At 65.6% G+C, this 43,256-nt stretch carries 45 protein-coding genes; 30 read left to right on the plus strand and 15 right to left on the minus strand.

Annotated elements, in window-relative coordinates; genetic code table 11:
* Positions 1–627: alpha/beta fold hydrolase (locus tag Q0R23_RS00450; RefSeq protein WP_293909130.1), on the minus strand; the 627-nt coding region annotated here is incomplete at its 3' end.
* A 125-nt stretch (positions 628–752) separates the two neighbouring features.
* On the opposite strand from Q0R23_RS00450, the gene Q0R23_RS00455 reads away from it, so the two are divergent.
* The 3 genes from Q0R23_RS00455 to Q0R23_RS00465 are packed head-to-tail and all read left to right on the plus strand — an operon-like array spanning position 753 to position 2,045.
* Positions 753–1,274: a DUF664 domain-containing protein gene (locus tag Q0R23_RS00455; RefSeq protein ID WP_293909133.1), complete on the plus strand. Its 522-nt coding sequence runs from the start codon at positions 753–755 to the stop codon at positions 1,272–1,274.
* 10 nt (positions 1,275–1,284) lie between these two features.
* The gene (locus Q0R23_RS00460) at positions 1,285–1,587 is read left to right on the plus strand and encodes a hypothetical protein (protein WP_293909135.1); all 303 of its coding nucleotides are present in this window, start codon (positions 1,285–1,287) and stop codon (positions 1,585–1,587) included.
* Positions 1,588–1,607: 20 nt separating this feature from the next.
* Positions 1,608–2,045, plus strand: coding sequence for an NUDIX hydrolase (locus Q0R23_RS00465; RefSeq protein ID WP_293909137.1), 438 nt, complete (start codon positions 1,608–1,610; stop codon positions 2,043–2,045).
* Positions 2,046–2,063: 18 nt separating this feature from the next.
* On the opposite strand, the gene Q0R23_RS00470 is transcribed toward Q0R23_RS00465, so the two are convergent.
* Positions 2,064–2,714 carry a hypothetical protein gene (locus Q0R23_RS00470; protein ID WP_293909139.1) on the minus strand — a complete coding sequence of 217 codons (651 nt, stop codon included), beginning with the start codon at positions 2,712–2,714 and terminating at the stop codon, positions 2,064–2,066.
* Positions 2,715–2,744: 30 nt separating this feature from the next.
* On the opposite strand from Q0R23_RS00470, the gene Q0R23_RS00475 reads away from it, so the two are divergent.
* Positions 2,745–3,185: a hypothetical protein gene (locus Q0R23_RS00475; RefSeq protein ID WP_293909141.1), complete on the plus strand. Its 441-nt coding sequence runs from the start codon at positions 2,745–2,747 to the stop codon at positions 3,183–3,185.
* A gap of 498 nt (positions 3,186–3,683) precedes the next feature.
* Here the strand turns inward: Q0R23_RS00475 and Q0R23_RS00480 are convergent, their stop codons facing one another.
* Positions 3,684–4,580, minus strand: coding sequence for a transglutaminase family protein (locus tag Q0R23_RS00480; protein ID WP_293909143.1), 897 nt, complete (start codon positions 4,578–4,580; stop codon positions 3,684–3,686).
* Between the two features lie 673 nt (positions 4,581–5,253).
* On the opposite strand from Q0R23_RS00480, the gene Q0R23_RS00485 reads away from it, so the two are divergent.
* Both Q0R23_RS00485 and Q0R23_RS00490 read left to right on the plus strand, forming a co-directional pair.
* The gene (locus Q0R23_RS00485; RefSeq protein WP_293909144.1) at positions 5,254–7,329 is read left to right on the plus strand and encodes a thioredoxin domain-containing protein; all 2,076 of its coding nucleotides are present in this window, start codon (positions 5,254–5,256) and stop codon (positions 7,327–7,329) included.
* 100 nt (positions 7,330–7,429) lie between these two features.
* A complete protein-coding gene (locus tag Q0R23_RS00490) occupies positions 7,430–7,900 on the plus strand; it encodes a hypothetical protein (RefSeq protein WP_293909146.1) in 471 nt (156 codons plus the stop codon).
* 19 nt (positions 7,901–7,919) lie between these two features.
* Here the strand turns inward: Q0R23_RS00490 and Q0R23_RS00495 are convergent, their stop codons facing one another.
* The 3 genes from Q0R23_RS00495 to Q0R23_RS00505 form a co-directional block, all read right to left on the minus strand.
* A complete protein-coding gene (locus Q0R23_RS00495) occupies positions 7,920–8,249 on the minus strand; it encodes a non-heme iron oxygenase ferredoxin subunit (RefSeq protein WP_293909148.1) in 330 nt (109 codons plus the stop codon).
* A gap of 21 nt (positions 8,250–8,270) precedes the next feature.
* Complete coding sequence (locus Q0R23_RS00500) at positions 8,271–8,999, minus strand: hypothetical protein (protein ID WP_293909150.1); 729 nt, start codon at positions 8,997–8,999, stop codon at positions 8,271–8,273.
* A gap of 90 nt (positions 9,000–9,089) precedes the next feature.
* On the minus strand, positions 9,090–10,064 hold the full coding sequence (locus Q0R23_RS00505; protein WP_293909152.1) for a Gfo/Idh/MocA family oxidoreductase: 975 nt from the start codon (positions 10,062–10,064) through the stop codon (positions 9,090–9,092).
* A 194-nt stretch (positions 10,065–10,258) separates the two neighbouring features.
* Between Q0R23_RS00505 and Q0R23_RS00510 the strand changes: the two genes are divergently transcribed.
* The 4 genes from Q0R23_RS00510 to Q0R23_RS00525 all read left to right on the plus strand — a co-directional run bounded on the left by Q0R23_RS00510 (position 10,259) and on the right by Q0R23_RS00525 (position 14,797).
* Positions 10,259–10,591 (plus strand): DUF6176 family protein, encoded by a 333-nt coding sequence (locus Q0R23_RS00510; RefSeq protein WP_293909154.1) that lies wholly within the window; start codon positions 10,259–10,261, stop codon positions 10,589–10,591.
* A gap of 158 nt (positions 10,592–10,749) precedes the next feature.
* Entirely contained in the window at positions 10,750–12,348 is a 1,599-nt protein-coding gene (locus Q0R23_RS00515; protein WP_293909157.1) for a GMC oxidoreductase, read from the plus strand.
* Positions 12,349–12,350: 2 nt separating this feature from the next.
* Positions 12,351–13,553: a HEAT repeat domain-containing protein gene (locus Q0R23_RS00520; RefSeq protein WP_293909159.1), complete on the plus strand. Its 1,203-nt coding sequence runs from the start codon at positions 12,351–12,353 to the stop codon at positions 13,551–13,553.
* A 71-nt stretch (positions 13,554–13,624) separates the two neighbouring features.
* Positions 13,625–14,797 carry a M28 family metallopeptidase gene (locus Q0R23_RS00525; protein WP_293909161.1) on the plus strand — a complete coding sequence of 391 codons (1,173 nt, stop codon included), beginning with the start codon at positions 13,625–13,627 and terminating at the stop codon, positions 14,795–14,797.
* 10 nt (positions 14,798–14,807) lie between these two features.
* Here the strand turns inward: Q0R23_RS00525 and Q0R23_RS00530 are convergent, their stop codons facing one another.
* From Q0R23_RS00530 to Q0R23_RS18475, 3 genes are all read right to left on the minus strand, one after another.
* Complete coding sequence (locus tag Q0R23_RS00530) at positions 14,808–15,377, minus strand: DUF1349 domain-containing protein (protein WP_293909163.1); 570 nt, start codon at positions 15,375–15,377, stop codon at positions 14,808–14,810.
* Between the two features lie 323 nt (positions 15,378–15,700).
* Positions 15,701–16,780 carry a S1C family serine protease gene (locus Q0R23_RS00535; protein WP_366520367.1) on the minus strand — a complete coding sequence of 360 codons (1,080 nt, stop codon included), beginning with the start codon at positions 16,778–16,780 and terminating at the stop codon, positions 15,701–15,703.
* A 74-nt stretch (positions 16,781–16,854) separates the two neighbouring features.
* Positions 16,855–17,226, minus strand: a complete 372-nt coding sequence (locus tag Q0R23_RS18475; RefSeq protein ID WP_366520368.1) for an FmdB family zinc ribbon protein — start codon at positions 17,224–17,226, stop codon at positions 16,855–16,857.
* Between the two features lie 450 nt (positions 17,227–17,676).
* Here Q0R23_RS18475 and glmS point away from each other — a divergent pair, with 450 nt between their 5' ends.
* From glmS to Q0R23_RS00610, 14 genes are all read left to right on the plus strand, one after another.
* Positions 17,677–19,506, plus strand: a complete 1,830-nt coding sequence (glmS, locus tag Q0R23_RS00545) for a glutamine--fructose-6-phosphate transaminase (isomerizing) (protein WP_293909166.1) — start codon at positions 17,677–17,679, stop codon at positions 19,504–19,506.
* A 19-nt stretch (positions 19,507–19,525) separates the two neighbouring features.
* On the plus strand, positions 19,526–20,146 hold the full coding sequence (locus tag Q0R23_RS00550; RefSeq protein ID WP_293909168.1) for a CDP-alcohol phosphatidyltransferase family protein: 621 nt from the start codon (positions 19,526–19,528) through the stop codon (positions 20,144–20,146).
* Positions 20,147–20,243: 97 nt separating this feature from the next.
* Positions 20,244–21,230 (plus strand): SDR family oxidoreductase, encoded by a 987-nt coding sequence (locus tag Q0R23_RS00555; RefSeq protein WP_293909170.1) that lies wholly within the window; start codon positions 20,244–20,246, stop codon positions 21,228–21,230.
* 105 nt (positions 21,231–21,335) lie between these two features.
* Positions 21,336–21,890, plus strand: a complete 555-nt coding sequence (locus tag Q0R23_RS00560; RefSeq protein WP_293909173.1) for a GNAT family N-acetyltransferase — start codon at positions 21,336–21,338, stop codon at positions 21,888–21,890.
* A 45-nt stretch (positions 21,891–21,935) separates the two neighbouring features.
* The gene (hisB, locus tag Q0R23_RS00565; protein ID WP_293909176.1) at positions 21,936–22,523 is read left to right on the plus strand and encodes an imidazoleglycerol-phosphate dehydratase HisB; all 588 of its coding nucleotides are present in this window, start codon (positions 21,936–21,938) and stop codon (positions 22,521–22,523) included.
* A 10-nt stretch (positions 22,524–22,533) separates the two neighbouring features.
* On the plus strand, positions 22,534–23,163 hold the full coding sequence (gene hisH, locus Q0R23_RS00570) for an imidazole glycerol phosphate synthase subunit HisH (RefSeq protein WP_293909179.1): 630 nt from the start codon (positions 22,534–22,536) through the stop codon (positions 23,161–23,163).
* A 161-nt stretch (positions 23,164–23,324) separates the two neighbouring features.
* Positions 23,325–25,334 carry a 1,4-alpha-glucan branching protein GlgB gene (glgB, locus tag Q0R23_RS00575; RefSeq protein WP_293909182.1) on the plus strand — a complete coding sequence of 670 codons (2,010 nt, stop codon included), beginning with the start codon at positions 23,325–23,327 and terminating at the stop codon, positions 25,332–25,334.
* Complete coding sequence (locus Q0R23_RS00580; RefSeq protein ID WP_293909185.1) at positions 25,318–25,587, plus strand: hypothetical protein; 270 nt, start codon at positions 25,318–25,320, stop codon at positions 25,585–25,587. The genes glgB and Q0R23_RS00580 overlap by 17 nt, the downstream gene beginning before the upstream one ends.
* A gap of 47 nt (positions 25,588–25,634) precedes the next feature.
* Complete coding sequence (locus Q0R23_RS00585; protein WP_293909187.1) at positions 25,635–25,808, plus strand: hypothetical protein; 174 nt, start codon at positions 25,635–25,637, stop codon at positions 25,806–25,808.
* A gap of 4 nt (positions 25,809–25,812) precedes the next feature.
* Positions 25,813–26,247, plus strand: a complete 435-nt coding sequence (locus Q0R23_RS00590) for a uracil-DNA glycosylase (protein ID WP_293909189.1) — start codon at positions 25,813–25,815, stop codon at positions 26,245–26,247.
* A 110-nt stretch (positions 26,248–26,357) separates the two neighbouring features.
* Entirely contained in the window at positions 26,358–26,600 is a 243-nt protein-coding gene (locus Q0R23_RS00595) for a hypothetical protein (protein WP_293909192.1), read from the plus strand.
* Positions 26,601–26,827: 227 nt separating this feature from the next.
* Entirely contained in the window at positions 26,828–27,262 is a 435-nt protein-coding gene (rplM, locus tag Q0R23_RS00600; protein ID WP_293909195.1) for a 50S ribosomal protein L13, read from the plus strand.
* Positions 27,262–27,654, plus strand: coding sequence for a 30S ribosomal protein S9 (rpsI, locus tag Q0R23_RS00605; protein WP_293909197.1), 393 nt, complete (start codon positions 27,262–27,264; stop codon positions 27,652–27,654). The genes rplM and rpsI overlap by 1 nt, the downstream gene beginning before the upstream one ends.
* Positions 27,655–27,984: 330 nt before the next feature.
* Entirely contained in the window at positions 27,985–28,683 is a 699-nt protein-coding gene (locus Q0R23_RS00610) for a DUF2071 domain-containing protein (protein WP_293909199.1), read from the plus strand.
* Between the two features lie 2 nt (positions 28,684–28,685).
* On the opposite strand, the gene Q0R23_RS00615 is transcribed toward Q0R23_RS00610, so the two are convergent.
* Complete coding sequence (locus tag Q0R23_RS00615) at positions 28,686–29,654, minus strand: hypothetical protein (protein ID WP_293909201.1); 969 nt, start codon at positions 29,652–29,654, stop codon at positions 28,686–28,688.
* A 59-nt stretch (positions 29,655–29,713) separates the two neighbouring features.
* Here Q0R23_RS00615 and Q0R23_RS00620 point away from each other — a divergent pair, with 59 nt between their 5' ends.
* Positions 29,714–30,166, plus strand: a complete 453-nt coding sequence (locus Q0R23_RS00620; protein WP_293909203.1) for a hypothetical protein — start codon at positions 29,714–29,716, stop codon at positions 30,164–30,166.
* A 21-nt stretch (positions 30,167–30,187) separates the two neighbouring features.
* Here the strand turns inward: Q0R23_RS00620 and Q0R23_RS00625 are convergent, their stop codons facing one another.
* A complete protein-coding gene (locus Q0R23_RS00625) occupies positions 30,188–32,413 on the minus strand; it encodes a bifunctional (p)ppGpp synthetase/guanosine-3',5'-bis(diphosphate) 3'-pyrophosphohydrolase (protein WP_293909205.1) in 2,226 nt (741 codons plus the stop codon).
* Positions 32,414–33,023: 610 nt separating this feature from the next.
* Positions 33,024–33,845: a DUF937 domain-containing protein gene (locus Q0R23_RS00630; protein ID WP_293909207.1), complete on the minus strand. Its 822-nt coding sequence runs from the start codon at positions 33,843–33,845 to the stop codon at positions 33,024–33,026.
* A gap of 276 nt (positions 33,846–34,121) precedes the next feature.
* On the opposite strand from Q0R23_RS00630, the gene Q0R23_RS00635 reads away from it, so the two are divergent.
* The gene (locus Q0R23_RS00635; protein WP_293909209.1) at positions 34,122–35,861 is read left to right on the plus strand and encodes a bifunctional metallophosphatase/5'-nucleotidase; all 1,740 of its coding nucleotides are present in this window, start codon (positions 34,122–34,124) and stop codon (positions 35,859–35,861) included.
* Positions 35,862–36,119: 258 nt separating this feature from the next.
* On the opposite strand, the gene rnhA is transcribed toward Q0R23_RS00635, so the two are convergent.
* Complete coding sequence (gene rnhA / locus Q0R23_RS00640) at positions 36,120–36,695, minus strand: ribonuclease HI (RefSeq protein WP_293909211.1); 576 nt, start codon at positions 36,693–36,695, stop codon at positions 36,120–36,122.
* Between the two features lie 220 nt (positions 36,696–36,915).
* On the opposite strand from rnhA, the gene Q0R23_RS00645 reads away from it, so the two are divergent.
* From Q0R23_RS00645 to ilvC, 4 genes are all read left to right on the plus strand, one after another.
* Positions 36,916–38,058: a YihY/virulence factor BrkB family protein gene (locus Q0R23_RS00645; RefSeq protein WP_293909214.1), complete on the plus strand. Its 1,143-nt coding sequence runs from the start codon at positions 36,916–36,918 to the stop codon at positions 38,056–38,058.
* 366 nt (positions 38,059–38,424) lie between these two features.
* The gene (gene ilvB, locus Q0R23_RS00650) at positions 38,425–40,152 is read left to right on the plus strand and encodes a biosynthetic-type acetolactate synthase large subunit (RefSeq protein WP_293909216.1); all 1,728 of its coding nucleotides are present in this window, start codon (positions 38,425–38,427) and stop codon (positions 40,150–40,152) included.
* Positions 40,149–40,754 carry an acetolactate synthase small subunit gene (gene ilvN / locus Q0R23_RS00655; protein ID WP_293909218.1) on the plus strand — a complete coding sequence of 202 codons (606 nt, stop codon included), beginning with the start codon at positions 40,149–40,151 and terminating at the stop codon, positions 40,752–40,754. Before ilvB ends, ilvN begins: the two co-directional genes overlap by 4 nt.
* 217 nt (positions 40,755–40,971) lie before the next feature.
* On the plus strand, positions 40,972–41,982 hold the full coding sequence (ilvC, locus tag Q0R23_RS00660; RefSeq protein ID WP_293909220.1) for a ketol-acid reductoisomerase: 1,011 nt from the start codon (positions 40,972–40,974) through the stop codon (positions 41,980–41,982).
* A gap of 122 nt (positions 41,983–42,104) precedes the next feature.
* Here the strand turns inward: ilvC and Q0R23_RS00665 are convergent, their stop codons facing one another.
* Positions 42,105–42,506, minus strand: coding sequence for a helix-turn-helix transcriptional regulator (locus Q0R23_RS00665; RefSeq protein WP_293909222.1), 402 nt, complete (start codon positions 42,504–42,506; stop codon positions 42,105–42,107).
* Between the two features lie 321 nt (positions 42,507–42,827).
* Positions 42,828–43,256 (minus strand): transposase (locus Q0R23_RS00670; protein ID WP_293909224.1); only part of this gene is annotated, 429 nt, incomplete at its 5' end.

Genomic DNA, 43,256 nt, shown 5'->3' on the forward strand with positions numbered 1-43,256 from the left:
CTGACCGCCGCGCAGGGACGCGATGATCCGGTCGGCTTCCGAGGTGAGGGCGGCTGGATTGGCGGGATTGGCGCGCAACTGGCGGCGCAAGGTATCGGCGATGTTGTCTCCGGCTCCGGCCAGACTCACGTAGGCACCCACTGGCTCGGCCCCCTGACTAGTAGACGGTTCCAGACAGGCTGCCAGCCCCACCAGGGCACCTTCGCTGTGCCCGATCACGGCCACTTTGCCGAGTTCCGGTTGCTGACCGAGCCAGGTCAGCCAGGCGTGAGCGTCCTGAACATAGGTGCTGAAGGTCAGGGCCTCCTCGCGCGAGTCAGTCGCCGCGCTGCTGCCGACACCGCGTTTGTCCGGACGCAACACGGCGTATCCAGCCGCCGTGAGCGCCCCGGCGAGTTTCCGGTAGACGTCGGTGCTGAGGCCAGACGGGCCGTTGCCGTCGCGGTCGGTGGGGCCGCTGCCCGCCAGGATCAGCACGACTGGCGGGTGGGCGACACCCTCCGGCACTGAAAGGGTCGCCCGCAGCGAAGCGCTTGGCACGGCCAGCGTAACCTCCCGACTGCTGGCCTGCGCCGCAGACATGCCCAGGCCCAGCACGGCGGCCAGTATTCCAGTCTGGATATTCATAGTCCCTCCTTCGAGTAAGATTTGTTACTTGGCTAATTTGCCAATTACCGAAATAATAGGCCAGTGAGAGCGGAGGATGCAAGAAACCGTCTCGCATTTAATGTATCTTAGCGTACACTCTAGCCATGACCCCCAGACCGTTCCTGATCCTGACACCCTCACCGGCCACCACGCCGGAGGTGGGCGCCTTGCTGGCCGTGCTGCACGGGGCGCGGGCCGTTACCCTCAAGTCGGCCAGGAGGATCGGCAATCTGGACGCCGCTGCGGTGGGCGGCTTCAGTACCCATCTACCCAGCGCCGGAACACTGCTCTACCACATCGCCATGATCGAACTCGACTGGCTGTACGTCGAAGTGCTGGAGAAGGGTGAGGACGATTTTCCCGCCGAGGCCAGAAGCTGGCTGCCCCTGAATGCTCGTAACAGCGCAGGCCACCTGAGCCCGGTGACGGGTGAACCTCTGGAGCGCCACCTTAAGCGGCTGGACTGGGTACGCGGCCTGACCGACGGTGTGTTCAGCGCCATGACCTTAGGCGACTTTCGCCGCCCCCGCATCATGGACGCCTACGACGTGACGCCCGAGTGGGTGCTGATGCACCTGGCGCTGCACGAGGCCCACCACGAAGGCCAACTGGCCCTGCTGGTCTGACGTGAGGCCCATGTTCGTCTGTGCTGGGTGTCAGCGTGAACTCGGTGCGCTGGAGTTTTTACACGAAGTCAGCGTCTGGTGGCCGGAACTGGAGTGCGGTAGGCGAATCTGCGCGGCCTGCGGCCACCGCGAGGAAGTCGGGCTGCGCCCCGGCGTGGTCGAACTCGGGTACCTGTACTCGGCGGGCACAGCCCATTTCGCCAGGATGTGGGAGCAGACCTTACCTGGATTGGGCGTCCTGCGGGGCGCGGACGGGCTCCGGCTCCGGTACGCGGGCGAGATCTGGCACGTGCCGGTGGAGCAGATCGGGTGATAGCCGCCCTATCCTGAGCTATGCGCCAGATCAACAACGCCCTGCTGCTGCCGTACCGCCCGGCCACTCACCCCGACTTCGGCAGGATGCTGGTGCAGGACCGGCGCGGCCACAGACCACCGCCCTGGGGCTTCTTTGGTGGCGGCATCGAAACTGGAGAGACCTCGCTTCAGGCTGTGCTGCGCGAAACCTGGGAAGAACTGGGCCTGAGACTCAACGCGAGCGATCTTCAGTTCGGCACCGAGATCAGCGGGCAGCTCCGCGACTTCCAGTTCGGGCTGCACCTGTATACCTGGGCGTACAGCGGCGACCTCAGCGAAGTCGTGCTGGGCGAGGGCGCGGGCATGGACTGGCTCACGCCGGAGGGGATGCTGGAACGGGTTGAGGTCGGCGGGCCGGACGAGGCGATCTGCGGCTGGGTGAGGGGGTTTCTGCGGGTGATGGGGAGTGGGAAGTAGGATCATACCGAACCTCACCTACTCGGCCTGTTCCACGAACCCGGCGTGCATCTGATAGCGCCGCGTTCCCGGCCCCCGCACGGCTGAGCGTTTGAAGCGCTCGAACAGCTCACCGAGTTCCTGCTGGAAAGCGGCGGCAGTCTCGGCGGTCAGGGGCACGTCGGCCCAGTCGTGCAGCGGACGCGGCAGCAGCGCCCTGAAGTCGGCACTGGGCACCGGCTCCAACGTCAGGCCGTAGCCCCCGGCGTCGCGGAACAGCCGGAGTTGCCAGTCGGGCGTCAGGCGCAGGCCAGCCCTGGACACGCTACGGCTAAAGCGGTTATAGTCGCGGGCCATGATGCGCTGCAAGACCTCGCTGGCACTCATGCCCTGGAGCAACTCGGTGCTCAGCACGAATTCGTCGGCCACGCTGCGGTAATGCCTCACGGCGCTGCCGCTGCGGCGCTCAGTGCGGGTCACGCGGATCAGGTTCAGCGCCAGAAAACGGCCCGCCCAGTAGGCCATGACATTGAGCCTGGTGCCGGTGCGTTGCGCCGCCTGCTGCACGGTGCTCTCCGCCCCGATGAACTGCGCCAGATACCCCGCCACATGCGGCTTGACCATCAGCGCCGCCACGGCAGGGTCGCTGAGTTCCAGTTGTGGCAGCCAGGTCAAGATCGGCTCTGTCATCTGACCAGCTTAGTCGGTAGGCTCGGTCTCATGAAAAACAAAGTGTTGCCGCTCGTCTTGATCGCCGCCCTGCTGCCGTCGTGCGCGGCGAGCACCAGCCAGGCGGCGGGCCTGAGCCTCAGCCAGATTGCGGCCCGGTCCACCCCGACCATCAACGCGCTGCTGGAGGCGGGCCGCCGGGGCGACATCCAGGCGGCGCTGGCGACCTTCGTGCCTGGCAAGGGCAGTGAAGCAGCACTGAAAACCCTATTTGCTACCCGGAAAGAGGTGTTCGCCCGGTTTAGCCCGCTTCGGGCCGCCGATTCCTCGTATTCGAGTGTCCAGGGCGGCTCTTTCTTCGACGACCTGTTCCGGGGCGGCACCCAGCTCGAAGCCCGCGTCCCCGGCGTGGACGGCGTATCGCTGCGTGCCAAGGTGGTCAACCGGGGCGGCTGGAAACTGACAGCGTTCGAGTTCTACAGCACACCGTAGACAACAGGAAGTGGGGAGTGGGCCAGGGGCAACTTACGTCGTGCTTTTAGCTCCTCACCCTTGACTGGCACAGCCGCTTGCGGAGGAGGGAGGTTGGGAGGGGGTGATACCGACTCCGATTGAATCGTTTTGCAAAAACGGTTCGATCCGACCAGCGGGAGTAGGAGAAAGTACGGGCTCTGCGGTATGGATTAACATCCGGTGCTTTTTCGGATGTTAAGGAATTTAGCGGAGTCCGTATGAGCCTAATCGCCCTCCCAGCGCGGACTAAAGAAACAGGCGTCATCGTTTTACTGACATTGAACGCCCAGCCCGTTCACCCCCACCCCAGCCCTCCCCCCTCCGCAAGCGGCTGTGCCAGTCAAGGGTGAGGGAGCACAGACCGCGCCAGGACGACGTTTTCGTCAACATTGCTCGGAAGCAACATAGCGACGTAAGTTGCCCCTGGGGAAGTGGGCAAAAATCAAGCCCTACTTCCCACTCCCCACCTCCCTCTCTTTATTCCCAGTATTCCTGCCCCGGCTCATCTTCCGGCAATTCCGCGTCCACCGGCACCTGATCGGCCCAGACGGTCATGCGGGTCAACCTGGCGGCGCCGAAGGTCGTGGTGAAGGCCACGTCGGCGGCGTCGCGCCCGGTGGCGATCAGCACCCGCCCGCGCCGGGGCTTGTTGTGGCGGGCGTCGAAGGTGCGCCACTGACCGCCCAGGTACGCCTGGAACCAGGCGTGAAAATCCATCGGCGTGCCGTCGGGCGGAATGCCGATGTCGCCCAGATACCCGCAGGCGTAGCGGGCCGGAATGTTGAGCGCACGGCAAAACGCCACGCCCATGTGCGCGAAATCCCGGCAGACCGCCTTGCCCGCCGAATACGCCTGCTGAGCGGTGGTCGAACTGTTGGACCCCGCGCCGTAGATGCAACTGCCATGCAGGTGGTCGCTGATGGCCTGCACCTGCGCCCAGCCGCCCTGAATGTGCCCGAAACGCTCCCAGGCTTCGGTAGCCAGCAGGTCGCTGTCGACGTAGCGGCTGGGCAGCAGAAAACGGATGGTGTCGTCGGGCAGGTCTTCTATGGGGGTTTTGGGCAGCTCGGTGAGCTGCGGGTCCGGGGCGCCGGGCACGTCCACCATCATGTCCTGGCTGATGACCAGCGCCCCCGGCTGGGCCAGCAGCCGCCAGATGACGTTGCCGTAGCCGTCGTTGTAGCGCCGCAGCTTGTCCGCGCCGCGCAGCGGGTCCACCAGTCGCCGTGACTGCACGACGCGCTGGCCGGGCCTCTCGGTGGGTTCGACGACAAACAGCATCGGCGTGGGAAACGGCACCTCGAAGGTGAGCTGAAAGCCGACGCGGACGCGAATGATCTCGGTAAACGGCAAACTGGGCGCGGGCGCGGACATGAACTGTATTCTCACAGAAGCCGGGCTTACAAATGATGGGTGGGCTTGCAAAGGGTGGGGGGCAGCTTGTGGCTTGCAGCTTGTGGGAAAAGATGGCGGCTGGACGGGCTTGGGGCGGTTGGGTTGCGTTGGTAGGGCTTTAACTCGTTGCTAATGCGTCGGCTCCCCCAGCCCCCGCCCCGGTGGAGCGCAACTGGCTACAGGTTCGGGGGGAAGGCAGGCGTGCCCAGCGCTCAAGCGTCGTCATCGGCGCTGCGCTAAACAAGACGGCGCGTCCGTTCTGCCTGATAAGGCCCCTCACCCCTCTTGATTAGCCTACGTACCAATAGAACCTTGGAGGGCGTTGGTCGCTGCGCTGTGCATAGCACATCCGATTCGTCCCACACGCACTTTATCTCACCACGTTCTCCACATCGTGGAGGTCACGTAGGGCGCCCGTCCTCCGCATCTGCACATAACTGACTTCGCTGGAATTTAGTGTTCTACTTCAGCTAAAAACAGCATCTGAGTGAGCATTTCCGGCCCCTCGCCCCTTGCGGGAGAGTCGAAGACCTGCTTGCAGCGGCGGGGTGAGTCGCAGACCTGCTTGCAGAGGGGTAGTGAGCGCAGCTCATGCCCTCTATCTGTCCCCACTCCCCACTCCCCACTTCCCACAACCCGCTACCCTATCCCCATGAACCGACTCGCCGACCAGTCCAGCCCCTACCTGCGCCAGCACGCCGACAATCCGGTGGACTGGTATCCCTGGGGCGAGGAAGCCTTCGACGCCGCCCGTGAGCGGGACGTGCCGCTGCTGCTGAGCGTGGGCTACTCGACCTGCCACTGGTGTCACGTGATGGCCCACGAGAGCTTCGAGGACGCGGAGGTGGCGGCCTACATGAACGCCCATTTCGTCAACGTCAAAATTGACCGCGAGGAGCGCCCGGACGTGGACGCGGTGTACATGAGCGCGGTGCAGGCGCTGTCGGGCGCGGGCGGCTGGCCGATGACGGTCTTCGCGCTGCCCGGCGGCACGCCGTTTTATGCCGGAACCTATTTTCCGCCGCAGGACGCGCACGGCCTGCCGGGCTTTTCGCGGCTGCTGAGCAGTGTCGCCGGGGCCTGGGAGAATGGGCGAGACCAGTTGCTGGGCAATGCCGAGGCACTGAGCGCCCATCTGCGCGAACAGGCGGCGGGCATGGCGGGCAACGCCTCTGCCCTGCCCGCCGACTTTCTGGAGCGGGCGACGCACAGCCTCCAGCAACGCTTCGACGCCCGGCACGGCGGCTTCGGACGCGCCCCCAAGTTTCCCTCGCCGACCACGCTGAGTTTCCTGCTGACCCAGCCGGAGGGGCGCAGCATGGCGCTGGCGACCCTGAGCATGATGGGTCTGGGCGGCCTTCACGACCAGCTCGGCGGCGGCTTTCACCGCTACAGCGTGGACGAACGCTGGCTGGTCCCCCACTTCGAGAAGATGCTCTACGACAACGCCCAGCTCGCCCGGACGTATTTGCAGGCGCATCAGGCAGCGCCGGAGGGCGGGTTTTTAGAGCTGGCCCGCACGACCCTGAGTTACCTCGAACGCGAGATGCTGTCGCAAGGCGGCGGGTTCTACAGCGCCCAGGACGCCGACCAGGAGGGCATCGAGGGCAAGTTCTTCGTCTGGACGCCGGGGGAATTCGCCGAGCTGCTGGGTGAAAACGCCGAGCTGGCCGCCACCTACTGGGGCGTGGACGCGGCGGGCAACTTCATGGACCCGCACCACCCGGCGTTCGGCAAGCGCAGCGTGCTGCATGTGCCCAGGCAGTTGCAGGTGCTGGCCGCCGAGCGGGGCGAGAACGAGGGCGAGTTGCGCGTGCGGCTGGAGCGTGCCCGCCAGACGCTGTTCGAGGCCCGCGCCCACCGCGCCGCGCCCGGCCTGGACGACAAGATTCTGACCTCGTGGAACGGGCTGGCCTTGCAGGCGTTCGCCGACGCCGCCCGCATCACCGGCGAGGCTCGTTACCTGGAGATCGCCCGGCGCAATGCCGACTTCATCCAGGCCAAGCTGAGCGATCCGGGCGGCGGGCTGCTGCACACCTACGGCGCTGTCAGCGGTTTACCTGGGCGGGCCGCCGTGCGCGGGCTGCTCGAAGACCAGGCCCTCTACGGCCTGGGGCTGGTATCGCTGTATCAGGCGGGCGGCGACCTGAGCCACCTGCACCGCGCCCGCGAGCTGTGGACGCTGTGCCGAACGCAGTTCTGGAGCGAGGAGGCCGGGCTGTTCTATTCGACGGGCGGCCAGGCCGAGGTGATGCTGGTGCGCCAGGCCGGGGCCTTCGATTCCGCCGTGCTGAGCGACAACGCCGCCGCCGCGCTGCTGGGGCTGTGGATGTCACGCTACTTTGCAGATGAACACAGTCCGGACGAAGCTGACGCCGAGCGAATCGCCGGGCGGGTGGTGCAGACCTTCCAGGCCGACATGCTGGCCGCGCCCAGCGGCTTCGGGGGACTGTGGCAGGTCGCCGCTTTCCTGGCCGCGCCGCATACCGAGGTGGCCGTGCTGGGCAGTCCGGACGCCCGGAGGCCCCTGGAAACCGAGCTGGCCCGGCATTTCCTACCGTTCACCGCGCTGGCTTTCAGTGAGTACGGCGGCGGTCTGGACGTGCTGGAGGGCCGGAGCGCCGCGCCTGGGCAGGCCGTCGCCTACGTCTGCGTGAACCGGGCCTGCGAGCTGCCGACCTCGGACCCCGGAACCCTCAACACACAACTGGAGCGTATCGGCCTGTGAGGCCAGCCGCTGCCCTGGCGCGTGCTTCAAGAAACCGTGCCTCAAGAAACACACAGGCGTTCCTCAGCCCGGCGCCACACTGCGGGGCCAGACTGCCGGTATGACCCGCAACTCCGACCCGCACGACGACCTGAGCACGCCCGGCGACCCCAAGGACAACCACCAGGACGCCTACACCACCGCGCCCGCCCAGGACCGCGTGGCCACGCAGGACAAGGGCGTCGGCGGCATCGAAGGACGGCAAGATCATCAGTCGGGCCAGGGCGCCCAGACCTTCAAGGGCCTGAACAGCCTGGTGACCCGCGAGCCCGCCGCCTTCGAGCACGCCCCCCAGGACGCCGCCTACGCCGGAGCCGACCCCGACCCTGCCGATTTCGGCGACGTACCGGTCATCGCCGCGTTGCCGGGCAACGGCCTGGGCACCGTCAGCGTTGCTCCGGATTCGTCACTGGAGCGCGACATCAACCCGAATCCCAGCTACACGCCGCCCAGCGAGGGGAGCAGCCCCCATCCGAACGAAGGCGCTGCCGATGTGTCTGGCGGGGCAACGGGCGGGGGTCACAAACGCTGAGGCAGCCCTACGCCAACCGTCACAGTTCCAGCACGTACAGCACGCCGTCTGCGATGTCGGTGCGGTAGATCTGGACCGGTTTGACGGCGGGCAGGGTTTTGGGCTTGCCGGTGCTCAGCTCGAATTTGGCACCGTGCTTCTCGCAGGTGATGCGGCCCATGACCACCTCGCCGCCCAGCAGCGGAAAGTGCTGGTGAGTGCAGTTGTTGCGCAGGGCGAAGTACTGCCCGCCGTCGTTGATGACCACCACCGACTGACCGGCGACCATCACCTCGGTCTGGGAGCCGTCTGGTAGGGCGTCTAAGGGGCCGACAGCAATGCGGCCCGTTTCACTGATCTGCTCACTCATGGGCCGAGTGTAGAGCACAACTCAGACGCCGCAGCCGCTCTCCAGCACCTTCTTCGGCCCAGTCGTCGGCCCAGTCGTCGGCCCAGTGGCGCTCGTCCAGGTCCAGGCGTCGTAGGTCGTGCCCTCGTGATAAGACTCGGAGGTGACGATCTCCAGGCGACCATCGCCGTTGAAGTCGGCGACACCCTTCAGACTCTCGCGCAGGCCCAGGCGGAGCGCCAGTTCCGGGTCGCTGGACGCCCCCAGCACCACATCGGCGCCCAGCACAGCGGTGTTGAGCTTGCCGTTCATGACAGAGCGCAGCAGCAGCGAGTAATCTCCGGTTGCCGAGTTGACCGGCGGTGAGAGCAGGTCGCCTTCCGGCCTGGCAAAGTGCGTCGCCTCGATGATGACTTCCTGGCTGCCGTCGCCGTCCAGATCGGCCCGCAGGACCTTGACGAGATCGACCACCGGACTGTTCAGGCCGCGCCGCTGCAATTCCTGGCGAATGACCTGCCGATACGCCGGGTTGGCCGTCGGCACCACCGTGACCGGGCGGGGCCGAGCCTGAATACTGTCCAGCACGGCCAGCGCACCCACGTTCTCACCGAAGCCCGGCCTGAAGGCCACCGAGAAGGAGTCCGGGCAGGGCGCGTCGTACGAGACCGGCGAGCCGCCCGTGACCGTGACGGGCGCTCCCCTCAGCGGCTGGACCCGGTAGCGCGTGTCGGCCTTGACCCTCGGTACGGCGGCAGGCAGGCGCCCCGGCACTCAGCAGGCTCAGCCCTGCCAGCACGCCTCTGACCATGTTCATACCTGGGTTCATGCCTGGGTTCATGCCTGGGCCCACACGGCCTGCCTCTACGCTTCCTGACGCCCCGATGCCAGCAGCGCGTCGATCAACTCGGCCTGCTTCACGGCGTCGTCCGGCAGGAATCTCAGGGCCTCCTGAGCGCTTGCGGCCCGCTGAAAGTGGGCGACCATCTGCGCGTAGCCGTCGCTGGGGGCGAAGGTCTCGGTGCGCTCGCCCACGCGCAGGGTCAGCGGTGAGCGGTTGTTGGAGGCGAAGGGGTCGGCCATGTCGAGCTGGCCCGCCGTGCCGATGAGGCTCAGGTGCGGCCTGCCCGACCAGTCGAAGGCGGCGCTGACACTCGCCAGCGCCGAACCGTAGTCCATGACCGCACTGACGCCCAGGTCGATGCCCGTGCCGGGGTGCTCGCCGGACCAGCGCACCCTGGCGCTCGCACTCTGCGGTTCGCCCAGCAGCAATCGCATCAGGTTCAGCGGATAGCAGCCCACGTCGAACATCGAGCCGCCGCCGAGTTCAGGGTGCCAGCGGAAATCGTCCGGGTTGCTGAGGGTAAAGCCAAATTGGCCCTGGTAGAGCCGCAGTTCGCCGAGTTCACCACTCGCCACGATCTCACGGATACGGGCAATATGCGGCTGGAAGCGGTAAGCGAAGGCTTCGAGCGACAGCGAGCCGGACGCCTGCGACACGCGGGCGAATTCGGCGGCTTCCAAGGCGTTCATGGCCAGGGTCTTCTCGGTCAGGGCGTGTTTGCCCGCTTGCATGGCGGCCTTGCTCCAGGGCAGGTGCAGACTGCCGGGCAGCGCGTTGTATACGAAGTCGATACCGGCGTCCACCACGTCCTGATAGGTGCCGAGGTGGGGAATCTCCCAGGTCCGGGCGAACTCACGGGCGTGATCGGAGGCCGGGTCGCGGACCCCTACGATGTCCACCGCGCCGCCGGAAGCGCGGATGGCCGGAATCAGGGCGCGGGCGATGCGGGCGGCGCCGAACAGGCCCCAGCGCAGGCCAGAAGTCGAGTTGGTCATGGGGGGAGTCTAGCGCCGGGGGTCTGCCGAAGTTTTTCAGCCAGCGTTCACCGACCCTAGAGCAGTAGTCCGAATTACGCCACGGGGAAAACAGCCTCCCCGCGCCTCCATTCTGCGTCCTGCTCAGTCAAAACTACTCGCTCCGCTCGGTCATAAAAAGGGTCTTTTTATGACATCTGCTCTACAATCAGCAGGTGCAAACCCGTTGCGTCCGTATTCGGCTCAAACCCGGCAGCCTGGAGCGCGTCCGCGAGTGGGCCGCCGAGATCGATGCCCGGCGAGCCGAGGCGCTACAAACGCTCGAAGACGAGGGCCTGACTCTGGAATGCTTCTTTTTAGAGACGACGGAAGAGGGAGATTTCCTGATCGGCTTCACCTGTGCCGACAACTTCGAGCAGGCGCAGGCCACCGTGGAACGCTCCCTGCACGCCATCGACGCCTATCATCAGGAGTTCAAACGCGACACCTGGGAATCTGGGCGGCGGCTGGAACTCCTAGTCGAGTTGAGCCGTATCCGCGCACCCTGATCTGCCCCAGCCCCTCACCTAGAGCAGATGTCATAAAAAGGGTCTTTTTATGACCGAGCGGAGCGAGTAGTTTTAACTGAGCAGGACGCAGAATGGAGGCGCGGGGAGGCTGTTTTCCCCGTGGCGTAATTCGGAGTGCTGCTCTATACTCCCCACACATGCGACCTGATTTTGTCATCGTCGGCGCGGGCTCTGGCGGCTGCGTGCTGGCGCGGCGGCTGCTCGATTCCGGTGCCCGCGTGCTGCTGCTGGAGGCGGGCGGGCGCGGCAACCATCCGCTGATTGCCGCCCCCGCCGGGTTTCCGAAGCTGTTCAAAAGCAAACTCGACTGGGCCTTTTACACCGCGCCGCAATCCCACCTGGGCGGGCGGCGGCTGTACTGGCCGCGCGGCAAGGTGCTGGGCGGCAGCAGCGCCACCAACGCCACCATCTACATTCGCGGCTCACAGCAGGATTTCGGCGGCTGGAGCGGCCCAGATCATCGAGGGTCGGCTGGCTGGGGTGAGGGCTGGAGCTGGGCCGACGTGCTGCCGGTCTACCGCTCGCTGGAGCGCTTCCGGGGCGACGAGAGCGAGACTCGCGGCACAGGCGGGCACCTGCACGTGGGCGAGCGGGTCACCTCGCACGCGCTGTCACACGCCTTCGTGGCGGCGGCGCGGGCGCAGGGCGCGGCGGTGGGTTCCAGCTTCAACGACGGCCTTCATGCGGGCGCCGGGCTCTACGAGTCCAACCACCTGCGGGGCGTGCGCCAGTCGGCCTTCAAGGCGTTCGTGGAGCCGGTGCTGGGGCACCCTGACCTGACCGTGCTGCCCCACGCCCAGATGCTGGAACTATTGTGGGAAGGCCACCGGGTCGTGGGCCTGAGCTTCCGGCACGGCGGTAAGGTCAAAGAGGTGCGGGCCGGGGGCGTGGTGCTGGCGGCAGGCACGGTCCAGACGCCGCAACTGCTGATGCGCTCCGGCATCGGGCCACGGGCTGAGTTGGAAAAACACGGCATTCCCCTGCGGGTCCACTCGCCGGGCGTGGGCGGAAATTTGCAGGACCATCCCGCCGTGCCGGTGATCTTCAGCTCGACCATTCCCAGCCTGGACGGCGTGAACGAGCTGGCGGCGCTGGCCGAATGGGCCTTCAAGCGCACTGGCCCGCTGACCAGCAACGTGGCCGAGGCGGGCGCCTACGCCCACGCCCGGCCCGGCCTGAGCGCGGCTGACCCGCCCGACATCCAGTTTCATTTCGGCCCGGCCTATTTCCGCGACCACGGCTTTACCAGGCCGCCCCCCGGTTCGGCTCCCCACCACTTCTCGGTGGGTCCGGTGCTGGTGGACGTCCGCAGCCGGGGCCGCCTGAGCCTGCACAGCGCTGACCCCGACGCGCCGCCGATCATCGACCCGCAGTACCTGGCCGACGAACGGGACCGTTCAAGTCTGATCGCCGGGGTGCGGCTGGCCCGGCAGATCGCTGCCGCGTCGCCGCTGGCCGAACTGAGCGGCGGCGAGGTGCTGCCGGGGCTGGCTGCCCAGACGGACGCCGAGATTCTGCGCTTCATCGAATCCGAGGCCGCGACCTTCTACCATCCGGTCGGCACGGCGGCGCTGGGCGACAGCGACGAGTCGGTGGTGGACCGGAGATTGGCGGTGCGCGGAGTGCTTGGCCTGTGGGTCGCCGACGCCAGCGTGATGCCGCACATCATCCACGCCAACACCAACGCCACCGCCATGATGATCGGGGCGCGGGCGGCGCAGTGGCTACAGGAGTAGCGATGGAAGTCGTCCTGAGCGTGTATATCAGCGATCATCTGCTGCACCTGCACGACGCCGCGCAACCCGTGGGCACCGACTACGACTGGCCCGACACGACTTTTTCCGTGAACAACGGCGGCGACGTCTGCATCAGGCTGGACCGGGCGGCGGGCAGGGTCGTGGTCGTGTTGTCCTCCTACACCTTCGACCCGGACGAGCCCGGTGAAGACCGTCCGTTCGCCTTGCCGGAACTCGATCCGCCGTACTGGCAACACTGGGACCATATCGAGCGCGGCGTCATCAACTTAAGCGGTGAGATCATCCTGTGCGATTCCTGGCACGACTCGGTGACCGGAACCGATATGGTGCCCTTCGGCCTGTGCCACCTGCTGATCTTCTTCGGCGGCCTAGGCAGCGGCGACTACGACAGCGACAACGGCGCCGATTATCTCAAGCTGGTGATCTGGCCGGTGGCTCCCGACGAGCCCTGGGCATTTGAGCCGGTGGTGCTCAAGCAGTGGCAGCGACCTGATGGCGATGACCGCAGCACCGTCGCCCAGAACGCGCGGGCGGGCCGCAGCGAGAGCGAGTTGCTGGCGAGCCTGGCAAGCCCAGACGAAAGTGAGCAGCTTCACGCCCTCCTGGCGCTGGGAGCACTGGGCACCGAAACTGCGATTCAGGCGCTGCAAGCCTTCGCAGCCTCGGCGAAAGACCACGACGATGAGGCCCAGCAAATCGCCACCTCGGCGCTCGGCCTGGCCGGTGACGCCGCGCTGGACGCGCTGCACAGCCTGCTGCTCAGCCCAAGCGCGTCCGTTCTTATCCGGGCCTTGCAGGTCTTCCGTGACCGGGGGCAGATCAGCGCCCGCTGGCCGAATATCACCGCCTGTCTGCGCTCGCCTGAGCCGGAGGTGCGGCAGTGGGCCGTGAGCAGCTTCTCTGAACTCAAGCAGCCCGCCGATCTGTCGCTGCTGGCGCCGCTGATGGCTTCAGGCAACAGCGATCAGCAACACACCGCCCTCCAGGCCCTTGAGCGCTGGCAGTCCGGATCAGACGGCGGGCCACCCCGCTTGTTACCGGTAGAATTGCTGGCGCAGGTGCGGGCACTCGACGGCTCCGGCGAGCAGGTCAAGGCCCGTGTTGTGGGTTGGGAATCTCTGGGTGAGGTGGCAGCGAGGGTGCTTGGCGGTGAGCGCAATAAACGCTCACCGCCAAGCGGCTGAAGCGGTCTATCCCCCTCCAATGCCGCCCGGCACTACCGTGAGCTGCCCCGGCCCATGTTCTACTTGCGGCTATGAAACTTCTGCTGTGGCCCGCGCTGCTGGCATTGAGCCTGCCCGGCAACGGCCTGGGCGCCGCGCTGAGCACCGGCCTGGAAGACGACGCCCGGACCGTTTTGAGTTACGGACCCCGCGTGGCGGGCAGCCCGGCGGGCGAGCAGGCACGGCTCTACTTAGAGGCGCAGTTTCGTGCCCTGGGTTACCAGACCCGGCGCGAAGCCTTCACCTACCCGCGCTTCGATGATCTGGGTTCGGAGGTGAGGGCGGGCCATCAGGTGCTCAGAGGCTACGCGCTCCAGAACTCCGCCGGGGGCGAGGTCACGGCGCTGTCAGTGCGGGTGCCGGGTGTGGGCAGCGCGGCGAATTACGTCGGTCTGGATGTGCGCGGCAAGGTGGCGGTGGTCAGCCGGGGCCAAACGACCTTTTTGCAAAAAGTCCGGGCCGCTGCCGAGGCAGGCGCCGCCGGGGTCGTCATCGTCAATTCAGCTGCGGGCGAGCTGCGCGGCACGCTGGGCGAGCAGGCCGAACTGCCGGTGCTGGGCGTTTCGTCTGACGTGGGCGCCGCACTCACGGACGGCTTGCCGCTGACCCTCAGCGTGCGGGTGCGCCGGGGCGAGGTGCAGGGCGTCAATCTGGTGGCCTTCAAGGCGGGCCTGACCGGGCCTGACCTGCTGCTGGGCGGCCATCTGGATTCGGTGCTGGGCGCACCGGGCGCCAACGACAACCTGTCGGGCAGCCTGGCAGTGCTCGAAGTGGCCCGGCGCGTCGCCAACACCCCACTGTCGGCCCGCAGCTTTTTTGCCCTCTTCGATGGCGAGGAAGACGGCCTGCGCGGCTCCCGCGCTTTTGTCAAGGCCAACGCGCCCAGCCTGGAGCGCCTGAAGGCCATGTTCAACTTCGACATGGTGGGCGTGGCCGCGCAGCCGTTGACCCTGGGCGGAGACGCGAAGCTGACCGGCGTGGCCCAGCGCGTGTCGAGCGCCGCTGTCAACGACGCAGCGCCGGGCGGTAGCGACCACGTACCCTTCGCGGAGGCGGGCGTGCCCACCCTGTTTTTCCACCGGGGCCTGGACGCCAACTACCACCAGCCAGGCGACAGCCTGCTCGATCTGGAGCTGGTGCGCGGCACGGTGGACACGGCGCTGAGCATCGCGGCTGAGGTGCTGAGTCCGGCAGTCGCCAGATAGCACAGTGGGTTCAGCCGTGCAGCTCGCGGGCTACCGGCTCGGTGACGCTGAAGTCGGTGAATCTGGCCCGGAAGCCGGAGCGCTCCGGTGAGCAGCACATCAACCCGACCTGGCAGACCTCCGGCAGCGGCAGGTACGCCAGGCGCGAGAGTTGCCAGCGCCCGGCAGCGCCTTGAAACTGCACCCGCAATGCGGTGCCGTGCCGGGTCAGGCGAATGCTGACCTTGCCGCGCAAATCAGGCAGCGCCAGCACCGACCAATCTGAGAAGTCGCGGGTGACGACGGTGCTCAGGTGCGGCAGACCGTCGGTGTATTCGATGCCGGTCTTGAGCCAGGTGGTCTCACTGACGCGCAGCATCAGGCCGAGCTGGTCGTAGAGCGCCTCGTACTCACCGTCCAGGGTCACGCTGGCGGTGAAGTCGCCGCTCACTTCGCGGAACAGAAAATGGCCGTCGTCACGGATAAAGCCGTAAAACGTCTGCCGCCAGAAGTCAGTGCGCTCGCCTGTGCTGACGCTAAGCATATCGGCGGTGGCGCTCCACTGCGGCGGTTCGTTCAGCCAGTGCAGGTTCTCGAACATGGAGTGTCCTTGTGGGGGCAAAAGGCCGGTGTAGGGAACGGGATGGAGCGTCAGGGCGGCGTGTGATACAGGATTAACTTGATTCCCAGCCATTTTGGTGGAACTCGGTTGACCCCTCTCCTGCGGAGCTGTACCAGTCGCCCCTTGCAGGAGAGTCGCAGACCTGAGGAGTGGCGCCCTCATGGGGAGGAGTGGCGCCCTCATGGGCGTCCGTTCACGACGACAGTCCGCTCATGACGACAGTCCGTTCACGACGAGTGCTTGCAGAGGGGGCCACCGAGCGGCGTTCCCGCTGCATGCAGCAGATTCTTTTTAATCCCGCATCAATTCTCCAACGTGCGCTTGAGCAGCGTCACCCGAACCGGCACTTCCTTTTTGTTGCGCCAGACGGTCAGGCTCATGATCTGGCCGGGGCGCCTGGCGGCCACGCGCCGCACCACATCCTGCGAATTCTTGACCCGGTTGCCGTCCACGGCCACGATCACGTCGCCGAGCGTGACGAGCTGGCCCTCGTTGTTTTTGAGGCTGCCGCGCAGGCCCGATCTGGCGCCCGCCGTGCCCGCCGGAACGTCGATAATCAGCGCCCCGTTGCTGCTGGTCAGGCCCGCGAGCTGGCGCAGGGCCGGGTCGAGGTTGGCCGGGTCCTGAAAGGTGACGCCCAGCGTGCCGCGCTGCGAGACGCCCACCGTCTCCAGGTCGGTCAGCGACTGCTTGACCAGGTTGCCGGGAATGAACACGCCGATGATACCCGGCACCAGGTCGCCGTCGGCCACGTTCGCGTCGGCCAGGCCCACGACCTGCCCGCGTGAATCGAGGATCGGCCCGCCCGACGAGCCGCCCTGGATGGTGGCGGTGGTCAGCATGTAGGTGCCGACCTCGTTGCCGAGCTTGTCGCTGCGCGGCACCCTGTCGCTGCTGGTGGCGTAGACCCCGGTGGAAATGAAGTTCTGGTATTTCAGCGGCGTACCGACGGCGATGATCTTCTGGCCCGGCACCAGGCGGCTGCTGTCGCCGAAGCTCAGCAGTTTGGGGGCGCTGACGACAGTGACCCGGATCACGGCGATGTCCAGCCCCGGATCGATGCCGACCACCTTGGCCGGAACGGTGCGCCCGTCGCTGAGGGTCACGCTGAGGCTTTCCTGATTTTGCACCACATGGTAATTGGTGACGATCAGGTTGGCTTTGTAGAAAAATCCGCTGCCGGTTTCATTGGGGCTCTCACCCTGCTGAAGCGCGTCCTGGCGGATTCGCACGTCGATGCGCACGGTGCCGGGGACCGCCTGCCGCTGGACCTCCACGGTGTTGATCTCGTCGGAGGTGACCAGCGCGTTCTGGGCCGTGACCCGCCCGGTGACGTAAGCGCAGACCATTGCCACGCCGACCAGGGCGCCGATACCCAGCACGCGCCGCCCCAGTCCACGGCCTCTCAGACCGCGCGGCTGTGACCCCTGCGGTGACCCGTGACCCGGCCCGGCGTTCACTCGCCTGAGCCGCCCTTGCTGGGCGCACTGCTGCTGGACTTGCTGCTGGACTCGCTCGCAGCCGGGCTGCTCGCCGCTGCACCTTTGGAGTCGCTGCTTTTGGATTCGAAACCTTTGGGCTCTGAACCTGGAGATGCCTGGCTCTCCGACTTGCTCTCCGAGCTGCCTTCAGCGCTGGCCTTGCGGCTGGGCGAGCGCGAATCGTTGGCGTAAAAGCCGCTGCCCTTGAAGGCGATACCCGGCGCCGACAGCAGCCGCTTGACCGGCTCGCCCGTTTCGGGGTGGACCGTCAGGGCGTCGTCTTTCATGCTCTGCTTGAGTTCGAAGGTCTGATTGGTCACCAGATTGCGGTAGACATACGTGGGCATAGGTTTTGTGGGTTCCTCCGGCGGTTCATCGTAGCGTAAGCGGCGCGGCGGCGGCAGGGCAACTCTGGCGCACCCTTCAGCCACCACGCAGCATGATGAGTGTTGTACTCACTTCAGTCCGTGCTCACCTGAGTATAGGCCGCCGTGTTAAGCTGGGCACGCCGGAGGCGACACTGTTCACCGCTCGGCACCACCCAGGGAAGCGCAAGACCCCGCCAGCCGTAAAGGCGCGGGGGTACGAGGTGGGAGTCATCGAAATCGCCGGAGCCAATACTGCCGGGCGACTGTTCTGCGGATGCTCCCAGGGTCCACGCCGGACCCTCCCGACCCTACGCCGTAGGGCAAACGTCCACCGAAAACGGCGCCGAGAGGCGTCAACAAGGTGGCGTGCGGCAGACCAATACACGCCTGTGACGCGCCAAAAACGCGCTTCACCAGGCCGGAGTTCACATGTGCGGAATAGTAGGGTATATCGGAGCGCGTCAGGCGCAAGGCGTGCTGGTGTCCGGCCTCGCCAAACTGGAGTACCGGGGCTACGACTCGGCGGGCGTGGCCATTCTGGATCACGGCAGCATTCAGGTCCGCAAGAAGGCGGGCAAGCTGGCCAACCTGGGCGCCGAACTGGCTGAGCATCCGCTGGCCGGAACGCTGGGCATCGGGCACACGCGCTGGGCCACCCACGGCCTGCCCAACGACACCAACGCCCACCCGCACGCCACCGAGGACGGGCGGATCGTGATTATTCACAACGGCATCATCGAGAATTACCTGAGCCTCAAGGCTGAACTCAGGGCACGCGGCCACGAGTTCAAGTCCGAAACTGACAGTGAAGTGCTGGCCCACCTGATCGAGGAGAAGTACGCCCAGACCGGCAGCGATCTGTACGAGGCCGTGCGGCTCTCACTCGGCGAGGTGCGCGGCGCCTACGGCATCGTGGTCACACACGCCGATCACCGCGAGATCGTGGCGGCCCGGACGGTCAGCCCGCTGGTGATGGGCGTCGGCGAGGGCGAGATGTTCCTGGCCTCCGACGTGCCCGCCCTGCTGCCCTACACCCGCCGGATGGTCTTCCTCCACGACGGCGACATGGTGGTCCTGAGTGATTCCGGCTACCGCGTCACCGATTTGCAGGGCCGTGCGGTCACGCGCCAGATCGACCAGATCGACTGGGACGCCGAGGCGGCGGAAAAGGGCGGCTTCGACACCTACATGCTCAAGGAGATCTACGAGCAGCCCACCGCCCTGACCAACACCCTGATCGGGAGGTTGAACGACGACAGCGGCGAGGTCAATCTGGACATCAACCTGGACCCATCGTCATTCAAGCGAATATCAATCATCGCCTGCGGCACGGCTTACTTGGCCGGGCTGGTCGGCGAATACCTGATCGAACAACTGGCCCGCATTCCGGTGGAAGTGGACGTGGCCAGCGAGTACCGCTACCGCGATCCGCTGGTGTCCGAGCACACCCTGGCCATCGTCATCAGTCAGTCGGGCGAGACCATCGACACGCTCGAAGCGCTGCGCGAGGCCAAGAAAGGCGGCGCCAAAACCCTGGGCGTCATCAACGCCAAGGGGTCGAGCATGACCCGCGAGCTGGACGACACGCTGTACATCCACGCCGGGCCGGAGATCGGGGTGGCGAGCACCAAGGCGTACACCAGCATGGTCGGCGCGATGCTGATGCTGGCCCTCTGGCTGGCGCGGGCGCGGGGCACGCTGAGCGAGGCGCAGGCCAAGGAGCTGCTGAGTGCCGCCCGTGAGCTGCCCCGGCTGGTCGAGGAAGCCCTCTCGCCGCAGCGGGTGGCCCAGATCAAGGTGGTGGCCGAGAAGTACGCCCACGCCCGCGATTATTTATTTCTGGGACGTGGAGTGAACGCCCCGACGGCGCTGGAAGGTGCCCTCAAGCTCAAGGAGATCAGCTACATCCACGCCGAGGGCTACGCGGCGGGCGAGATGAAGCACGGCCCGATCGCCCTGATCGACGAGAATCTGCCGGTGGTGGTGGTCGCCACCCAGAGCCGCCTGTTAGAGAAGACCATCAGCAACGTGCAGGAGGTCCGGGCGCGGGCGGGCAAAGTGATTTTGCTGCTCTCCGACGGTGATACCGAGAACGCCCAGCACGCCGACGACGTGATCTACGTGCCGCGCAGCCACGAGATGGTCAGCCCGATTGTCAACGTGGTGGCGCTGCAACTGCTGAGCTACTTCACGGCCACGGCGCTGGGCAAGGACGTGGACAAGCCGAGAAATCTGGCGAAGAGCGTGACGGTGGAGTAGGCTCGCTAGACTTCCTCCCATGCCCCCTTCCCAGACCCGGCGCCCCATTGCGGCCCGCAGCAGCGCCTGGGCGCGGGCGCTGGCCGGGTGGTTGGCCCGCAGCCAGGTCACGCCGAATCAGATTTCCGGTTTCAGCGTGCTCGTCGCCGGGCTGGGCGCCGGAGCGCTGCTGATATTGGCGCCTATTCCGGGGTTGCTGTGTTTTGCGCTGAGCATCCAGCTTCGGCTGGTCTGCAACCTGCTCGACGGGATGGTGGCCGTAGAGGGCGGCAAGAAGTCCGCACTGGGCGCTCTGTACAACGAGTTTCCGGATCGTCTGGCCGACTCGTTGCTGATCGTGGCGGCGGGCTACGCGGTTGGCCTGTCCTGGCTGGGCTGGTGGGGTGCCCTGGCGGCGGCGCTGACCGCCTACGTGCGCGTCTTCGGCGGCGCGTTGGGCCTGGAGCAGCGCTTCAACGGCGTGATGGCCAAGCCGCAACGCATGGCAGTCCTGACGGTGGCGGCGATATTGGGCGCTGTGGAATGGGGCATCTGGGACACCCGCTACGCCCTGACGGTGGGCGCCTGGCTGGTCGCGGTGGGCGCCTCGGTCACCTGCGTCACGCGCACGCTGGAGATCGCCCGGCAACTGGAAGAGTAGCTGTCCGGCACTTCAGATGATGATTCGCCCAGGAGCCAGTGCGCCTCCTTTCGTGGCAGCATCAGGAACAGAATTCAACGCACCACAAGGAGAATCCATGAACGTGCTGTTTATCGGGGGCACCGGCATCATCAGCTCGGCCTGTACCCAACTCGCCGCCGAGCGCGGATACAAGCTCTATCTGCTCAACCGGGGCCAGTCGGCGCGGGCGGTGCCTGCGGGCGTCACGCTGCTGCGCGGCGACGTGCGCGACCCGGCTTCACTGACTGCTGCGCTGGGTGATCTCACCTTCGACGCGGTGGTCAACTGGGTCGCCTTCACGCCGGAGCACATCGAGGCTGACCTGGCGGCGTTCCGGGGCCGCACCCGGCAGTACGTGTTCATCAGTTCGGCGTCGGCATATCAGAAACCCGTCTCGCTGCTGCCGATCACCGAATCCACGCCGCTGCACAACCCGTTCTGGCGCTATTCCCGCGACAAGATCGCCTGCGAGGAGCGCCTGATGCGGGCCTACCGCGAGGACGGTTTCCCGGTGACCATCGTGCGGCCCTCGCACACCTACGACCAGACGCTGCTGCCGATGGACGGCGGCTACACCGTCGTCGCCCGGATGCGGGCGGGCAGGCGGGTGATCGTTCACGGCGACGGCACCTCGCTGTGGGTGCTGACCCACCACCGCGATTTCGCCGTGGGTTTTGTCGGCCTGCTGGGCAATCCGCACGCCCTGGGCGAGACGTTTCACATCACTGGCCAGGAGTTGCAGAGCTGGAACGCCATCTTCGCCGAGGTGGCGCGGGCGGCGGGCACCACTGCCGATATGGTGCATCTGCCGTCAGACATGATTGCGGCCTTCGATCCTGAGTGGGGCGCTGGCCTCCTGGGCGACAAGGCCCACAGCGTCATCTTCGACAACACCAAGATCCGGCGGGTCGTGCCCGACTTCAACCCCGTTATTCCCTTTGCACGCGGCGCCGACGAGATCATGGCCTGGCACGACGCCGACCCCGCCCGGCAGGTGATCGACGCCGCTCTGGACACCCGGATGGGCGCCCTGCTGGCCGCCTATGACCGGATGATGAGCTGAGCGTATTCAGGAGTTTCACCAGTCGCCACGCTGCGTTCTCGGTGGTCTGGCGAACACTCAGGCTGGACTGGAACAGGCCCACTCGATTCAGCTTACTGGAGCGCCATGCCACAGACCGACCATCTGACCTATCGCCGCCTCGGCCCGGACGACCTGCCGGTGCTGATAGCGTTCATGACGACGGAAACCTGGCCGTTTCACGGCATTCCGAATCTGAGCCCAGAACAGGTGCAGGGGCAGGCGGAGCGCGGCACCTACTGGGGCGAGGACGTGGAGAGCTGGCTCATCGAGGAAGCGGGCCTGACCGTCGGCTTCGTGCGGCTGTTCGATCTGAGTGACTCTGGCGCCCTGTTCGATCTGCGGCTGAGGGCGGCGGCTCGTGGGCGCGGACTGGGCACAGCCGCCCTGCGCTGGCTGAGCGGGGACCTGTTCGGCGCATATCCGCACCTGAACCGGATCGAGGCGCATACGCTGGTCGGCAACTTGGCCATGCGCAGGGCGCTGCTGCGAACCGGCTTCGTGCAGGAGGCGTACCACCGACAGAGCTGGCGACAGGGTGAGCAGCTTCTGGACAGCGTGGGGTACGCGCTGCTGCGCAGCGACTGGGCGAGCGGCACGGTCACGCCGATTCCGAGCGGCGAGCCTGAGCGCGGCGTCTGAATGCCCTCACTGCCGAGGGTCGGCGAACTGCCCTAAACTCCACCCATGACCCGCCACGCCACCGTTCACCGACGAACCTTAGAGACGGACATCCAGCTCAGCCTCGATCTGGACAATCCGGCGCCGCAAACCCTCAGCACCGGACACGGCTTTTTTGACCACATGCTCGATCAGCTCGCCCGGCACGGACGCCTGGGCCTGAGCGTGGAGGCGCGCGGTGACTTGCCCACCGGGCCGCACCACCTGATCGAGGACACCGGCATCACGCTGGGGCAGGCGCTGACTCAGGCGCTGGGCGACCGGCGCGGCATCGAGCGCTACGGCAGCGCCTTCGTACCGATGGACGAGACGCTGGCGCATGTGGTGGTGGACCTCTCAGGCCGCGCTCACCTGGCCTTCGAGCCGGAGCGGCTGAACGTGTTCGGCGACGCGGCGGATTTTACCCACTACCACCTGCGGGAATTCCTGCGCGGGTTGTGCAACCACGGCGGCGTGACGCTGCATGTGCGCCTGCTGGCCGGGCGGGAAGCGCACCACGTCATCGAGGCGATCATGAAGGCGTTTGCCCGTGCCCTGCGCGACGCCGTACGGGTCAGCAGCGACGTGCTGCCGAGTACCAAGGGTCAACTTTGAGAGCCGAGGCGTGAGCGCTGAAATCCTGCTGCTCGACTACGGCGCGGGCAACCTCCGCAGCGCCGAGAAAGCGCTCCTTCGGGCCGGGCTGAACGTGCGCGTCACCGATCAGCCGACTGAGCTTGGCGGCGCGGCGGGCCTGGTCGTGCCTGGCCAGGGTCACTTCGGACAGGTGATGGACGCTTTCGATGCCAGCGGCTTCCGCGAGCCGCTGCTGGAAGCCGTCCGATCCGGCACGCCGCTGCTGGGCATCTGTGTGGGGATGCAGATGCTGCTCTCCGGCTCCGAGGAGGCGCCGGGCGTGGCCGGGCTGGGGCTGCTGCCGGGCACGGTGCGGCGCTTCGAAGCGGCGCCGGGCCATAAGGTGCCGCAGATGGGCTGGAACAGCCTCGAACCGGTGGGCGACTCGCCGCTGCTGCGCGGCATGGGCACGCCGGGCTACGCCTATTTCGTTCACAGCTACTACGTGCCCTTGGACGTGCAGGCCGATTCAGGCGCCGTCAGCGAGTACGGCGTACAGTTCTGGGCGGCGCTGAGCCAGGGCAACATTCACGCCACTCAGTTTCACCCGGAGAAAAGCGGGGCGCTGGGATTGGCGCTGCTGGAGCGCTTCAAGCGGAATGTGATCGGAGAGGAGTAGGGAAGTGGCAAGATGGGAACGGATCAAGTCCCGCTCCTCCCTCTGTTCCCACAAGCCACACGCCTCCCTCCGCTTTACCTCCCCTTTACACAGGCGCTCAGGTGGCGAAGTCGGCGAGGCAACCTGCCAGTTGCCGCCGGGTTGGACAGTAAGCTGTGCTCATGAACGAGCCTCTGCCCCTCAGTCACGACCTGCTTCAGAAGCTCGCCACGGCAGACCTGGTGCGCCCCGATCAGTTGCTGGGCGCTCACCTGATGACCCAGGGCGGCGCAGACGGCGTGCGCTTCGCGGTCTGGGCACCGAACGCCCAGCATGTCAGCGTGGTCGGCGATTTCAACTGCTGGAACGGCCTGGAACACCCCATGGAGCGGCTGGACTTCGGCTTCTGGGGCGTCTTCGTGCCGGGCGCCGGGGCCGGACACGCCTACAAATACAACGTCACCGGTCAAAACGGCCAGACCGTCCAGAAAGCCGATCCGTACATGGCCCGCGCCGAACTGCGCCCGGCCACCGCCAGCATCGTCTGGCAGAGCAATTACGTCTGGCACGACGAAGAGTGGATGGCTGAGCGCGACCAGGGCGAGGGCACGCCGATCAGCATCTACGAGCTGCACCTGGGCTCCTGGGCACGCGGGCTCGACAACTGGTTCATGAACTACCGCGACCTGGCGCACCGGCTGGCCGACTACGTGACCTGGCTGGGCTACACCAGCGTCGAGTTGATGGGCGTCATGGAGCACCCCTTCGACGGCTCCTGGGGCTACCAGGTGACCGGCTACTACGCGCCCACCGCCCGCTTCGGCACGCCCGACGATTTCAAGTATTTCGTGGACCACCTGCACTCGCGCGGCATTGCGGTGCTGCTCGACTGGGTGCCGGGCCACTTCCCCACCGACGAGCACGGCCTGGCCCACTTCGACGGCGGCCCGCTGTACGAGTACGCCGACCCCCGGCGCGGCTACCACTACGACTGGAACACCTACATCTTCGATTATGGCAGGAGCGAGGTGGTGATGTTCCTGATCGGCTCGGCGCTGCGCTGGCTGGAGGAATACCACATCGACGGCCTGCGGGTGGACGCGGTGGCCTCGATGCTCTACCTGGACTTCTCGCGCACCGACTGGATTCCGAATGTGTATGGCGGCAACGAGAACCTGGAGGCGGCGGCCTTTCTCAAGCGCCTCAACGAGGTGGTGGCCCACCGGGTGCCCGGCGCCGTCATCATCGCCGAGGAGAGCACCAACTACGCCGGGGTGACCACGCCCGCGCCGTATGGCCTGGGCTTTTCCTACAAATGGGCCATGGGCTGGATGAACGACTCGCTGGCCTACGTCGAGAAAGACCCGATTTTCCGCCAGTACGAGCACCACAAACTGACCTTCTACAACGTCTACCGCAACACCGAGAAGTTCGTGCTGGCGCTCTCGCACGACGAGGTGGTCCACGGCAAGGGCAGTCTGCTGCGCAAGATGCCCGGCGACCAGTACGCCCAGATGGCGGGATTGCGAACCTTCTACACCTACATGTGGACCACGCCCGGCAAGAAGCTGCTGTTCATGGGCCAGGAATTCGCCCAGGGCACTGAATGGAATTTCGATGCCGAGCTGCCCTGGTATCTGACCGATCTGCGCGACCACCGGGGCGTAATGCTGCTCATCCGCGACCTGAACAGGCTCTACCGGCAGTATCCGGCCCTGCATGCCGGGGACCACACCGAGGCGGGCCTGAGCTGGCTCAACGCCGACGACGCGGGGGCGAGCACCTACAGCTACCTGCGCCGCGACCCGGCGAGCGGCGACTGGCTGCTGATCGTGCTGAACATGACCCCGGTGTTCCGCCAGGGCTACACGCTGGGCGTGCCCCAGGCCGGTGAATACAGCGTGCTGCTGAGCACCGACGCGGGCGAGTACGGCGGTTTCGGCACCCAGCAAGCCGACCTGCGCACCCAGGACGGCGGCGCCTACGGCCAGCCCTACCGCTTGCTGGTCAACCTGGCGCCCAACAGTGCGCTGATTCTGGCGCCACCGCCGAGGCCCGTCGCCTCCGACATCAGCACTGTGGGCGCCGCCGAAAGCCCCGCGAGCAGCAGCAAGCCCAGGGCCAAAGGCAAGAAAACGCCCGCTGGCGTGTCGATGAAGCCGGGAAAACAGCCGAGTGACGAAACCGCCTGAGCCCGCACCACACCCGCCCGGCCCGAACCGGCTGGCCGCCGTCAGCCTGGGGCTGTTGCTGCTCGCCGCGCTGCTGCTGTTCGCGCCGCTGCTGGGCTACCGGGTGCCGGTCTGGGTACTGGCGCTGCTGCTGGCCGCCCGGCTGGGCGTGCAACTGCTGCGTGCCCGCAGCGACGCCCGGCTGCGGCGCCCGGTGAGCTGGCTGCTCGACGCGGCGCTGATTGCGCTGCTGCTGACTACCCGCCCGGTCTGAACCGGTCTGTAAGGCACGCCGTCCCTCAAAGCCGTAAGCTCTTAGCCATGATCCGTTTCCAGAAAACCGACGCCCTGCATCCGGAGAAGCAGACCACCCTCATTCTCGATGTGCTGCCGCTGCTGGCCTTCGCCACCGGCTTCGTGATCGTGCGCAGCATCCTGGGCAACCTGGCGGCGCCGCCCAGTCGGCCCACACCGCCACAACTTGAGCTAAGGTAAGCGCATGACGCAGGCCAATACCATTCAACTGTTTCGCAGCAACTCCAGTGGTCGCAACATCGTCCCCGGCTGGATGCAGCTCAACCCCAGCAAGCCCGACACCATCGAGATTCAGGTGGACCTCGACGCCTCGGACCTGGGCAGGGCGCAGGCCACGCTGCTGATCGAGTACTGGCCCAACCCCGGCGAGCTGGGCCTTCAGAGCCTGTTGCCGGTGCGCGCCTTTACCTCATCGAAGGAGGGCTGGTGCCTGCTCGTTCCCGCCCAGGGCCAGGTGCTGATCCGCGCCATCGACACCGAGCCCTCGCCGCCGCTGCTCTCGGCGCACGGCATCACCCTGGAGCCCGCCACGCCCGTCGGCACGGTGGTCAACGTCAAGGTGAACTTCCCCGACAGCCAGGTGCCAAACGACGTCAGCGGCCTGCAACTCAATAGCTGAGCGCCCGACTTCCCACCCCCACTGGCCCCCCACCACCAGGGGTAAGCGTCCAAGCTCAAAACGTAAAGAACGCCACCTCGTGATGGGGCGGCGTTGCGTATGCTGCCGGTATGACCCGTTCCTACACCGACACCCGCACCGAGCAGGGCCGAATCCGGTTCCTGCTCGGCAGCGGCGTCGTGGTGCTGGTGACGGAAGGCCCCGGCTGGGCGCACACTCAGCGCTTTTCCAGCCTGGACGACGCGGCCCTGGGGCTGGCGCTCAACCCGCAGGTGCCGCAGGAGCTGTACCTTCAGGCGCTGGGCGAGCTGTGCCAGCAGATCAGCTTTTTCGGGCACCTCGGCGCGGCGTAGGGAGCGGGCCGTTTCCCGTTTTCTAGCGCTTGCCCTCTAAGCCGCGCTCTGATACACTTGCGAGCGGTGTTTTGCGCTTGGTAGGGTGCATGACTGCCGGGCGCAGCCCCGGCGAGGTCCACGGCCACTGCCCCCGCAGCCTGGCCGACGTGACCTGTGAAGTGCTGCCACAGCCACCCATACTTTCTGGCGGTCGTTCCCGACCTTAGTTCACTGGAGCCTTCAACGTGAAAACCTACACCCCCGAACTGCCTGAGAACGCCGATCAGAACTGGATCGTGGTCGACGCAGCGAACATTCCGCTGGGCCGCCTGGCCACCCTGGTCGCCAGCCGCATCCGTGGCAAGCACCGCCCGGATTTTACCCCCAACATGATTCTGGGCGATTTCGTGATCGTGCTCAACGCCTCGCAGGTGACGTTGACCGGCAAGAAGATGGACCAGAAGCTCTACTCGCGCTACAGCGGCTACCAGGGCGGTCTCAAGCAGGAAACCGCCCGCAGCCTGATCGCCCGCGCCCCGGAGCGCGTCATCGAGCACGCCGTCTTCGGCATGTTGCCCAAAGGTCGCCAGGGCCGCGCCATGCACAGCCACCTCAAGGTGTACCCCGGCGAGCAGCACCCCCACAGCGCCCAGAAGCCCACCAAGCTGGAGACCAACTGATGCCTACCGAACAGTTCTACGGCACCGGACGCCGCAAAACCGCCGTCGCCCGCGTGTTCCTGCGCCCCGGCGAGGGCAAGATCACCGTCAACGGCAAAGAGTTCCAGGCGTACTTCCGTGGCCTGCTCCGCGCCTTCAATGCCCTCCAGGCGTTCCGTGAAACCGGCACTGCCGGACGTTACGACGCCTACATCACGGTGGCGGGCGGTGGCCCCAGCGGCCAGGCCGACGCCATCAAGCTGGGCATCTCGCGGGCGCTGCTGAAGGTCAACCCCGACTTCCGCATTCAGCTCAAGCCCAAGGGCCTGCTGACCCGCGACCCCCGCGAGGTCGAGCGCAAGAAGTACGGCCTGAAAAAAGCCCGCCGCGCGCCCCAGTTCAGCAAGCGCTGAGCCGAAGCGAGTACGAACAGTCCCTCTCCCTTGGTGGAGGGGGCTTTTTCGTGTTGTGGAGCGGAGACGCTGCCTGGTCGCCCCCTCACCCTTCCGCAAGGGCGAGGGACTAACAGCGTTCTGTTCAAGTATAGTTCAAACCTTGTATTACTCCGAGAACAGCACAAGGTTTGTTTAATTAGCCCTCTCACTGTGTTCAGGGCAAGAATCTCTTTAAAATCGGTGTTTATCAGCGTGCAGAACGACCACAAATCCGACACAGCCCCCCACCTCCCGCCCTTGCATTCATCCATACCGACGCAGCCCACTCCGCCCGCTAGGCTGGGCACCATGAATGACGTTCCCTACGCCCTGCGGATGATCTGGCAGCGGCTGTGTTTCATGCACTGGGCGGTGGACGCGCGGACGCTGCGCCCCCACATTCCGGAGGGCCTGACGCTGGACACCCACCAGGGCCGGGCCTACCTCGGCGTGGTGCCGTTCGTCATGTCGGGCGTGGCGCCGCGCGGCCTGCCGACGGTCAGCGGCTTATCGGAGTTTCCGGAACTCAATTTGCGCACCTACGTCACCGACGCGCAGGGCCACGCAGGCGTCTGGTTTTTCAGTCTGGACGCCACGCAACCCATCGCCGTGCGCCTGGCGCGGGCAGGCTTTCATCTCCCCTACTTCGACGCCCGGATGTGGAACCGTGAGCGCGGTGACGTCACCGAGTACGCCAGCGTCCGGACGCACCGGGGCGTGACGGCAGGCGCGTTTGCGGGCGCGTACCGTCCGGTGGGGCCAGTCTTCACTTCAGAGCCGGGCAGCCTGGAGATGTGGCTGACCGAGCGTTATTCCCTGTTCAGCGCCTCCGGCAGCCGCATCTACCGGGGCCGCATCTGGCACGAGCCCTGGCCGCTGCAACGCGCCGAGGCCGAGATCCGGGTCAATACCCTGGCCGAGTTGATCGGCATGAAGCTGGAAGGCGAGCCGCACCTGCTCTACGGCGAGCGGCTGGAGGTGAGGGCCGGGCTGATTACTTGGCTGTAGTGTCACTCAGGGGCAAGACCTTCCAGCAAAAACGGCGCGTCCATACCACGCTTCGCCGCTTCCCGCGCCACTTCCGGTGCGAAATTCAGCGCCAGCGCCGCCTGATAACTGCGCCGCGCCAGATCGCGTTCGCCCTGCGCGTCGCGGACCTGGCCCAGCCTGGCGAGCACCAGCCCCGGCAGGCTGCGCGGGTGGTCGCTCAGCGCGTGGGCGGCGCGTTCGAGCAGGCTGCGGGCGCTGGCCAGATCGCCGGTCGCCAGGTAAATCCCCGCCGCGTGGTAATCGAGTTCGGCCTGGGGCGTGATCGGGTCGCCGGTTTCGCGGGCCAGGGCTTCGATCAGCGCCGACAGGTCATCGTCGTCGCGCAGTTGTCCGGCCCGGTCCGCCAGGGCACGCAGGCGGGACGCCTCGCCCGGCTGGAAGGCAACGTCTGGCAGGGCAGCACCGGGGAGGCGTTCCAGCAGCCCTGCCAGGTCGTCGAGGGCCACCAGGGCGGCGCCGGACTGACCCTGCAACCGCTCGGCCAGCTCATCCAGGCGGCGGACCTGATGACGGGTGCCGGGGCCTTCGTCCAGCGCGGCGGCGAGGGCGGCGTGGTAGCGGCGGATCAGGTCGAGTGTGTCAGGACTAATCGCCCGTTCCAGCGTCATGGGCGTGGACAGCAGCTCGGCCAGCTCGGCCTCGGCGGCGGCGGCCTGCTTCAGTCTGGCCTTGCCCTGCGGATACTGGGGCAGGAATTCGAGCAGTTGGCTGTACTCGGCCTCGGCCCAGGCCCAGTCGGGCGAGACCTCCTGCACGCTGAGTCGATCCGCCCCGAAGGCGTCACGGGCGGGGTGTTCGGGGTCGGGACCGCTGGCCCACAAGACGCTGCTCAGCTTCAGGCCGCGCACGAGTTCGGTCAGCGTCGCCGCGTTGTACTGGGGCGAGAGCCGCAGCAGGTCGCCCAGATCGGGGAGGAGGGTGAGGGGCATTGGAGGTGATTGTAGCGGGGTGGGGAGCGTAAACTGGCTTCAAGCAACTGAGGAGGAAAATGAGCGAATACTACTCCATCACCTTCAGATACATGTCCAGATATAACAAATTTGAGCTGATACGAGAACTTCTAACGGGAGATTGGACGTTGGAGTTTAACGGGATGATGAAATATCTCCCCAAAGCGCCTAATGACGATACACGTGATCCATATGGCGAGGATTTTGTTTGCGAGCCTTATGATCTAGCCAAATACATGAACGTCGCCCAGACTCAGTACAGCTCTGAAGAAAATATTTCATTCTCTGCTATTACGCAGGCTCTTCAATGGCCCTTATTATTCTTCTTCGATGCAGACGGATCAATAAATGTGAGTTTCACGTATCTCGATGTGACGTTTTCAGAGGGGTACAAGCTGGCTGACCTCAATCTTGTTTTGCTGAACTTATTCAAGTTTTTTCACAGCAACCACTGCGACATTCTGAATTACAAAGTCGAATGGGGCGATTGACCCGGCTGCGACTCCTCCGCCTCACCCCTTCGGCACACTCTTGCTGCCCCGCCCCACCCTCAGCACGTCGGTGACGCTTTCGATCTGCCGGAGTTGATTGGCGAGCCGGACCAGTTCGTGCTGATCTTCGACGGCCAGGCGAAGCGAAATATGCGCCACACTGTCGGCGCCCACGCCCGCGCTGATTTTCATGGGGCTGTGCTTGAGGGCCACCAGCAGGTTCAGCACGTCGTGCAGCAGACCACTGCGGTCCTCGGCCACCACGTCGAGGTCCACGATGGCGTTGCCGCGCTGGCCGGGGTCCCAGGAGGCGGCCACGCAGCGCTCCGGCTCGTCTCTGAGCAGCCGCACCATGTTCGAGCAGTCGATGCGGTGAACGCTGACACCCCGGCCCCGCGTCAGGTAGCCCATGATCTGGTCGCCGCGAATCGGTGAGCAGCAGTTGGCCAACTTGGTGACGGTGGTAAAGCCCTCCACATAGACGCCGCCCGGCTCGACCAGACGTCGGGCAGGCGCCCGCACAGGCCGCTGCTCCTGCTCAAGCTGGGGGGCCAGGGCGCGGGCCACGGCGCCGGGCGTGAGTTTGCCCGCGTGGATGGCCAGGTACAGATCGTCGGGGTTGCGCGAGCCCGCCAGCTTGGAACTCACGTCTTCCAGAATCTTGGTGCGCATCAGTTGCCGGACCGGCAGTTGCCGTTTGCGCAGGTAGCGTTCCAGCACGTCGTGGCCGTTTTGCAGCGCCTCGTGGCGCTCCAGCACCAGGAAGTGATGCCGAATCTTGCTGCGGGCACTGCGGGTCGTGGCGAAGTTCAGCCAGTCGCGGCTGGGCTTGGAACTCTTGTTGGTGACGATCTCCACCATGTCGCCGTTTTTGAGCTTGTGGCTCAGCGGCACAATCGAGCTGTTGACCCGCGCCCCGATGGTGGTGTCTCCGATGCGCGAGTGGATGTGGTAGGCGAAATCGACCGGCGTGGCGCCCTGCGGCAAGCTCACCGTGTCGCCCTTGGGCGTGAACACGAAGACCCGCCCGCCCAGGATGTCGTTTTTCACGGCGTCCACGAAGTCCGAGGCGTCGGTGATGTCGCGCTGGAACTCGCGGAGCTGGACCATCCAGTCCTCGCGGTCCTTGACGGCCAGGCCCTCGCCGCCCTTGTACATCCAGTGGGCGGCCACGCCGAATTCGGCGATCTCGTGCATCCGGCGCGAACGAATCTGCACCTCGATGGGCTGGCCGCCCTGGCTGATGACGGTGGTGTGCAGGCTCTGGTAGCCGTTGGGTTTGGGCACCGCGATGTAGTCCTTGAAGCGGCCCGGAATCGGCGACCACATGCTGTGAATGATGCCCAGCGAGTGGTAGCAGACCCGTTTTTCACGGGCGACTTCCGAGCGGTCCTTGGTCTTGCCGGGCGGGGCGTTGACCGGCTTGGGCGTCAGAATCAGCCGGATGGCCAGCAGGTCGAAAATCTGCTCCAGGGCCTTGCCCTCCTTTTGCATCTTAACGTGGATGCTCCAGAGGTGCTTGCTGCGCCCGGCGATGTCGATCTCCTCGATCCATTCCGGCAGTTCCGGATCGTCGAGCAGTTCATGGCGCAGTTGCTCGATGGCCTGCAAGATATGGGCCTCGCGCTCCTCCTGGCGGGTGCGCAGCCGGATTTTCAGCGAGTTGTAGGCGGGCGGGTCGAGGTACTGAAAGCTCAGGTCTTCGAGTTCCCATTTGATCTGCCCGATGCCCAGCCGGTGCGCCAGCGGCGCGAAGATCTCGATGGTCTCGCGGGCGATGCGCTGCTGCTTTTCGGGCTTCATGCTGGAGAGCGTGCGCATGTTGTGCAGCCGGTCAGCCAGTTTGACGATAATCACCCGGATATCGCCGGTCATGGCGATCAGCATCTGGCGCAGGTTTTCCGATTGCTCGTCGTGCAGGTTGGCGCTGAGCTTGGTGAGCTTGCTGACCTTGGTTTCGCCCTCGACGATGCGGCGCACGTCCTCGCCGAACTGCGCCTCGATCATCTCGAAGGTGACGTATTCGACGTCTTCCACCGTATCGTGGAGCAGCCCCGCCGCGATGGCGTCGGTGTCCATGCCCAGCTCGCTGAGAATGCGGGCCACCGCCACCGGATGCGTGATGTACGGCTCGCCACTTTTGCGGCTGACACCCTCATGCGCCTGCCGAGCGAACTCGTAGGCGGCGTCTATCTTTTGGCGTTCTTCCGGGGGGCGGGTCGCCAGCAGGGGGCGAAGTTGTTCCATACCGTGCACAGGGCTCAGAATAGCGAACTGCCCGGCACCGTGTCTGTCATCAGCACCGTGTCTGTAACCAGCACTGTGTCTGTAACCAGCACCGTGTCTGTTGCGAGCGCCGTGCCTGTTGCGGCTGACGGCGACGGTACAGAAAACGGTACAGAAAAAGCCCGCCTCACCGTGAAGGCGAAGCGGTCGTAGCGGAACTGAGATTGGCAACGGGCCGCAGCCCGCATAAGGTTCAGATACAGCAGCAGAGAAGGTTTAGCGCTTGACGCGCACAGGCACCGGGACCGGCTGAGGCTGGGCGCTGGGATTGCGCAACGTCTCGCGCAGCCACTGGATGAATTCCTTGAGTCTCATGCCCCGATTCTAGGCCCACCATCCTCAAGCAGATGCGCGTAACCTTACCATCGCCTGGGAGTGCCCCCAGTGGGGGTGTACGCCAGGGTACACGGCGGGACAAGTCGCCCAGAATCCTCGCTGAGCGGCCTTCTGAGCCGCGAGTCTGGGATGAGCAAATCTGTCGTCACCCTGAGCCGGAGCGGAGGATGACAACTTGTGGACAGCAGCGGCGCTCAACGGCACAATGACATACAGCACGTTCAGGACAGGTGCGTTACCTCCGGGTGCCGCCGAACATGCCGATCAGGTCTTCGAGTGGGTTTCCGGCCTGCTGGCCCTGCTGAGGCTGCTGACCACCTTGCTGACCGCCCCCGCCCAGCACGCTGCCGAGCAGGCCACCCAGCCCGCCCTGGCCTCCCTGGCCGCCCATCAGCCCGCCGAGCATGCCGCTGAGATCACCCATACCGCCCTGCTGCTGGGGCTGCTGCGCCTGGGGCTGCTGCTGGCCGCCGCCGAGCAGGCTCCCCAGCATGCCGCCGAGGTCGCCCATGCCGCCCTGCTGAGGCTGTTGCTGCTGCCCGCCGCCCAACATGCCGCCGAGCATCCCGCCCAGACCGCCTGCCGCGCCACCGCCCAGCACGCTGCCGAGGATGCTGCCCAGGCCGCCCAGATTGCCCACGGCGCCGCCTGCACCGCCCGCGTTCCGGTTGCGGCTCAGATACGCCATCACCAGCGGGGCCGCCATCGAGATGACCTGCGTGGCGACCTGGGGGCTGATTCCGGCCCGCTGGCTGACCGCGTTCACGGCGGCGCCCTGCTGGTCGCCAAACACATGCCCGGCGATGCGCTGGCCGTCGTCGAGGTTGGGCATGCTGCCCTGCCCGAACTGATCGAGGGCGCTGCCGTCGTGCTGGTCCATCGCCTGCGAGAGCCGCTCGGCGTGCGCCGGGTCCTGGGCGTTGGCGCCCATCTGGCTGATCATCAGCGGCACGGCGGCTTCCAGGGCCGACTGCATCTGATCGGGGGCGACGCCGAGTTGCTGACTGGCCTGCGCGGTCTGGCTCTGGCCGAGGCCGAGCGCGTTCAGAATATCCATATGGGCAGTAGAGGCCCGCGCGGCGCGGCGCAGTGATGAGGAAGGTAAAGGACAGCTTTAGATAACGTGAGTTGGTGCACGGTTGGGTTAACGTGGGGCGCCGGGCCGCGCTCTATGCTTTGCGGACTGCGGACACCTGCTCTGTAGACACCTGCTTTGTGGACACCTCGGCGGCTCACCATTCCATGACGCGGCGGTATTAGGGTTCACTGGCCGGAGATCAAGAGCAGATGAAGCGCTGAAATCAAATCACAAGCACCACCCTGGGGGAATCACATGCACGGACCTACGAAAACGGCCATCTGGATGCTCGGCCTCACGCTCACCCTGAGCGCCTGCACGCCGACCATGACCAACCGGGCGCCCCAACCCGTCAACGTCACCGTGCTGGGCCTCAACGACTTTCACGGCAACCTGCTGCCCACCGGCTTTTCAGGCGTCAAGGTTCCCGATCCCAAGGACGCGACCAAGACGGTCAACCTCTCGACGGGCGGCGCGGAGATCATCGGCGGCTACGTGGACAGCGTGCGGGCGGCCAACCCCAACACCGTCTTCGTGGGCGGCGGCGACCTGATCGGGGCCAGCCCTGTGATCAGCAGCCTGCTGCGCGACGAGCCGAGCGTGGACGCCCTGAGCGCCATCGGCATGCACGCCAGCGCACTGGGCAACCACGAGTTCGACCAGGGCCTGAGCGAGCTGCTGCGGATGCAAAACGGCGGCTGCGCCAGCAACGCCCCCGACAAAGCCTGCAAGTTCGAGGCTGCCTACGCGGGCGCCAAGTTCAAATGGCTGGGCGCCAACGTCGAGGACAAGACCACCGGCAAGAACCCCTTCCAGCCGTACTACATCGAGGAAATCGGCGGCGCCAGGGTCGCCTTCGTGGGCGCCGTGACCAAAACCACGCCGGGCATCGTCTCGCCCAGCGGCGTCGCCACGCTGAACTTCCTCGACGAAGCCGACTCGGCCAACAAGTACGTGCCGGAGCTGAAAAAGCTGAACGTGGACGCCATCATCTTGCTGATCCACGAGGGCGGCGAGGCCAAGAACCCCGACGGCACGGCTGATCTGGCGGCGTACATGAAGGGCGGCTGCATGAACCTGTCCGGCGCCATCGTGGACATCACCAAGCGGCTCGATCCGGCCTTCAATGCCGTCATCAGCGGCCACTCGCACAAGGGCTACAACTGCCTGGTCGGCACCACGCCGGTCATTCAGGGCGACTTCTACGGCCACCTGCTCCAGCGCCTCGACCTGAGCGTGGACAAGGCCAACCACAAGTTGCTGTCGATCAAGGCCGAGAACGTGTTGATGGACGCCAGCGCCACCACCAAGCTGCCCAAAAGTGCGGCCATGACCGCGCTGGTCGCCAAAGCCAAGGGCCTGACCGACGCCGTGAGCAAGACGGTCGTGGGCAAGCTGAGCGCCGCCCAGATTTCGCGCGGCAACAACGACGCGGGCGAGAGTGCCCTGGGCGACGTGATCGCCGACTCGCAGCTCGCCGCCGCCAGCGCCGCCGCGCAGGGCAGCGCCGTGATCGCCCTGATGAACCCCGGCGGCATCCGCGCCGACCTGCTCGCCAGCGCCGAGGGCAACAGCGTGACCTTCGGCGACGCCTTCGCGGTGCAGCCGTTCGGCAACACCCTGACGGTGGTGACGCTGACCGGCGCCCAGCTCAAGACCGTGCTGGAGCAGCAGTGGCAGGGCCAGCCAGGCGGCCCGCGCCTCCTCCAGATTTCCAGGGGCCTGACCTACACCTATGACCTGAGCCAGCCGGACGGCTCGAAGGTCGTGGCGGGCAGCCTGAAGCTGGGCGGCGTGGCCATCGACCCGGCGGCCAAGTACCGCGTGGTCGACAACAGCTTCCTGGCCGACGGCGGCGACGCCTTCGCGGAATTCAAGAACGGCACCGACCGCCTCTCGCAGCCCAACCTGGGCGACGTGGACGCCTTTATCGCCTACCTCAAGGCCAACAGCCCGGTGAGCGGCGGGGCGCAGGACCGGATCGTTAAAAAGTAAAACCCTCACCCCTGGCTGCGCCAGGCCCTCTCCCAGAGCGGGAGAGGGTCATTTTTTTGTAGCCTATACCGCCTCATACGGGATTAAAGTGATTCCACGCCATCAAACGACCCCTCCCTCTCCCGCAAAGGGCGAGGGATCAAAAGTGAATAGTCTGAACTCATTTTAATCTCGTATCAAAACCAATTCAATGTCCTGTCCTGTTCATCCATTCAAATCGCTGGAACCTCCCGAAAAGAAACCACAAGCCGACTCTCCTCAACCACGTCTCAGCTTCTTGCGCTCAGACACCGCCAGCTCGTCGACCCGCTCGTTCTCGGCGTGCCCGGCGTGCCCCTTGACCCAGATGAAGGTCAGGGCGTGGCGCCTGGCCTGCAACACCAACTCTTCCCAGAGGTCCTGATTTTTTACCGGATCGCCCCCCGCCGTCTTCCAGCCGTTGCGCTGCCATTTGAGCACCCAGGCGTCGGTAAAGGCCTTGCGCAGATACTGGCTGTCGGTCACGACCCGCACCTGGCAGGGCCGCTTGAGCGCCCTGAGCCCTTCGAGCAGGCCGGTGAGTTCCATGCGGTTGTTGGTGGTGCCGCCCGCATGGCCGCTGAGTTCGGTCAGTTGATCGCCGTATCTGAGAATGGTGGCCCAGCCGCCGTGCCCGGCCTGGGTATCGCAGGCGCCGTCACTGAACAGGGTCACGCTGTTGCCCGCCACCGGCACCGTGGGCTGGATGCAGGCCCGGAGCGGCAACAGGTCGCGTGCGGCGGTCTGGGCCTTTCTGGCGGCTTTCTGGGCGGCGGTCTGAGGCGGCGCTCGGTAGGCGGGAGACTTGCGGGTCATGAAGGTTCAGAGTCTAGGGCATCGAGCTGTGAAGAATGCAGCCAGGCAGGCACGCAGCCGGGAGGCACGCTCAGCGCGAACCGGGCAGTCCTGGGCGCCTCTACGGCTTGACCGGCTTGACCTTTCCTCCAGCTCGTTCTCCACCTCGTTCTCTATCTGGTCCTCCAGCTCGGAGCGCCAGGCCGAACGCCCCGCCCGGCGGCTTGCCATACTGAAGGCCATGAAGCTCCGGTTCGCTGACCTCTTCTCACTGCTGCGCGACGCGGTAAACGCCTTCAACCAGGACAACGCGCCCCGGCTGGCCGCCGCCATCGCCTACTACGCCATCTCCTCGATTGGCCCGATCCTGTTTCTGATTATCACCTTCGCAGGCATCATTTTCCGGGGCCAGGACACCGACCAGATCACCCTGAAGATCACCGACGTGATTCAGAACACGCTGGGCAGCAACACCGATCCAACAACCGCCGCAAGCCTCAACGAGTTTGTGGGTACGCTGGTCAAGAGCCTGAATGAACAGTTTAAAAGCAACAGCGCCAACACGCTGGCGGTCTTCATCGGCTTCATCACCCTGTTTCTGACGTCCACCGGGCTGTTCTTGCAGCTTCAGGGCGCACTCAATACCTTATGGGACGTCAAACCCAGGCCCGGTTTCGGCGAGGTGGTCCGGACCCGGCTGATCGGATTTTTAATGGTCATTGTGTTTGGGGCGCTGGTGGTCGCCTACGTGGCCGTCAACGCCTACCTCAGCGCCCTGACCAAGCATCTCGGCGACGCGGTGGGCCAGGGCGCCAACTTCGCCCGCGTGGGCAGCGCACTGCTGGCGATGCTGTTCTTCACACCAGTCTTCGCCGCGACGTACAAATGGCTCCCGGCGATCAACCTCAAATGGCGCCAGGTCTGGATCGGGGGAGCGGTGACCGCCGTGCTGTTCGTGCTGTCGCAGGCGGCTATCGGCATCTATTTCGCCCGCACCACGCCCGGTAGTGTCTACGGCGCGGCCAGTACGCTGTTCATCGTGCTGCTGTGGATCTACTTTTCGAGCATGGTGGTGTTCTTCGGCGCGGAGGTCACCTGGGTCTACAGCCAGCGCCCCGGCGAGAAGCAGGAGATCGCGGGCGACGAGGGCCAGGCCAGCGTAGACAAAGCCGCCATGCTGGGACTCCAGCCCACCCCCCCGGAGCCGCCGCCGCGCCCTGCCCCGCCCCGCCTGACCCGGATGGAGCCGCCCAGACTCGGCAGCGCCGTCGGCAACGCCCTCCTGGCCGTGCTGGCGCTGCCCGCCGTGCTGGTGCTGGGCGTGCTGCGGGTGCTGGGTGTGCTGCGGAGATTGGCACCAGGGAGGGGGAAGGGGAAGCGGTGAGAAGGGACGGACACCCGTGCCACTCCTCCGCCTGGGCACGCCTGGCCGCCGGGGGAGCCGACGCATTCGCAAAAAGCCGAAGCCCACGCAAGGCCGCAAACCCGCCACTCCCCATCTAGCCCAATCGCCTCATCTAGCCCAATCGCTTCGTCTAGCCCAATCGCTTCGTCTAGCCAATCATTGACGCCGCCTGCCCATCCGGCGTAATGTGAAGCCATGTACGCAGCATTTACCCTCGTGGTAGTACTTCTCAGCTCCGGGGGTTCACGGCGCTAGAGCTGCTGCGCGACGTTCGACCCCCCCTCCCCACACCCAGGGCGGGGGGGGTTTCTTGTAGGGGACACCAAGCAACTCAGAAGGCGGGCCATGAGCGAAATCACAGGGCAGGAATCAGGGCAACCAGAGATGCGAAGCGACATGACCGGCGCCAAGGCGCTGTGGGCCACCCTGGCCGCGCACGGCGTCAGCACGGTGTTCGGCTACCCCGGCGGGGCGATCATGCCGGTGTACGACGCGCTGACCTACTACCCGGAAGTGCGCCACATCCTGGCCCGGCACGAGCAGGGCGCCATTCACGCGGCGGAGGGCTGGGCTAAGGCGACGGGCGAGATCGGCGTGTGCATCGCCACCTCCGGCCCCGGCGCCACCAACCTGGTGACCGGCCTGGCCGACGCCATGATGGACAACGTGCCGCTGCTGGCCATCACCGGCAACGTGGCCCGGCACCTGATGGGCACCGACGCCTTTCAGGAGGCCGACATCACCGGCATTACCCTGCCGATCACCAAGCACAACTACGTGGTGACCGACCCCGACATGCTGCCGACCATCATCGCCGAGGCCATCCGCATCGCCCGCTCAGGCAGACCCGGCCCGGTGCTGGTGGACATTCCCAAAGACGTGCAGCTCGCCGTGTTCAAAGGTGAACTGGCGGCGCCCCACGCCAAGCCGGAACCGGTGGCGCCCCGTCCGGAAGCGCTGGAAGCCGCGCTGGCCCTGCTCAAGACCGCCAGGAAGCCGGTGCTGATGGTCGGCGGCGGCTCACAGGGCGCCAGCAAGGAGATCACCGAGTTCGCCCGCGCCTGGCAGATTCCCACCATCACCACGCTGATGGGCCTGGGCGCCTTTCCGGCCTCGGACCCGCTGTGGCTGGGGATGCCGGGGATGCACGGCAGCGTGGCGGCCAACCACGCCATCTCGCAATCGGACGTGCTGGTGGGCTTCGGGCTGCGCTTCGACGACCGGGTGACGGGCCGGGTCAAGGACTTCGCGCCGAACGCCCAGATCATCCACATCGACCTCGACGCCGCCGAGATCGGCAAGATCGTGCGGGCGCACCTGCCGGTCAAGTCCGACGCTGCGCTGGCCGCTGTGGCCATGACGGCAGACGCTGTGCCGTTCGACCTCCCCGAATGGCAGGCCCAGCTCGACGACTGGAAGACGCGGGGTGAGCACCCGACCACCTGGGGCGCGGCGCAGGCGGTCCGGCAGGTCGTGGCCCGCCTCAAGCCCGACGATATTCTGACGACCGACGTGGGGCAGCACCAGATGCTCGCCGCTCAGCTCGCCCGCTTCGAGAAGCCGCGCCGCTGGCTGACCTCCGGCGGCCTGGGCACGATGGGTTTTGGATTCCCGGCGGGCCTGGGCGCGGCGATGGCCGAACCCGGTGTGGTCAGCATGGTCATCGCGGGCGACGGCGGTTTTCAGATGACGGCCCAGGAACTCGCCACGCTCACCAAGTACGATATCCGCAACGTCAAGATCTGCATCATCAACAATTCCTACCTGGGCATGGTCCGGCAGTGGCAGGAGCTGTTTCACGAGAAGCGCTACTCGGAAGTGTACCTGGGCGACTCGAACCCGGATTTTATCAAGCTGGCCGACGCCTACAACATTCGCGGCTGGCGGGCCGACAACAGTGCCGACCTGGAGAGCGCCATCGACGCCTGGCTCGCGCACGACGGCTCGGCGCTGCTGGAAGTGGTGGTGCCCAACGAGCACGGCGTCTTTCCGATGGTCCCGGCGGGCGCGGCCCTCTACGAGATGATCGAGTCCGAGCCGGTGAAGGTGCCGACGACGGAGGCGGGCAAATGACCGCGCCGATTCCTGACCATCTGGTGTCGGCCCTGGTGCGCGACGAGCCGCGTGTGCTGACCCGCATCACCTCGCTGTTCGGGCGCCGGGGCTACAACATCAAAAGCCTGTCGGTCGGCACCACCGAAGTGCCGGGCGTCTCGCGCATGACCTTTGTCGTCAGCGGCGACCGGGGCGTGGTCGAGCAGGCCATGAAGCAGCTCGACAAGCTCCACGACGTGATTAAGATTATCGATCACTCGCTGGAGAAGTTCGTGGACCGCGAGCTGGTGCTGGTCAAGGTGCGGGTCAAGGACAGCGAGGCGCGGGTGGAGGTGCGCCAGATGGCCGAGGACTTCCGTGCCCGCATCGTGGACGTGGGCCGTCACGCGTTGACCTTCGAGGTCACAGGCGACGAGGGCAAGATCACGGCCTTCACCGAGCAGATGCGCCCTTTCGGCATCCTGGAAACCATGCGCACGGGCCGCATTGCGCTCACGCGCGGCAGCAACGCCGACATTCCCAGCCACGTCTACCACGGCGGCGAGAGCCAGGGTCTTGAGCCGGTGATTCCCACCGCGCCGCGTGAGGAGAAGGCGCGGGAAGTGAATAATCTATTCTGAGTCGGGGTTGACCTAAGCTTATTGGCTTTGGGCTGCGCTGGGAAGACGGTCAGGCTTGCCCCCACCCGGCCTGGCCGCGCCACGTGTTCGCTGCTGTCCTCTAGAACGGCCCGGCCCGCTCCGGCGGCCCAGGCTCTATAGTTCTCTCTGCTACGTCTAACCCAGCGGGCCTGAGTGCCTGTCCCACTCCCCACTTCCCGCCCCAAGGAGCACCCACATGGCCGCCAAAATGTATTACGACAAAGACGTTTCGCTCTCCCCCATCGAAGACAAGCTCATCGCCATCATCGGCTACGGTTCACAGGCGCACGCGCACGCCCAGAACCTGCGCGACAGCGGCCTGAACGTGGTCGTGGGGCTGCGGGAAGGCAGCAGCAGCAAGGCCAAGGCCGAGCAGGCGGGCCTGAAGGTCGTCTCGATTGAGGAGGCGACGAAAAGCGCCGACGTCATCATGCTGCTGATTCCCGACGAGAACCAGCCCAAAACCTACGCCGACCTGATCGCCCCGCATCTGAGCGCAGGCAAGGCGCTGGCCTTCGGGCACGGCTTCAACATTCACTTCGGGCGGATCACGCCCCCGGCTGACGTGGACGTGTTTCTGGTGGCGCCCAAAGGCCCCGGCCACATGCTCAGGCGCGTCTACAGCGACGGCGCGGGCATGCCCAGCATCTTCGCCGTCGAGCAAAACGCCAGCGGCCAGGCCCGCGAGGTGGCGCTGGCCTACGCGCGCGGCATCGGCGGCACCCGCGCAGGCGTCCTCGAAACCACCTTCAAGGAGGAGACCGAAACCGACCTCTTCGGCGAGCAGAGCGTGCTGTGCGGCGGCGTGACCCATCTGATCCAGGCCGGATTCGAGACCCTGGTGGAAGCCGGATACCAGCCGGAAATCGCCTATTTCGAGACCCTGCACGAAGTCAAGCTGATCGTCGATTTGATCTACGAAAAGGGCTTCGAGGGCATGCGCCACTCCATCTCTAACACCGCCGAGTTCGGCGATTACCTGACCGGGCCGCGCATCATCACCTCGGAGACGAAGGCCGAGATGGGCCGCGTGCTGGGTGATATTCAAAGCGGCGCCTTCGCGGCCAAGTTCATTGCCGACGCCGAGAGCGGTTTCCCGTACATGAACGAGCAGCGCGGCAAGATGCGGACCCACACGCTGGAAGTGGTGGGCAAAGAGCTGCGCGACCAGATGCCGTTTATTACGAAGAAAGCGCTGGAAGTGTAAGTGGGCTGGCGCCCGGCTTGTGGCGCGTGGCCTGTGGCTTGTAGAGAAGGCGAAGAGAGGCGGCTCGTTTCCGAATTGGGGGCGGGCCGCTTTCTACTTTCTGAATCTCAGCGGCCCAAATCTCAGCGGCTGAGCCTGGCCTCGATGACCTGTTGCTCGTTGTCCTCGATGACCAGTCGGGCACGTTGACCCATACGCGCCAGCATTTCCGTGATGGTGCCGATGGTCAGGTTGGCGTCGGGGTGTTCGAGCTGGGATATGCGGCCCGACGACACCCCCCAGCGTTCACCGGCTGCTCTGACCGTCAGGCCCTGACGCTCCCTGATGGTCCTGAATGCCTGGCCGACACTGCCGACGGCGACAGCCTGAGCAATCTCGTCCGGGGTCACCCTGACGAAGTGATGGTCAGGCAAGGTTCCCAGTGAAGTTTCATAGTCCTGTGCCTCGCCCAGCAGCGCCAGCAATTCAGCATCTGGAAGCTCGTCAAGGTCGAGGGCAATCTGCCATTCCTGAGCGGTTTTCATGTGGTGTGCTCCTCTCTGGAGTCTGAGCGCCAGAAGCGCGATTTATTCCAATATAATGAACTCTTTTATAAAGCCAGTATTTATTTTGTCGTACAACAGAGAGTGGGTAATCGAGTATGTCAGCAGAATTAGTGAGACAATAGTTGCTATCCATCCAACCCAATTCCCGTATCTCACAAACAAAGTTATACTATTTTTAGGATATATCTTATCTAACAAATACCCCCGCTCTCCGTGTTTAAGGGATGAAATCACATGACCATCAGGAGCGAAGAAAGCGCTTGGGCCAGATTGCGAGGCATGAATAATATATGTATCTGATTAGCGATGCAGGTCCATCAGGGTCCGCACAGGGTCGTGGCCGCGCAGACGGGCGGTTTCGACGACGCTCTTGATCTGGGTGTAGCTGTTGGCACCCCGTGCGTTTTTGCTGCACTGGGACACTTTACGGGTGATGACGACGCTCCGCAGTGCTCGCTCTGCGGCATTATTCGTCGGTGGAATATCAGGATCGTGCAAGAAGTGCAGCAGCCGTCCAGGGCGGTGTTGTTTGAGCAACCCCTGGCGTAGCCGTTCGTTGGCTGGGCTCTTCAGCGGTGAATGATGTAAAGCCTGTTCCAGTCGCAGGGTGAGTCCCTCACCCTGCCGCCCATACTCTGCACGGCTCAACGCACCCTCGTGATACGCCCGGTGCAGTTTGGTCCCCAACCGAAACAGACTCGCCAGCCCTTGCGCGTACAGGTGGCCCCG

The sequence above is a fragment of the Deinococcus sp. genome (assembly GCF_025362455.1).
Classification (GTDB): domain Bacteria; phylum Deinococcota; class Deinococci; order Deinococcales; family Deinococcaceae; genus Deinococcus.

Coding starts and splice junctions, on each gene's coding strand:
- Q0R23_RS00630 (WP_293909207.1), bottom strand. CDS start 33,845: ATGGATATTCTGAACGCGCTCGGCCTCGGCCAGAGCCAGACCGCGCAG.
- ilvN (WP_293909218.1), top strand. CDS start 40,149: ATGACCGCGCCGATTCCTGACCATCTGGTGTCGGCCCTGGTGCGCGAC.
- Q0R23_RS00625 (WP_293909205.1), bottom strand. CDS start 32,413: ATGGAACAACTTCGCCCCCTGCTGGCGACCCGCCCCCCGGAAGAACGC.
- Q0R23_RS00480 (WP_293909143.1), bottom strand. CDS start 4,580: ATGTCCGCGCCCGCGCCCAGTTTGCCGTTTACCGAGATCATTCGCGTC.
- Q0R23_RS00665 (WP_293909222.1), bottom strand. CDS start 42,506: ATGAAAACCGCTCAGGAATGGCAGATTGCCCTCGACCTTGACGAGCTT.
- Q0R23_RS00635 (WP_293909209.1), top strand. CDS start 34,122: ATGCACGGACCTACGAAAACGGCCATCTGGATGCTCGGCCTCACGCTC.
- Q0R23_RS18475 (WP_366520368.1), bottom strand. CDS start 17,226: ATGCCCACGTATGTCTACCGCAATCTGGTGACCAATCAGACCTTCGAA.
- Q0R23_RS00555 (WP_293909170.1), top strand. CDS start 20,244: ATGAACGTGCTGTTTATCGGGGGCACCGGCATCATCAGCTCGGCCTGT.
- Q0R23_RS00525 (WP_293909161.1), top strand. CDS start 13,625: ATGAAACTTCTGCTGTGGCCCGCGCTGCTGGCATTGAGCCTGCCCGGC.
- Q0R23_RS00465 (WP_293909137.1), top strand. CDS start 1,608: ATGCGCCAGATCAACAACGCCCTGCTGCTGCCGTACCGCCCGGCCACT.
- rpsI (WP_293909197.1), top strand. CDS start 27,262: ATGCCTACCGAACAGTTCTACGGCACCGGACGCCGCAAAACCGCCGTC.
- Q0R23_RS00490 (WP_293909146.1), top strand. CDS start 7,430: ATGACCCGCAACTCCGACCCGCACGACGACCTGAGCACGCCCGGCGAC.
- rnhA (WP_293909211.1), bottom strand. CDS start 36,695: ATGACCCGCAAGTCTCCCGCCTACCGAGCGCCGCCTCAGACCGCCGCC.
- Q0R23_RS00485 (WP_293909144.1), top strand. CDS start 5,254: ATGAACCGACTCGCCGACCAGTCCAGCCCCTACCTGCGCCAGCACGCC.
- Q0R23_RS00550 (WP_293909168.1), top strand. CDS start 19,526: ATGCCCCCTTCCCAGACCCGGCGCCCCATTGCGGCCCGCAGCAGCGCC.
- Q0R23_RS00460 (WP_293909135.1), top strand. CDS start 1,285: ATGTTCGTCTGTGCTGGGTGTCAGCGTGAACTCGGTGCGCTGGAGTTT.
- Q0R23_RS00470 (WP_293909139.1), bottom strand. CDS start 2,714: ATGACAGAGCCGATCTTGACCTGGCTGCCACAACTGGAACTCAGCGAC.
- hisB (WP_293909176.1), top strand. CDS start 21,936: ATGACCCGCCACGCCACCGTTCACCGACGAACCTTAGAGACGGACATC.
- Q0R23_RS00455 (WP_293909133.1), top strand. CDS start 753: ATGACCCCCAGACCGTTCCTGATCCTGACACCCTCACCGGCCACCACG.
- Q0R23_RS00590 (WP_293909189.1), top strand. CDS start 25,813: ATGACGCAGGCCAATACCATTCAACTGTTTCGCAGCAACTCCAGTGGT.
- Q0R23_RS00585 (WP_293909187.1), top strand. CDS start 25,635: ATGATCCGTTTCCAGAAAACCGACGCCCTGCATCCGGAGAAGCAGACC.
- Q0R23_RS00495 (WP_293909148.1), bottom strand. CDS start 8,249: ATGAGTGAGCAGATCAGTGAAACGGGCCGCATTGCTGTCGGCCCCTTA.
- Q0R23_RS00475 (WP_293909141.1), top strand. CDS start 2,745: ATGAAAAACAAAGTGTTGCCGCTCGTCTTGATCGCCGCCCTGCTGCCG.
- glgB (WP_293909182.1), top strand. CDS start 23,325: ATGAACGAGCCTCTGCCCCTCAGTCACGACCTGCTTCAGAAGCTCGCC.
- ilvB (WP_293909216.1), top strand. CDS start 38,425: ATGAGCGAAATCACAGGGCAGGAATCAGGGCAACCAGAGATGCGAAGC.
- glmS (WP_293909166.1), top strand. CDS start 17,677: ATGTGCGGAATAGTAGGGTATATCGGAGCGCGTCAGGCGCAAGGCGTG.
- Q0R23_RS00560 (WP_293909173.1), top strand. CDS start 21,336: ATGCCACAGACCGACCATCTGACCTATCGCCGCCTCGGCCCGGACGAC.
- Q0R23_RS00595 (WP_293909192.1), top strand. CDS start 26,358: ATGACCCGTTCCTACACCGACACCCGCACCGAGCAGGGCCGAATCCGG.
- Q0R23_RS00520 (WP_293909159.1), top strand. CDS start 12,351: ATGGAAGTCGTCCTGAGCGTGTATATCAGCGATCATCTGCTGCACCTG.
- Q0R23_RS00645 (WP_293909214.1), top strand. CDS start 36,916: ATGAAGCTCCGGTTCGCTGACCTCTTCTCACTGCTGCGCGACGCGGTA.
- Q0R23_RS00615 (WP_293909201.1), bottom strand. CDS start 29,654: ATGCCCCTCACCCTCCTCCCCGATCTGGGCGACCTGCTGCGGCTCTCG.
- Q0R23_RS00515 (WP_293909157.1), top strand. CDS start 10,750: ATGCGACCTGATTTTGTCATCGTCGGCGCGGGCTCTGGCGGCTGCGTG.
- ilvC (WP_293909220.1), top strand. CDS start 40,972: ATGGCCGCCAAAATGTATTACGACAAAGACGTTTCGCTCTCCCCCATC.
- Q0R23_RS00610 (WP_293909199.1), top strand. CDS start 27,985: ATGAATGACGTTCCCTACGCCCTGCGGATGATCTGGCAGCGGCTGTGT.
- Q0R23_RS00505 (WP_293909152.1), bottom strand. CDS start 10,064: ATGACCAACTCGACTTCTGGCCTGCGCTGGGGCCTGTTCGGCGCCGCC.
- Q0R23_RS00620 (WP_293909203.1), top strand. CDS start 29,714: ATGAGCGAATACTACTCCATCACCTTCAGATACATGTCCAGATATAAC.
- Q0R23_RS00530 (WP_293909163.1), bottom strand. CDS start 15,377: ATGTTCGAGAACCTGCACTGGCTGAACGAACCGCCGCAGTGGAGCGCC.